Origin of the sequence: Gordonia sp. DT219 (assembly GCF_049847065.1) — a bacterium.
In the GTDB taxonomy this organism is placed as follows: domain Bacteria; phylum Actinomycetota; class Actinomycetes; order Mycobacteriales; family Mycobacteriaceae; genus Gordonia.
Genome location: NZ_JBNCNR010000024.1, coordinates 1 through 51,518, shown reverse-complemented (window position 1 = coordinate 51,518; position 51,518 = coordinate 1). Strand labels below are relative to the sequence as shown.

General features: G+C 67.0%; 54 protein-coding genes, 1 tRNA gene and 1 pseudogene. 25 read left to right on the top strand and 31 right to left on the bottom strand.

Features of this window, described 5'->3' with window-relative positions; all coding sequences use genetic code 11:
- The 11 genes from ACPXB3_RS19260 to ACPXB3_RS19210 all read right to left on the bottom strand — a co-directional run.
- Positions 1-223, bottom strand: a 223-nt coding sequence (locus tag ACPXB3_RS19260) for a type II toxin-antitoxin system RelE family toxin (RefSeq protein ID WP_425729091.1), incomplete at its 3' end; no start/stop codon positions are given.
- A 335-nt stretch (positions 224-558) separates the two neighbouring features.
- Complete coding sequence (locus ACPXB3_RS19255) at positions 559-996, bottom strand: type II toxin-antitoxin system VapC family toxin (protein WP_425729089.1); 438 nt, start codon at positions 994-996, stop codon at positions 559-561.
- Entirely contained in the window at positions 993-1,226 is a 234-nt protein-coding gene (locus ACPXB3_RS19250; RefSeq protein ID WP_425703937.1) for a FitA-like ribbon-helix-helix domain-containing protein, read from the bottom strand. Before ACPXB3_RS19250 ends, ACPXB3_RS19255 begins: the two co-directional genes overlap by 4 nt.
- A gap of 803 nt (positions 1,227-2,029) precedes the next feature.
- Positions 2,030-2,443: a PIN domain nuclease gene (locus tag ACPXB3_RS19245; protein ID WP_425703987.1), complete on the bottom strand. Its 414-nt coding sequence runs from the start codon at positions 2,441-2,443 to the stop codon at positions 2,030-2,032.
- Entirely contained in the window at positions 2,440-2,664 is a 225-nt protein-coding gene (locus ACPXB3_RS19240; RefSeq protein ID WP_425703938.1) for a hypothetical protein, read from the bottom strand. The genes ACPXB3_RS19245 and ACPXB3_RS19240 overlap by 4 nt, the downstream gene beginning before the upstream one ends.
- Before the next feature lie 206 nt (positions 2,665-2,870).
- Positions 2,871-3,374, bottom strand: coding sequence for an AAA family ATPase (locus ACPXB3_RS19235; protein WP_425729087.1), 504 nt, complete (start codon positions 3,372-3,374; stop codon positions 2,871-2,873).
- Complete coding sequence (locus tag ACPXB3_RS19230) at positions 3,371-3,709, bottom strand: HigA family addiction module antitoxin (RefSeq protein ID WP_425729085.1); 339 nt, start codon at positions 3,707-3,709, stop codon at positions 3,371-3,373. The genes ACPXB3_RS19235 and ACPXB3_RS19230 overlap by 4 nt, the downstream gene beginning before the upstream one ends.
- Entirely contained in the window at positions 3,684-3,965 is a 282-nt protein-coding gene (locus ACPXB3_RS19225; protein WP_425729083.1) for a type II toxin-antitoxin system RelE/ParE family toxin, read from the bottom strand. The genes ACPXB3_RS19230 and ACPXB3_RS19225 overlap by 26 nt, the downstream gene beginning before the upstream one ends.
- 33 nt (positions 3,966-3,998) lie before the next feature.
- Positions 3,999-5,078, bottom strand: coding sequence for a redox-regulated ATPase YchF (gene ychF, locus ACPXB3_RS19220; protein ID WP_425729081.1), 1,080 nt, complete (start codon positions 5,076-5,078; stop codon positions 3,999-4,001).
- Between the two features lie 56 nt (positions 5,079-5,134).
- A complete protein-coding gene (locus tag ACPXB3_RS19215; protein ID WP_425729080.1) occupies positions 5,135-6,340 on the bottom strand; it encodes an AI-2E family transporter in 1,206 nt (401 codons plus the stop codon).
- A 57-nt stretch (positions 6,341-6,397) separates the two neighbouring features.
- Positions 6,398-6,700 carry a hypothetical protein gene (locus ACPXB3_RS19210; protein ID WP_425703956.1) on the bottom strand — a complete coding sequence of 101 codons (303 nt, stop codon included), beginning with the start codon at positions 6,698-6,700 and terminating at the stop codon, positions 6,398-6,400.
- Between the two features lie 132 nt (positions 6,701-6,832).
- Here ACPXB3_RS19210 and ACPXB3_RS19205 point away from each other — a divergent pair, with 132 nt between their 5' ends.
- From ACPXB3_RS19205 to ACPXB3_RS19190, 4 genes are all read left to right on the top strand, one after another.
- Positions 6,833-8,404, top strand: a complete 1,572-nt coding sequence (locus ACPXB3_RS19205) for an Ada metal-binding domain-containing protein (RefSeq protein ID WP_425703957.1) — start codon at positions 6,833-6,835, stop codon at positions 8,402-8,404.
- An 11-nt stretch (positions 8,405-8,415) separates the two neighbouring features.
- Entirely contained in the window at positions 8,416-9,009 is a 594-nt protein-coding gene (locus ACPXB3_RS19200; protein ID WP_425729078.1) for a methylated-DNA--[protein]-cysteine S-methyltransferase, read from the top strand.
- A 53-nt stretch (positions 9,010-9,062) separates the two neighbouring features.
- Positions 9,063-10,295 (top strand): DNA recombination protein RmuC, encoded by a 1,233-nt coding sequence (locus tag ACPXB3_RS19195; protein WP_425703988.1) that lies wholly within the window; start codon positions 9,063-9,065, stop codon positions 10,293-10,295.
- A gap of 76 nt (positions 10,296-10,371) precedes the next feature.
- Positions 10,372-11,454 carry a DUF6542 domain-containing protein gene (locus ACPXB3_RS19190; protein WP_425729076.1) on the top strand — a complete coding sequence of 361 codons (1,083 nt, stop codon included), beginning with the start codon at positions 10,372-10,374 and terminating at the stop codon, positions 11,452-11,454.
- A gap of 15 nt (positions 11,455-11,469) precedes the next feature.
- On the opposite strand, the gene ACPXB3_RS19185 is transcribed toward ACPXB3_RS19190, so the two are convergent.
- The 6 genes from ACPXB3_RS19185 to ACPXB3_RS19160 all read right to left on the bottom strand — a co-directional run bounded on the left by ACPXB3_RS19185 (position 11,470) and on the right by ACPXB3_RS19160 (position 17,103).
- Positions 11,470-12,081, bottom strand: a complete 612-nt coding sequence (locus tag ACPXB3_RS19185) for a nucleosidase (protein WP_425703960.1) — start codon at positions 12,079-12,081, stop codon at positions 11,470-11,472.
- Positions 12,078-12,845, bottom strand: a complete 768-nt coding sequence (locus ACPXB3_RS19180; RefSeq protein WP_425703961.1) for a fructosamine kinase family protein — start codon at positions 12,843-12,845, stop codon at positions 12,078-12,080. The genes ACPXB3_RS19185 and ACPXB3_RS19180 overlap by 4 nt, the downstream gene beginning before the upstream one ends.
- A 4-nt stretch (positions 12,846-12,849) precedes the next feature.
- The gene (locus tag ACPXB3_RS19175) at positions 12,850-13,782 is read right to left on the bottom strand and encodes an SDR family oxidoreductase (RefSeq protein ID WP_425729074.1); all 933 of its coding nucleotides are present in this window, start codon (positions 13,780-13,782) and stop codon (positions 12,850-12,852) included.
- A gap of 32 nt (positions 13,783-13,814) precedes the next feature.
- On the bottom strand, positions 13,815-14,903 hold the full coding sequence (locus ACPXB3_RS19170; RefSeq protein WP_425729072.1) for an N-acetylmuramoyl-L-alanine amidase: 1,089 nt from the start codon (positions 14,901-14,903) through the stop codon (positions 13,815-13,817).
- Positions 14,904-15,122: 219 nt separating this feature from the next.
- The gene (locus tag ACPXB3_RS19165) at positions 15,123-16,193 is read right to left on the bottom strand and encodes a CobW family GTP-binding protein (protein WP_425729070.1); all 1,071 of its coding nucleotides are present in this window, start codon (positions 16,191-16,193) and stop codon (positions 15,123-15,125) included.
- A gap of 10 nt (positions 16,194-16,203) precedes the next feature.
- A complete protein-coding gene (locus ACPXB3_RS19160; RefSeq protein WP_425703965.1) occupies positions 16,204-17,103 on the bottom strand; it encodes a rhodanese-related sulfurtransferase in 900 nt (299 codons plus the stop codon).
- A gap of 1 nt (position 17,104) precedes the next feature.
- On the opposite strand from ACPXB3_RS19160, the gene ACPXB3_RS19155 reads away from it, so the two are divergent.
- The 11 genes from ACPXB3_RS19155 (at position 17,105) to ACPXB3_RS19105 (ending at position 26,597) form a co-directional block, all read left to right on the top strand.
- Positions 17,105-17,899 (top strand): hypothetical protein, encoded by a 795-nt coding sequence (locus ACPXB3_RS19155; protein ID WP_425729068.1) that lies wholly within the window; start codon positions 17,105-17,107, stop codon positions 17,897-17,899.
- 207 nt (positions 17,900-18,106) lie between these two features.
- Positions 18,107-18,445 (top strand): histone-like nucleoid-structuring protein Lsr2, encoded by a 339-nt coding sequence (locus tag ACPXB3_RS19150; RefSeq protein WP_425729066.1) that lies wholly within the window; start codon positions 18,107-18,109, stop codon positions 18,443-18,445.
- Positions 18,446-18,510: 65 nt separating this feature from the next.
- Entirely contained in the window at positions 18,511-19,305 is a 795-nt protein-coding gene (locus tag ACPXB3_RS19145) for a DsbA family protein (protein WP_425729065.1), read from the top strand.
- Between the two features lie 113 nt (positions 19,306-19,418).
- Positions 19,419-19,491 (top strand) — tRNA-Ala (locus tag ACPXB3_RS19140).
- A 259-nt stretch (positions 19,492-19,750) separates the two neighbouring features.
- Complete coding sequence (locus tag ACPXB3_RS19135) at positions 19,751-20,290, top strand: hypothetical protein (RefSeq protein ID WP_425703969.1); 540 nt, start codon at positions 19,751-19,753, stop codon at positions 20,288-20,290.
- A 193-nt stretch (positions 20,291-20,483) separates the two neighbouring features.
- A complete protein-coding gene (locus ACPXB3_RS19130) occupies positions 20,484-20,864 on the top strand; it encodes a hypothetical protein (protein WP_425729063.1) in 381 nt (126 codons plus the stop codon).
- A 206-nt stretch (positions 20,865-21,070) separates the two neighbouring features.
- Complete coding sequence (locus ACPXB3_RS19125) at positions 21,071-22,333, top strand: DUF222 domain-containing protein (protein WP_425729061.1); 1,263 nt, start codon at positions 21,071-21,073, stop codon at positions 22,331-22,333.
- A 139-nt stretch (positions 22,334-22,472) separates the two neighbouring features.
- Positions 22,473-22,922: a MerR family transcriptional regulator gene (locus ACPXB3_RS19120; protein WP_425706924.1), complete on the top strand. Its 450-nt coding sequence runs from the start codon at positions 22,473-22,475 to the stop codon at positions 22,920-22,922.
- Positions 22,923-22,937: 15 nt separating this feature from the next.
- The gene (locus ACPXB3_RS19115) at positions 22,938-23,966 is read left to right on the top strand and encodes an aldo/keto reductase (RefSeq protein ID WP_425729059.1); all 1,029 of its coding nucleotides are present in this window, start codon (positions 22,938-22,940) and stop codon (positions 23,964-23,966) included.
- 61 nt (positions 23,967-24,027) lie between these two features.
- The gene (locus ACPXB3_RS19110) at positions 24,028-24,417 is read left to right on the top strand and encodes a PPOX class F420-dependent oxidoreductase (RefSeq protein ID WP_425729057.1); all 390 of its coding nucleotides are present in this window, start codon (positions 24,028-24,030) and stop codon (positions 24,415-24,417) included.
- A 155-nt stretch (positions 24,418-24,572) separates the two neighbouring features.
- Positions 24,573-26,597 (top strand): CocE/NonD family hydrolase, encoded by a 2,025-nt coding sequence (locus ACPXB3_RS19105; RefSeq protein ID WP_425729056.1) that lies wholly within the window; start codon positions 24,573-24,575, stop codon positions 26,595-26,597.
- A gap of 50 nt (positions 26,598-26,647) precedes the next feature.
- Here ACPXB3_RS19105 and ACPXB3_RS19100 read toward each other — a convergent pair whose 3' ends face one another.
- The 5 genes from ACPXB3_RS19100 to ACPXB3_RS19080 all read right to left on the bottom strand — a co-directional run bounded on the left by ACPXB3_RS19100 (position 26,648) and on the right by ACPXB3_RS19080 (position 31,530).
- The gene (locus ACPXB3_RS19100; protein ID WP_425729054.1) at positions 26,648-27,418 is read right to left on the bottom strand and encodes a DUF1684 domain-containing protein; all 771 of its coding nucleotides are present in this window, start codon (positions 27,416-27,418) and stop codon (positions 26,648-26,650) included.
- On the bottom strand, positions 27,366-28,463 hold the full coding sequence (locus ACPXB3_RS19095) for an LLM class flavin-dependent oxidoreductase (protein ID WP_425729052.1): 1,098 nt from the start codon (positions 28,461-28,463) through the stop codon (positions 27,366-27,368). The genes ACPXB3_RS19100 and ACPXB3_RS19095 overlap by 53 nt, the downstream gene beginning before the upstream one ends.
- Entirely contained in the window at positions 28,460-29,638 is a 1,179-nt protein-coding gene (locus tag ACPXB3_RS19090) for an acyl-CoA dehydrogenase family protein (protein WP_425729050.1), read from the bottom strand. The genes ACPXB3_RS19095 and ACPXB3_RS19090 overlap by 4 nt, the downstream gene beginning before the upstream one ends.
- Complete coding sequence (locus ACPXB3_RS19085) at positions 29,635-30,852, bottom strand: LLM class flavin-dependent oxidoreductase (RefSeq protein ID WP_425729048.1); 1,218 nt, start codon at positions 30,850-30,852, stop codon at positions 29,635-29,637. The genes ACPXB3_RS19090 and ACPXB3_RS19085 overlap by 4 nt, the downstream gene beginning before the upstream one ends.
- A gap of 66 nt (positions 30,853-30,918) precedes the next feature.
- Positions 30,919-31,530, bottom strand: coding sequence for a CGNR zinc finger domain-containing protein (locus ACPXB3_RS19080; protein WP_425706916.1), 612 nt, complete (start codon positions 31,528-31,530; stop codon positions 30,919-30,921).
- 127 nt (positions 31,531-31,657) lie between these two features.
- Here ACPXB3_RS19080 and ACPXB3_RS19075 point away from each other — a divergent pair, with 127 nt between their 5' ends.
- From ACPXB3_RS19075 to ACPXB3_RS19050, 6 genes are all read left to right on the top strand, one after another.
- Complete coding sequence (locus ACPXB3_RS19075) at positions 31,658-32,545, top strand: ABC transporter permease (protein ID WP_425729047.1); 888 nt, start codon at positions 31,658-31,660, stop codon at positions 32,543-32,545.
- Positions 32,546-32,549: 4 nt separating this feature from the next.
- Positions 32,550-33,284: an ABC transporter ATP-binding protein gene (locus ACPXB3_RS19070; RefSeq protein WP_425729045.1), complete on the top strand. Its 735-nt coding sequence runs from the start codon at positions 32,550-32,552 to the stop codon at positions 33,282-33,284.
- Positions 33,285-33,384: 100 nt separating this feature from the next.
- Complete coding sequence (locus ACPXB3_RS19065) at positions 33,385-34,443, top strand: ABC transporter substrate-binding protein (protein WP_425706913.1); 1,059 nt, start codon at positions 33,385-33,387, stop codon at positions 34,441-34,443.
- A gap of 5 nt (positions 34,444-34,448) precedes the next feature.
- The gene (locus ACPXB3_RS19060; RefSeq protein ID WP_425729043.1) at positions 34,449-35,480 is read left to right on the top strand and encodes a ketopantoate reductase family protein; all 1,032 of its coding nucleotides are present in this window, start codon (positions 34,449-34,451) and stop codon (positions 35,478-35,480) included.
- Entirely contained in the window at positions 35,473-36,318 is an 846-nt protein-coding gene (locus ACPXB3_RS19055; RefSeq protein WP_425729041.1) for a sulfurtransferase, read from the top strand. Before ACPXB3_RS19060 ends, ACPXB3_RS19055 begins: the two co-directional genes overlap by 8 nt.
- On the top strand, positions 36,315-37,724 hold the full coding sequence (locus ACPXB3_RS19050; RefSeq protein WP_425729039.1) for an FAD-binding oxidoreductase: 1,410 nt from the start codon (positions 36,315-36,317) through the stop codon (positions 37,722-37,724). The genes ACPXB3_RS19055 and ACPXB3_RS19050 overlap by 4 nt, the downstream gene beginning before the upstream one ends.
- Positions 37,725-37,740: 16 nt before the next feature.
- Here the strand turns inward: ACPXB3_RS19050 and ACPXB3_RS19045 are convergent, their stop codons facing one another.
- The 3 genes from ACPXB3_RS19045 to ACPXB3_RS19035 form a co-directional block, all read right to left on the bottom strand.
- Entirely contained in the window at positions 37,741-38,094 is a 354-nt protein-coding gene (locus ACPXB3_RS19045; protein WP_425706909.1) for a VOC family protein, read from the bottom strand.
- Positions 38,095-38,278: 184 nt separating this feature from the next.
- A complete protein-coding gene (locus ACPXB3_RS19040) occupies positions 38,279-39,022 on the bottom strand; it encodes a pyrimidine reductase family protein (protein ID WP_425729037.1) in 744 nt (247 codons plus the stop codon).
- Positions 39,019-39,543: a flavin reductase family protein gene (locus ACPXB3_RS19035; RefSeq protein ID WP_425706907.1), complete on the bottom strand. Its 525-nt coding sequence runs from the start codon at positions 39,541-39,543 to the stop codon at positions 39,019-39,021. The genes ACPXB3_RS19040 and ACPXB3_RS19035 overlap by 4 nt, the downstream gene beginning before the upstream one ends.
- A 223-nt stretch (positions 39,544-39,766) precedes the next feature.
- Between ACPXB3_RS19035 and ACPXB3_RS19030 the strand changes: the two genes are divergently transcribed.
- Complete coding sequence (locus tag ACPXB3_RS19030; protein WP_425729035.1) at positions 39,767-40,921, top strand: PLP-dependent aminotransferase family protein; 1,155 nt, start codon at positions 39,767-39,769, stop codon at positions 40,919-40,921.
- 38 nt (positions 40,922-40,959) lie between these two features.
- Here the strand turns inward: ACPXB3_RS19030 and ACPXB3_RS19025 are convergent.
- Positions 40,960-41,112 (bottom strand): annotated as a pseudogene (locus tag ACPXB3_RS19025) (methylated-DNA--[protein]-cysteine S-methyltransferase); the annotation flags it as partial.
- A gap of 142 nt (positions 41,113-41,254) precedes the next feature.
- Between ACPXB3_RS19025 and ACPXB3_RS19020 the strand changes: the two are divergent.
- A complete protein-coding gene (locus tag ACPXB3_RS19020) occupies positions 41,255-42,208 on the top strand; it encodes an alpha/beta hydrolase (protein ID WP_425706905.1) in 954 nt (317 codons plus the stop codon).
- Positions 42,209-42,298: 90 nt separating this feature from the next.
- Positions 42,299-43,954, top strand: coding sequence for a DUF222 domain-containing protein (locus ACPXB3_RS19015; protein ID WP_425706904.1), 1,656 nt, complete (start codon positions 42,299-42,301; stop codon positions 43,952-43,954).
- Here the strand turns inward: ACPXB3_RS19015 and ACPXB3_RS19010 are convergent.
- The gene (locus tag ACPXB3_RS19010) at positions 43,908-44,954 is read right to left on the bottom strand and encodes a PHP domain-containing protein (protein WP_425706903.1); all 1,047 of its coding nucleotides are present in this window, start codon (positions 44,952-44,954) and stop codon (positions 43,908-43,910) included. The two genes, ACPXB3_RS19015 and ACPXB3_RS19010, sit on opposite strands and share 47 nt — an antisense overlap.
- Before the next feature lie 2 nt (positions 44,955-44,956).
- Positions 44,957-46,597, bottom strand: a complete 1,641-nt coding sequence (pgm, locus tag ACPXB3_RS19005) for a phosphoglucomutase (alpha-D-glucose-1,6-bisphosphate-dependent) (RefSeq protein ID WP_425706902.1) — start codon at positions 46,595-46,597, stop codon at positions 44,957-44,959.
- Between the two features lie 99 nt (positions 46,598-46,696).
- Between pgm and ACPXB3_RS19000 the strand changes: the two genes are divergently transcribed.
- Positions 46,697-47,326 carry an alpha/beta fold hydrolase gene (locus ACPXB3_RS19000; protein WP_425706901.1) on the top strand — a complete coding sequence of 210 codons (630 nt, stop codon included), beginning with the start codon at positions 46,697-46,699 and terminating at the stop codon, positions 47,324-47,326.
- Between the two features lie 28 nt (positions 47,327-47,354).
- On the opposite strand, the gene ACPXB3_RS18995 is transcribed toward ACPXB3_RS19000, so the two are convergent.
- The 3 genes from ACPXB3_RS18995 to eccD all read right to left on the bottom strand — a co-directional run bounded on the left by ACPXB3_RS18995 (position 47,355) and on the right by eccD (position 51,142).
- Complete coding sequence (locus ACPXB3_RS18995; RefSeq protein ID WP_425706900.1) at positions 47,355-48,155, bottom strand: alpha/beta hydrolase; 801 nt, start codon at positions 48,153-48,155, stop codon at positions 47,355-47,357.
- 120 nt (positions 48,156-48,275) lie between these two features.
- Positions 48,276-49,685, bottom strand: a complete 1,410-nt coding sequence (gene mycP, locus ACPXB3_RS18990; RefSeq protein WP_425706899.1) for a type VII secretion-associated serine protease mycosin — start codon at positions 49,683-49,685, stop codon at positions 48,276-48,278.
- Positions 49,682-51,142, bottom strand: a complete 1,461-nt coding sequence (gene eccD / locus ACPXB3_RS18985; RefSeq protein ID WP_425706898.1) for a type VII secretion integral membrane protein EccD — start codon at positions 51,140-51,142, stop codon at positions 49,682-49,684. The genes mycP and eccD overlap by 4 nt, the downstream gene beginning before the upstream one ends.
- Positions 51,143-51,518 lie beyond the last annotated feature (376 nt).

The following is a 51,518-nucleotide window of genomic DNA, read 5'->3' as shown; positions in this document are numbered from 1 at the left end:
TGGCCGAACTCACCCGCGGCGGCGCCTGTCCAGAGTTGCCGTGGCTGTAAACCACCCACAAGAACGTCAGGAGATCCACGAGGACCACCAGTTCATCGTCCTGAATGTCATAGATAATTCGGTAATCGCCGACGCGGATTCGGAACTCACCGCCCCCACCCTTCAGCTGGATGCACCCGGACGGGCGTGGGTCGCTTGCGAGTGAGTCGATCGCATCGAGCAAGCGGCGCGCGGTCGACTTGTCGAGCTTCCGGATCGCCTTCGCAGTTGACGGGACACTTCGTCGGCATCGTAGACCGCGCGGAATTCGTCGAACGTGGTGTCTCTGCCGGAAGTCGTCGTCGCCGAGGTGTGGGAGCCCGGCTGGAAGTGCCGGGCGTAGCCGGAGAACCGGTAGCAGTGTCGCTGCGACAAAACGGGCGCAGGCGGCCTCGTCGGGGAGGAGCGAGACCTCGGCTGACCATGAGGGCGACCTACTCGTCCCAGGACAGCGACGACTTCATGCGGCACTCCGGAAAACAAGAAGCCGACTCCACCGCGTTTCGATGGATAAGGCCATCACGACGCCGGCTGTTCCTCAACCGTCCATGGGTTGATCAGCGCGACTCCGGCATGGATGAAGTCCTTCGTGTTGCGCGTCGCGCAGACCGCGTCCTCGGTCCGGCAGATAGCCGCGATCTGCGCATCGCCGGTCGCAATCGTTAGGCCGGCAGCTCCTCGCGCGATAAGGGTGTCGGCGTAGCGGGAAGCCGCTCCGGCATCGAAAGCGATGACCGATCCAGTGTCGCGATAGGACCGGATCGCGGCCTCGACCCGGGAGGCGAGGTCATCCTTCCGCTTGCCATCAGGCAGCCGACCGAGGCCCGCTAGGAGTTCGGCGAGGGCGACCGCAGTGATGACCACGTCATCGGTCAGCGACTCCAGCCAGGCGACGACACACGCATCGGGCTGAGGCTTGAGCACCTCGGAGACGACGTTGGTGTCGAGGACGATCACGATAAGCTGGCTGCCCGAGCGATGTCATCACGTGCCGGAATCGGCAGCTCGTCGACGCCGCCGACCGACTGCCCAGCCTGCAGGAGCGCCAGCCCGATATTCGGACGGGTCGCGGCCTTGGTCAGGATCTCACGGACCTCGGCCTCCATGGAGCGGCCGTGCTGTTTGGCCTGAGCGACAAGCCGGGCCTTGACGGACTCGTCGAGTCCGCGAACGACGATCGACGACATGCCAATCACCTCCTCATCAGGATGATTGCACTGATGCTAGGACCTGATGCATCGAGCCCGGGCACGACCAAGCCCCGCTGTACAGGCGGGCGCAACGACCCGCACCGGTTGGAGCCACACGAGCCAGAAGCCCGCCCGGCGGGACGGATTGTCATACCATCGACCCATGCCCGACGTGACGAGTACCGTTGTTCTCTCGCATCCGGTAGCCGTGGTCTGGGGTACATCAGTCGGCCCGAGAATCTGCCCACGATCATTCCCGGGATCGTCTCCGCAACCGCAGGCAAGGAGCCACCCTACGAACCCGGCGACGTCTGGCACGGGGCGAGTCGCTCATTCGGCATCACCGACGAATGGACCGGAGCGTTCACACGCTTAGACCCCCCGAACGGAATGGAGTTCCGACTGACAGAGGGACGCGTGCTTGTCACGACAATCGACACCCTCGAACGAGTCACTGGCGGAACCCGATACACGCTGCAAATCGCGGGTGAGCCAGCATTTCGTGGCGCTGTCGGCCGATGGGCCGACACCGTGAACTCACTCGTTCTTCAACGGATGCTCAACCGCAGTTTCGTGAAACTCCCGCCACATGTCGACAAATGGGCTGCCGACCAGCCTACCTAGGCCAGCAGAGTTTCAGAGCCTGCAACCCATGATTCACCCGATCGATCAGGTCTTCACGATCGGGCCAAGCGCCATGGGTCGCAGCAGCCAAGCGAGACGACTATCCGTGCCGGAACACCACCGATTTCCGGCACATACAGCCATCTCATGACCTGACGGCACAAACCCGCAACCGGTCAGCCCAGCGCGAGTGTCTCCACGGACTGGCCAGTGACCTCGGCGATCAGATCGAAGTCCTTGTCAACCGCGAGAACCGTCAGCCCTGCCTTCTCCGCAGTCGCCGCGATCAGCAGGTCGGGAATGGACGGCGCGCGGTGCTGGCCGCGATCCGCGAGCAGCATCTGCACCTCCCACGCCCGTTCCTCCATGGCCGGTGTCAGGTGCTCGATCGGCATCAACGAGAGCGGCGGCAACCTGAACGCCTCGCGACCCGCCTCACCCGAGCGAGCCGAAAAGCCCAGCTCGAGTCGAGTCACGGCCGAGAGGCGAAGCAGCCCACGTTCGATACGCAAGTTCCACTCGGCGAGGTCGGCTGCCTGCCCTGCCTGCATGCGCACGTACGCCGACTTGTCGACCAGCCAGCTCGTCATCGCCACGCGGCCTCCATCACGTCAGGATCGGCAAGATCGCCGAACACCGCCGCCGAGCGAGTCCAGTCCTCGACCGTGACCGTAGCGGCAGCCGGGGCCGAAGCATCCTGCTCCAATCGCCGGCGCAGGAACTCATTGCGCGACAGCCCCAGCGCAGACGCCTCCGCGTCGATGCGCTCCACGGCCGCCTCACTGAGCCCACGGATCAGTACGTTCGTCATCAAAACCACCTCCCACCCTTGATGATATCGCGATATCACTCCCACTGCAGCATCGCTGCCCGCGTACAGCACTACAGGCTGCTTGACTTCTCGCCTCCAATGAAGCGGTCCTGCAGGTATCCCCCCACAGAGTCGAGCACTGCGCGGCACATGCCTGCAAACTCGACCGAGTTCCGGCACGGAGAACCATCAGCGACGACGTGGCCTCATCTCGCGCCGACCCGCGCGGAAAGTGCGTCTGCGACCTCATCCACAGTCCGCGCTGCCGTGTCGAACTCCAAGACCTCATCGGACCACGCGGCATAGTCGGCTCGACGGCGCTGCACTTCCGCCCAGGTCGGCTCGCCGACGTATGCGAGACTGCGATCCCTGCCGCTGAGCCTTCGTTCATGCTCTTGCGAATCCGCGACCACCAGGTGTACGAAGTCGATAGGAGAACTGGTGCGCGCGGCCGCAGCACGCCAGGTCAGCCTGGCATCCTCGCTGTCGTTCACCGCATCGATGATGACGCTACGACCGAGGCGAAGGTTCGGTTCCGCCATCGCGCGAGCCGCTTCGTACGCGGCGACGCCGACTTGCCATCCTCTCTGCAAACCGCAGGCGAGAATAGGCTCCTCGACGGCATCGATGGACAGATGCACCGAGGCTGTGCGCGCGGCGGCGATCTCAGCAACGCTTGTCTTTCCGACGCCCGGAAGACCGGAGATCACGATGAGATGCCCGGTCGTGCGACGTGCAACGGCGTGATCGCAGCAACCTTGTCGCGCAGTGCACGGCGCTCGAGCCGGAGCTCGTAGTTCGACTGCAGATTCATCCAGAACTCCTCGGACGTTCCGAAGTAGCGCGCCAGACGGATCGCCGTATCAGCGGTGATCCCCCGCTTGCCGTGCACGATCTCGTTGATCCGGCGCGGCGGCACACCGATGGACACGGCAAGCTTGTTCTGCGTGATCCCGAAGCCCTCGATGAAATCTTCCATCAGGATCTCTCCCGGGTGGATCGGCTCGATCAGGTCACTCTCAGTGGTAGTCGACGAGTTCGACATTGTCCGCACCTCCATCTCTCCAGACGAAGCACAGACGCCATTGCGCGTTCACGTGGATGCTGTGCTGCCCGCGCCGGTCGCCGACCAGACGCTCCAGGCGGTTGCCTGGCGGGACCCTGAGGTCCTCGACGTCCTTCGCCGCATGAACAAGCTCGAGCTTCCGCAAGGTCGCCCGCTGCACCGTCCGGTCAACGCGCTTGACGTACTGCTCATGCCAGATGCGCTCGGTGTCCTTGCTGCCGAACGATCTGATCACGAGACCAGTGCGTAACGGACACCGTCATTAACGCTAGACGTTGAACCGGAACTCGACGACGTCACCGTCGGCCATGACGTAGTCCTTGCCCTCCATCCGGACCTTGCCCGCTGCCTTGGCCGCGGCCATCGCGCCGGCGGCATCGAGGGCATCGAAGGAGACGATCTCGGCCTTGATGAAGCCCTTCTCGAAGTCCGTGTGGATCACACCGGCCGCCCTGGGCGCGGTGTCGCCCTTGTGAATCGTCCACGCGCGCGACTCCTTTGGGCCGGCAGTGAGATAGGTCTGCAGGCCGAGGGTGTGGAATCCGGCGCGCGCGAGCGACCGCAGTCCGGGCTCCTCCTGGCCGATCGAATCAAGCAACTCCTGCGCGTCGGCCTCGTCGAGTTCGAGGAGCTCGCTCTCCACCTTGGCATCGAGGAACACCGAATCCGCCGGCGCCACAGCCGCTTTGAGTTCCGCCTTGCGCGCATCGTCGGTCAGCACCGACTCATCGGCATTGAAGACGTAGAGAAACGGCTTGGCGGTCATCAGGTGTAGTTCCCGCACTGATGACAGATCGAACGAATCCTTCTGCGAGAAAAGGGTTTTCCCGGAATCGAGAATCTCCTGCGCCTTCTGTGCGGCGGCCAGGACCGTGGCGGTGTCCTTGTTCTTGCGGGCTTCCTTCTCCAACCGCGGGATCGCCTTCTCCAGCGTCTGCAGGTCGGCGAGGATCAGCTCGGTGTCGATGACGCCGATGTCGGCGAGGGGGTCGACGCGTCCGTCGACGTGCACGACGTCGTCGTCGGCGAACACACGCACCACCTGACAGATGGCGTCGGCCTCGCGGATGTTGGCCAGGAACTGATTGCCCATGCCCTCGCCCTCCGAGGCGCCCTTGACGATGCCGGCGATGTCGACGAACGACACGGTGGCAGGCAGGATGCGCTCACTACCGAAGATCTCCGCGAGCCGACCGAGGCGTTCGTCAGGCAGTTCGACGACACCGACATTGGGCTCGATCGTGGCGAAGGGGTAGTTCGCGGCGAGCACGTCGCTGCGTGTCAGCGCATTGAAAAGGGTGGACTTGCCGACGTTGGGTAATCCGACGATACCGAGGGTGAGGCTCACGGGCGCCCAGTCTATCGGGCGGTGATCGACGCGGCGGGGGTGACCGGCCGCGGAGGTCAGGCGGTGCCGGTGGCCGCCTCACCGGTGCCACCGGGATCGTCGGCCGCACCCACGCCGGGACCGCCGTCGTCGGTGGCCTCATCCTTCGGCGGCGGCTTCTCACCCGCCCGGATGGCGATCTGCTCGTTGATATACCTGAGCACGACGGCGATGGTCGCTGCCGCGGGCACCGCGAGGAACGCGCCGATGATGCCGAACAGGCTGCCGCCCACCGTGACCGCCAGCAACACGATCGTGGCGTGCAGATCCATCGACTTCGACTGCAGCCACGGCTGCAACACATTTCCCTCGAGCTGCTGCACGGCGATGATGATCGCGAGCACGATGAGGGCAGAGGTCAGACCGTTGGACACGAGCGCGATGAGTACGGCCAGCGCGCCGGCGACGAAGGCACCCACGATCGGGATGAAGCCGCCGAGAAAGGTGATCACGATCAGCACCCAGGCCAACGGAACCTGCAGGATGAACAGGCCGGCGCCGATCAGGCTGGCGTCGACGAAGCTGACGATGGCCTGCGTCCGGATGAATCCGCCCAACGAGTTCCACATCCGCTGCAACACCTCGGCGACGTGCCCGCCGGCCGGATGTCCGACCGTGCGCTGCAGCCACGGGACGAATCTCGGCCCGTCCTTGAGGAAGAAGAAGACGAGGATGAGTGTGGTGAACAGGGTGATCAGCACCGATGTCGCCGCGCCGATCCCGCTGAACACCCCGGCCGCAATGGTGCTGGCGCTCGACTGCACCTTGTTGGTGATGGCCGAGACGAGTCCGTCGATCTGCTCGTCCCCCAGATTCAACGGCGGACCCTGCACCCACTCCTGGAGCTTGTGGACACCCCGCACCGTCCGGTCGGCCAGCTCAGGTGACTGGTCGACGATCGACGGCACGATCAGCCCGATCACCCCGGCGAGCAACCCGACCGCGATGAGCATCATCAGCAGCGACGCCCCCGCCGGCGGAACACGATGGCTGCGCAGCCAGCGCACCGACGGCCACAGCAACGTGCACACGATGATCGCGAGCAGCACCGGCAGCAGCGCCACCCAGAACCGGCCGACGACCCACATCACCACCCACAGCGCGGCGACGACGAGGACGAACTGGAGTCCCACGATCGACGTCGACCGCAACCCCCTGAGGAACACCTGCGTACGCGTCGGAGCGGAGACGGACGGTGGTGGCGAATCGGCAGAATCGGTCACGCCACGATCCTCACATATCGCCCCTGCGGGGCGCCCGATTCGGCGCGGCGCGCGCCGTCAATACCGGCGTGGCGTGTCCCGGTGTCGGCGAAGCAAGCGCAGAAGGAACGTCCCGAGAGCGTCGGCGGCGATCAGCTCCGCCTCGAGCTGAGAGATCGGCCGGTCGAGGTCATCGCCGTCGATCACGACGTCATACCGAGTCCGGACCGGACGCGTCCGGCATTGGCGTTCACGTTCGGCGTCGACCGTCTGCGGGCCGTACAGCCCGTACATGATGTCGAGCGCCCACTCGGGAAAGTCCGCGAGTGATAGTTCCTCTCCCCGACCACGATGTCGAGGTCCCCTGAACTGTGTGGTCATGCTGACATAGTGGCACGTTGTGTTACCTTCGTCACTCTTTTGGGTAATCGACGATGTCCGACGATGTCGGCGTCGCGTCGCGATGGCCGATTCCCGCCAGAACTCGTCGGCGAAGGATGTCATCGTGGACGCATGACGACCCTCGACTTCGACCGGTGCTATCGCGCATTGCAAGCGCGTGATGCCCGCTTCGACGGCCAGTTCTTCGTCACCGTCCGCACCACCGGTATCTATTGCCGACCGTCCTGCCCCGCACAGACACCGCGACCGGAGAACGTCGCCTTCGTCACGACGGCCGCAGGGGCGCAGGCCGGCGGATTCCGGGCGTGTCGGCGCTGTCTCCCCGACGCGGTACCCGGATCACCGCGCTGGAATCTGAGCCGGGATCTCTCGGCGCGCGCCATGCGGCTCATCGTCGACGGCGTCATCGAGCGCGACGGCGTCGACGGACTGGCGTCGGGGCTCGGGTATTCCACGCGTCACCTCACCCGCGTACTCACCGGCGAACTCGGCGCCGGACCTCTCGCCCTGGCGCGGGCACACCGCGCCACCAATGCGCGAATCCTGATCCAGTGCACCGAACTTCGCATGTCCGACATCGCGTTTGCAGCCGGCTTCACCAGCGTTCGCCAGTTCAACGACACCATTCGGGAGGTCTTCGGGCTGACACCGCGTGCGTTGCGTTCGCTGCGCCGGACGAATTCACGAAGTGACGTCGAGTCGGCGGCACATCCCCTGCCGAATCCCGGGCAGGCATCGGGAATCACCCTGCGACTGGCCTACCGGGAGCCCTTTGATGCGACGTGGTTCGGATGGTATCTGGGCGCGCATGCGGTCGTGGGTGTCGAGAGCTTTCACCCGGATACGCACTGCCAGTGGAGGTATCAACGGGTACTCAGTCTGCCGCACGGCCCCGCGCTGGCCGAGGTCACCCCGGGCGGCGGATTCTTGCGTGCGCGCCTCGACCATCTGGACCTGCGTGACCTGAGCGCAGCGGTGAGCCGCCTGCGCCGCTTGTTCGATCTCGATGCCGACGTCGTCGCGGCCACCGAAGCCCTTGGCGCCGACCGATTTCTGGGGAGGATCATCGGCGCGGCACCAGGCCTGCGCGTCCCCGGCAGTCTCGACGGCGGCGAGTCGCTCCTGCGCACCATGATCGGCCAACAGATCAGCGTCGCGGCGGCGCGACACCACGTGACACGACTCGTCGGGGCGCTCGGTGAGCCCACCAGTTGGGGCGGGTCGTGGCGGCAGTTCCCGACCGCCGCCGCAATAGCCGAACACGGCGACGACGTCCTCACCGGCCCGCGCAGGCGAATCGCTGCCATCGTGGGGGCCGCGACGGCAATTGCCGAGCATTCGGTGGAACCGCACGTGGGGGTCGCTGCGTCCGACCTATATGCGCAATTGCTCGCCCTGCCCGGCGTCGGCCCGTGGACCGCCGACTACGTCACGATGCAGGTGACCGGCGACCCGGACGTCCTGCTTCGGCATGACCTCGTCGTCCGGCACGCCGCCCGCGATCTCGGGATCGACCTCGCCGCCACCGCACATTGGGCGCCCTGGCGTTCCTACGCCTCGATGCACCTGTGGCGTCATCGACTGCTGCCACCGACAACCACCGCCGACGTCCTCGGCCCCGCCAATTCCGGACCCGGCGGCAATTCACCCGACCGGTCCACGCTCTGCCGCACCATCCTCTGACAGGAGTACCCATGCCCGAAACGATCACCACCGACCCTGCCGACGCCCAAACCGCCGTTCCCACATCCACTTCCACCGGCATCGGCCTCTGGACGACGGTGTCGACACCCGACGGGCCGTTCACCGTGGTCGCCGACGAGGACGCCGTCGTCCTCGCGTCGGGCTGGACCGATGCACCCGAGTATCTGGTCGCGCTCGTGAACCGGGGTCTGCGCCCGGTCGGCCTGCTGAGCCCGGCCGAGTTCCGGCGCACCGCCACCCTGGTCGCCGTCACCGACGCCGTGGCGGCCTACTACGCCGGCGAATTCGACGCCCCGGCCGCGATCACCGTCCGTCAACGCGGTGGCCCGTTCATCGAGAGGTCGTGGGCGGCGCTACGCAATGTTCCGGCCGGCGCCCCCGTGACCTACTCCCAGCTTGCCGAGCGCGCCGGTGAACCGGCCGCGATCCGGGCGGCGGCATCGTCGTGCGCGCGCAACGCCGCCGCGCTGTTCGTGCCGTGCCATCGGGTACAGCGTCGCGACGGCGCCCTGGGCGGCTACCGCTACGGACTGCCGATCAAGCGAGCACTCATCGACCGGGAGGCGCCGCCCGCCGACAAGTGACCCGCGACGCGACTGTTCCGGTTCTGTCGGTGGCGGCAGGCAGCATCACCGACATGGTCGGCATCGTCATCGCATTCACCATCGGCATCATCTGTGGCGTCGCCCTCGGCTGGCTCGCCTGCGTGAGCCGGTCGGCAGGAGCCGTCGCCGCCGCACGTGCCGAGTCCGCGGCGCTGCGTTCCTCGCAGGATCTCGTCGGACGCTCACTGGCGGCGGCCTCCGAGGATGCGGCGCGCCGGCAGTCGAACGCGATCGGGGCCCAGCTCAGCCATATCGTCGACCCGCTGCAGTCGCTCGTCGGGCAGATGGCCGACGAGTTGCGGCGGGTCGAACACGACCGGACCAGCGCCTACGCCGGGCTCTCCGAGCAGGTGCGTGGCATGCAGATGATGTCCACCCAGCTGGGCGACCAGACTCGGGCGCTCACCAACGCCCTGCACACGCCGCACCTGCGTGGGCGGTGGGGTGAGGTGCAGCTCGAACGGGTCGTGGAACTCGCCGGGATGTCACGTCACTGCGACTTCAGCACCCAGGTGTCGGCGCACTCGGACGTGGCCGGCGACGTGCGCCCCGACATGGTGGTCCACCTGGCCGGCGGCCGTGACATCGTCGTCGACGCCAAGGTGCCATTGCAGGCCTATCTGCAGGCCGCTGAATGCGACGACGCGCAAATGCGTCGCGACCTGCTCTCCGACCACGCCCGTGCCCTGCGCACCCACATCGCATCGCTGTCGTCGAAGGCCTACTGGTCGGCGTTCGACAACACCCCCGAGATGGTGGTCCTCTTCGTCCCCGCCGACGCCGTCCTCGAGTGGGCGGTCCGCGCCGACCCCACCCTCATCGAATTCGGCATCACCAAAAACGTGGTACTCACCACACCGTCGAGTCTGGTGTCACTGCTGCGAACCGTCGCCCTGGGCTGGCGCCACGACGCGATGGCCCGCGACGCCGCCGTCATCCACGAACTCGGCGTCGAACTGCACCACCGGCTCGAGTCGGTGCTCGGCCACCTCGACCGTGTCGGCACCTCATTGCGTCGAGCGGTGGATGCCTACAACTCCACTGTGGGAGCGCTCGATTCCCGGGTGGGCGTCACCGCGCGGCGGTTGGCGGCACTCGAGGCACTCGGCGATCTCGACGAACCGACCAGTCCGCGCCCGATCCACGACACCGTCCGCGGCGCCCGGCCCCGCGGCGCCGTGTCCCATGAGGCAGCAGACCCCGACGGACACATCGAACAGAACGGACACATCACCCCGATCCGGTCGGCCGATCGGCCAACATGACCCGTCGGTTGGCGGGAAATCGTGCGTCACCCGGTACCGTCGACATGTGCACTTTCCGCAACGAAGCTCGTCCGCGGTGCCCCTGGACCAGCAGTCGGTGCTGCCGACCGTCCGTGGGGTCCCCTGGTGGGGCGCCGTCATCATCGCGACGGCGCTGACCGCGGTCGGCGCCATCATCGACGCCAAGAGCAACGGCAGCCTCGGCGCGGTCTTCAATTTCTGCCTGCTGGTCGGATGCTGTCTCGCCGCGCTCGCCGTCCGCCGGCGCGCCCTGTTCACCGCTGCCGCGCAACCGCCACTCATCGCATTCTGTGTCGGCGTCCTCGCCCTGTACAGCCTCAACGCCGGCAGTTCGTCGGGGTTGCGCTCGCTGGTTCTCAAGGTCCTGCTGCCGATCGCCGCAAACTTCCCCTGGATGGTGGTCGCCTTCGTCGTGACCCTGGTCCTCGTGCTGCTGCGCTGGGTGTTGACCCGCCCAGAAGGATGGAACGCCAAGCTCACCCGCCCGAAGAGTGACAAGCGCACCACCGACCGTGCGCCCGCACGCCGTAGCGCGGGCGCACGCACCCGGTCCGAGGCCGAACCGGCCCCACGCAACCGATCGACGTCGACCCGCTCGAAGTCGCGACCATCGGAGTCGCGACCATCGGAGCGCACCGGCCAGGCAGCGCGGGAGGCCAAGGCAGTTCGGGACACCAAGGCAGTTCGGGACACCAAGGCAGCGCGGGACACCAAGGCAGCGCGGGACACCGGCCAGAAGCCGTCACGCACGACCCGCCAGAAGAGTTCCGACATCCCGAGCAAGTCGCGGGATGACGAACGGCAGGCCACCCGCAAGAGCGTTTCGGTGGTCGGTGCAGCGGCGGGCACGACCACCGGCGACCCGGTGAGCGCGCCGCCACGTCGCACGCGTGCCGGTGACGCCACGCGCGGCGTCGCCACGGAAACCGTGGGCGCACCTCCGCGGCGCCGCGCAGGCGACGCGGCCCGGGCCGCCGCTCGATCTTCCCGGGTGACACCCGAGGAGACGACGCGGATTCCCGCCGACGCGGGCGAGCGTCCGGTGTCACGGGCTCGCGCGGGCGCCGCCGATCCGGACCGCAACGGTTCCGACGCCGCGGCACCTTACCGGTCGACGCGATCGCGCAACCGCGGCTGACCGGCCGGCCGCAGGTCAGGGCGTATTGTCTCCGTCCAACCAGTTGCCGAGTTTCCGGGCGGCGTCGTCGACCCGTGACGGCCAATCCATCGCGTCCTCGTCGGCGCCGTCGGTGACGACCTTCACCAGCCGGCACGGCACGCCGAAGAGCGCGGCGACATGTGCGATGGCCGCACCTTCCATGTCGACGAGGTCGGCCACCGCCGCCAGTTCCGCGCGGCGTGCCGGGTCGGCGACAAAGGTGTCACCGGTGGCCAGGACGGTGCCGTCACCGTCGGGCAGCTCCCACCGATCGGTGACGGCGTAGCCCATGGCGCGCAGTTCGGCGCTGCTGAGGTCGTGCTCGAACACCGCCGAGGGCAGGAACAGACCGTCGTGTCCGAGCGGCAGATGGTGGTCGTGCAGGGCACCGACGGTGCCGATGTTGATGATCCGGTCGGCCGCGGGCCCCGTGGCCAGTTCCCGGGTCAATGCGACCGATGCCGCGACCTTGCCGATGCCGGTGATCAGCAGTCGGGTGCCGGTCGGCACGTACCGCGCCTCCGAGCGGGTCGCGGATACGACGAGCACAGCGGGATCGGGCGGAGTGTGGGCGTTCACCGCATGATTGTCCGCAGCGGTGCTCACCGAAGCAACGCGAGGGTCGCCCGCGCTGCCCGGCCCAGCTCGGCACCGTAGGACGGTCCGTGGCCGGCCGCGTGCACGGCGAGCGGATGCAGTTGATGCAGCGGAACGCGATCACGCCATCCAGGTGCCAGCGGGGTGGTCTCGTCGTAGGCGGAAACAATGGTCTCGAGCTGCGGACATCCGAAGAGCGCGAGCATCGCGAGGTCGGTCTCGCGGTGCCCGCCGTGTGCCGCGGGATCGATCATCACCACGCCGTCGGGTGTCCAGATCACGTTGCCGCTCCACAGATCTCCGTGCAGGCGCCGCGGCGGCTCGTCGTCATCGAAGGCGCCCTCGGCGATGGCGTCGCACGCCTGCCGGGTGAGCGCCTCGTCGGCGGCGTTCAGGAATCCGGCCCGGCGTGCCGGCTCCAGATACGGTTGCACGCGCTCGACGGCGTAGAACTCGCCCCAGCGGTCGTGGGTGCGTGAACTCAGCGGTCGCTCACCGATGAACTGCCGTCCGGTGTAGCCCGTCGGCGGCGACCCGAACGCGTCGGCGCCGGCGTCGTGCATCCGGGCCAGCGCCGCACCGAATACTCCGGCGGCCTCCCGGTCCGGTGCGGTGGAGGTCAACCGGTGCAACTCGATGCCGGAGTCCCAGCAGGCGAGCACCTCGACGACGGGCGCCCCCGCTTGCGCCAGCCAGCGCAACCCGGCGGCCTCGGCGGCGAAGAAATCCGGGTCGGCGTCTCGGCGGGTCTTGCGAAAGACGTTGTCACTCAACAGCTCATCGACCCCGCGCGACGTCGGTATCGGTGAGGGACGCGTCGCCCTGGGCGGTCGCACTGATGCGGGCGAGTTTTGCGAAACGGTCGTTGGCGATCCGCATCACGATCTCATACGGCAGGGCGAACTTTCGTGCCCACCAATACCCGAATCGGATGTCGAAAGAGGTGTACACCAGGAATCGATTCTTCTTGACGCCCTTGATGATCGCGGCGGCAGCTTTCTCCGGGGATGCCGCGACGCGGTGGAAGTTGTCGATCTGCTTCGATACCCGCGGATCGTTGCGGTCGACGCCGACTATCTCGACGGTGTTCACCAGCGGTGTGGCGACCGCTCCCGGGCACACCAGCGATACCCCGATGCGATGGCGGCGCAGGTCGAATCTCAGCACTTCGGAAACACCCCGGATACCGAATTTGGACGCACTGTATGCCGAGTGCCACGGCATCGCCAGCAAGCCGGCCGCCGACGACACGTTCACCAGCTGACCACCGTGGCCCCGGCGAACCATTTGCGGCACAAAGCATTCGATGATGTGGATGGGACCCATCAGGTTGACGTCGACCATGGAGCGCCAGTGCCGATGTTCCAGGTTCTCCACCGTGCCCCACACCGAGATGCCTGCGACGTTCATCACCACGTCCATGACGCCGACCTCGGCGTCGACCTCGCGGGCGAAGCTGCGCACCCACTCGTAGTCGGATACGTCGCCGGCCGCGTGGAACAGCACCTCGCCACCGGCGCCCGCGATCTCCGCGACCGCGGCGTCAAGCTTGTCCGCGTGCAGATCGGTCATGACCAGCTCGGCACCGTCACGCGCGGCCGCGGTGGCCGTGGCCAGCCCGATACCGCTGGCGGCGCCGGTGATCAACACCTTGCGGCCACGCAGCGTCGGTACCGGCGGGTCCATCCAGATCAGGTCTCGTAAAGCCATGACACCGACCCTAAACCGCCGACCCCCGGGGCTCAGCCGATCGGCAGCTTTCCACCGAACAGACCGTAGATGACCTGCAGCATCGCGTTGAGCACCTGCGCCGATGCATCCTGCCCCTGGGTGAGCATCAGTTGCATGATGGCCGCGGGATCTTTCGTGCCGAGCAACTGCTGGATGAACGGCAGCACCGCCGACAGCTCGGTGTCGTCACCGGAGGGCGGGGTCGTGGTGCCCGGTGTCGTGGTGCCCGGTGTCGTGGCGCCGGGGGCCGACGGCGTCGTCACATTCGGAATCGGGCCGGCCGCAGCGCCTTTGACGTAGTTGATGATGCCGTCGGTGATGGCCATCGAGTACTTGAGCTGTCCGTCGCGGGCGGCGAGCGTCGCGGCCTCCTGCGGGTTGGACAGGTTGCCCATCTCGATGAAGACGGCCGGCACCTTGGTCAGGTTCACCCCGGCGATGTCGGAACGGGTCTGGATGCCGTTGTCTACGCCGGCGTAGTTGGCCGCCGGGAAGCCGGCCTTGAGGAAGGCGTCCCGCATGATCGTCGACGCCTTACGCCCGGGCCCGCTCTGCACCTGGTTGACGGCCGCATCCGGGATCGGCAACGTCGGCACGATCATGTGGAATCCCTTTTTGGACGTATCGGCGCCGTTCGTCGTGGAGTCCGCATGCAGGCTGACCGCGACGGCCGCGCCGGAGCGGCTCGCGGCGGCGGCCCGCTCGTCGACGCAGCCGCCCCATCCCGTGTCGTCGGGACGGCTCAACACCACGCGCGCCCCCTGGCTCTCCAGGCCGGCCTTCACCAACTGCGTCACATCCCAGTTGACGGTGTGTTCGGGAACCCCGTTGACGCCGGTCGCACCGGTCGTCTGGCAGTCCTTCTTGCCCCCGCGTCCGTCAGGAACCTGCTTGGCGAGGTCGTGTCCGGCCGCGGCACCCTGATGTCCGGGATCAAGGAAGATCGTCTTGCCTGCCAGGCTGGTGCCCGCGGCCGGCGCAGCAGTCGCGGGAGCGGTCCCCGCGGTGGCGGTCAGCGTCGCGGACCCTGCCATCAGGGCGACGGCCACAGCCGTGACCGCGAGTCGCGTGCGCGACCCTCGTCTCCGGGCGATCGACATGTTCGGCATCCTCTGCGTCGTTGGTTCTGGCATCGCCGTCTTTGTCCAGACAGCAACACTGGCCACAATAGCCACAGCTTTCACACAGTCAAACAGTCGCGCACGAGGTGCGTAAATCGCGGGCCGGGCCGCACGCGTATTCGTTAGCCACCTGTGACTCGACGGGCATGCGACCGAGACACTGGGGCGAGGCGCGCCGAATCGGGGCCTATCGGCCGCTCAACGCACCGGAAGATGCCGCGTGATGTGCAGGATTCCGTGCACGTCGGCTGTCGTCGCCGCATCGGCGACCGCAGCCCTCAGTGCGTGATGCACCTCGACGCGATCGATGCCGGCCCCGATCACCACGATGGTCGTCTCGCGCGCGCTCCCCGACCACGGTTCGCGCCGCACCTCGACGAACCCGCCGACCCCGTGGACGACGTGACGTTGCCGATGACCCGGCAGATCGAAATGGGCGACGCCCTTGATGCGATAACAGCCGGTGGGTGGACGTTCGAGGAAGCCGGCGAGCCGGCGCGGATCCATCGGCTCCGGTGAGGTGAACTCGACAGAGCCGAAGCCGTCGTGGAGATGTCGATGACCGTCGTCGGCATGATCGCACGATTCCTCGTTCTCTGACAGCAGCGCGTCCAGGGTGAGCTGCCGGGGTGCACCGAGTTCGGCGGGTTCCGGCGGGGACACCGGATCGAAGAGGATTGCCGGATCGATCCGTGCATCGGTCACCGCGATGTGTGGCGCGGTCGGGTTCAGTGCCACGACATCCGCACGGACCGAGGCCAGCTCGTCGTCGGATACCAGGTCGGTCTTGTTGAGCACCAACAGATCTGCGACCGCGACGTGCGCGTCGATCTCCGGATGTTCACGACGTGTCCAGGCGAACATCGGGGCGTCGACGACGTAGATCAGTCCGCCGTAGCGCAGTCGCGCATCGTCGGAGCCGGCGACCATGCGGATCAACGATTTCGGCTCGGCGATCCCGCTGGCCTCGATCACGACCGCATCGATCCGCGCCGACGGACGCAGCAGGGTGTCGAGGGCCGTGTCGAGTCCATCTCGGTCGACCGAGCAGCACATGCATCCGTTGCTGAGGCTGACGGCTCCGTCGGCCTGCCCCGCGACCAGCATGGCGTCGATGTTCACCGAGCCGAAGTCGTTGACCAGCACACCGATTCGTGCGCCGACCGATCCACCCTCGCCGCCCGCTCGCAGAAGATGGTTGAGCAGCGTCGTCTTCCCCGATCCGAGGAAGCCGGCGACGAGGATCACCGGGACAGCCGCCCTGCTCACCGCTGCCCCCTCACCGCGGCCGCACCGACGCCGACCGCTCACCCGACTCCGGTGCAGCGCCGGACGCGGTGAGGCAGTGATCACAGATCACCGTGAGCTCACGGTCGAGCCGATCCGGATGATTCGAGACGTTGCTGGTGGGATCACCACATTGCGCGCACGTCGCGATCACGCGCGCACGGTCACTGAATTCGACGGTCATCCGCTTGTCGAAGACGTAGAGCGAGCCCTCCCACAACCCGTCGTCGCCGAACTCCTCGCCGTATCGCGCGATGCCGCCGTCGAGTTGATAGACCTCCTCGAATCCGCGGTTGCGCATCAGCGCGGTGAGCACTTCGCACCGCACGCCGCCGGTGCAGTAGGTGACGACGGGACGGTTCTTGAGGTGGTCGTAGGCGCCGCTGTCCAGCAGCGGCACGAAGTCGCGGGTGGTCTCGGCATCCGGGGTGATCGCGCCGGCGAATCGGCCGATCGCCGACTCGATGCGGTTGCGTCCGTCGAAGAACACCACGTCCTCTCCCCGCTCGTCGACGAGCCGGTGCAGGTCGTGGGGATCGAGCCGCCGGCCGCCACCGATCACTCCGGCATCGTCCACCTCGAGCTCTTCGGGCGTCCCGAACGTGACGATCTCCGGCCGCACCCGCACCGACAACCGCGGGAAGTCCGCACCGGTGCCCGCAGACCATTTGACGTCGACATCTGCGAACGGCGGGTAGCCACGCGTTGCCCTGACGTACCGTTTCACTGCGGCGAGGTCGCCACCTACGGTGGCGTTGATGCCGTGCCGTGACAGGATGATCCTGCCGCGCAGCCCGAGCGACTCGCAGATGGCCTGTTGCCACAACCGGATCGCTTCGGGATCGGGCAACGCGGTGAACGCGTAGAACAGGACGATCTTGGGGGTCGACACAGTGCAAGGGTACGGATCGCGCAGGCAGCGACGTGCAGCGATCCTGCTCGCCGCCATCGGGGTCATCCTCCTCGGCGCAGGCGTCACCGCATGCTCGCTTGGCGCCGACAACGGCCCTTCGACGATCGTGCTCCCACCGACCGATCAATTGACCACGCAATCGGAGACGACGACCGTGCCGACGACGAGTTCGTCGATTACCGATACCGCCACCGAATTGCCGGACTGGAGCCTCGGGCGGGTGATCTCGCTCGCACCGCGCGCCGACAATTCCAGCTATCACGATGGCGCAACCGGACCGACGGACCCGCTGGAGGAAAGCTCTGGTTTCCATTTCTCCACCCCCGACCGCAACCTCAGCTGTTCGACCGGCACCAACGGTCGTGGCACGCTCGCCTGCCGGATCAACGACGCCGATTCACGCGGCAGCCGCCCGGCGTCGGCACCGGCGAGCTGCAAATGGGCGGGTAACCTGATCACCTTGAGCTCCAATGGACCCACCCATGGCGCGTGCGCGAACGAGTACCCGGTGCTGTACCGGAGTGCAATCGTCGATTTCGGCACCACCATCGCGATCGATCGATTCTCCTGCCTGGTGTCGCCGGACGGAACATATTGCCTCGAGTCGAGCTCGAAGACCGGATTCGCCGTCACCGCAACGGGTTACCGCAAGATCTACGCCAATGAGCGAGCCCCGCGCGCACTGCTCGGCCTCGAGGGAATGGATACCAGCACCGAATCCGGCTCCACGTCCCAGACGGATGAATCGTCGACGACTCCCGCCACCCCAAGCTGAGGAATCCTTCACATTCCGCGGCACCGCATCTGCGGTTTTCGTCGCGTGGGACCTCCGGCCGCGCTCACAACGGGACCGTTCAGCTTTTTCTTATTGAATCCCGGTTATCATGCGAATACGCTTCCGTTCCGGCACCGTTCGAATCTCTATTTCGATAACGTGCAGGCGAGGATTCACGGTGGCGACAGCGAGTAAACGGAGGGTTTCATGGCAAAAGTTCAGTCTGTGCAGATCATCGACGACGTCGACGGCAACGTTCTCGACGAATACGAGACGGTGCGCTGGTCCATTGACGGCAAGGATTACGAGTTCGATACCTCGGCGCGTCACGCACAGCAATTCCGGACTGCGATCGCCAAGTACGTGGAGGTGTCTCGCACCGTGGGGTCAGCACGTAAGCGCACCGCCAAGCGGACGATCGGCGGCGCCCGCAGCAAGGAGCAGACGCAGGCCATCCGCAACTGGGCTGTGCGGAATGGGTTCGAGGTGAGCAGCCGAGGCCGCATCCCGGCCAACGTTCTCGAGGCATTCGAGGCCGCGCACTGACGTGAGCCTGCGCCGGGTTGCGGGCGTGGGACTACCCGCCCACCGCACCCACTACAGTCGAGTGCGTGACTGAGCGGCGGAAGACATCAAACGCGTCGCGCCCGAAGCCCTCGGCCGCGTCGGCGCGGCATCCCGACGGCACCTCAGGTCATCGGCCTCGCTCGACGTCGAGTACCGGCACCTATGTACTCATCGGTGTCGCCGTGGTGGTGGTCGCCGCCCTGGTGGTCCTCGGTTTCGTCTGGAATGCCAATAAGAAGAATCTGGGCCCGGTCAACGACACCGTCCTCAACGAGAACGCCGCCCTGATCGTCGGCGAGCCGGCCGCCACGACCACCATCGACGTGTTCGAGGACTTCCTCTGCCCGGTGTGTCAGCAGTTCGAGAAGCAGTCCGGGCAGGCGATCGTCGATGCGGTCAATACCGGCAAGCTGCGGGTGCGCTATCACATGCTCACCTTCCTGAACTCGCGATCGGCGTCGGGCGACTACTCCGAGCGCGCCGCCGGGGCGCTGCAATGTGTCGGCGACGCGAAGGACCCCGCATTGTTCTTCCGCTTCCATTCCGCACTGTTCGCCGACCAGCCCAAGGAGAACGGCGACTCTGATCACTCCAACGCACAATTGGCCCAGATCGCCGCCGCCCAGGGGGCCACGCCACCCACCCAGCAGTGCATCACCACCGGCGCAAAACTGGCCGAGGCGAAGCAAGCCGCAGCGCAGTCGCGAACGCAGCTCGAAAAGGCGATGGATACCACCGCGGTCGGCACGCCGACTGTGCTCCTCAACGGCGAACCCGTCGACGGGATCACCAACGGACCGGCCTGGCTGGCGGCAATCCTCACCAAGCAAACCCAATGACGCCGGCGAGCGGGCCGGTTAGGGGCGCACGGCACTGACAAGGCGATTTGTTACCCGTTCACGCGATGGTGTAACTTCGCCAGTGCCCTTTGGAGGGCGCGAGAACTGAATACGGGGCTATGGCGCAGCTGGTAGCGCACCACACTGGCAGTGTGGGGGTCAGGGGTTCGAGTCCCCTTAGCTCCACTTCTCGAAGGGCAGGCAGATTTTTCTGGCCTGCCCTTCGTCGTGCCGAACACCTGAGTGTGGAAGCCCACCACAGCGCGCCGACAACAGCCCCATTTGATCTCGAGTGGTTTCTTCACAAAATAGACCAGGCATGTCACGCGGCTTTCGAGTCCGGATACGGGGATGGATCAGATGTCGTAACGTCTGCAGGCCCCGATGCTATTAGTTAGTTAGCGTCACAAGATACTCCGATGGCATCGACGTTAGGACGTGGCACATGAAGCACCTGACCGTGAAGAACTCGCCTGTGGCCGGCTCACCGCGGGCGAAGACGAGGCGACGAATGGCGGCGGCCACCCTGGCGGTCGCTCTCGCGGGATCGATCGCGACCGGGACCGCATCGACCGCGTCTGCGGCACCCCCGGCCCCCGCCGCCGTACACGACGTGAGTCAGCTCGACGACATCACGTACAGCGCGGCTTTCGGTCTCGGCGTGCAGATATACGAACGGACCGGCATGTATCCGCAGCCGGGTGGCGCAGTTGCGATGATGCTCCGGCGTGTCACATCCCCTCGCGACGGTGACCCCAGGCTGCCGAAGTACGCGTTGGTCGGCAGCCCGCTGCCCAGGGAGTTCGCGTCGTACAACGGGGCCGACGAACCCGACGTCCTGTATCAACTCGGCTATACGATCGATCCGCGCACGGGCAAGCAGGTGTCGCCACCACCGCCACGGTTGCGACTGGGCCTCGCCGTCGGGCGCGTCGGTCCCTTCGCGGGTGCCGCGGCAGTGTGGCCGAGTCTGCTGCCGGGATAGGCCGCCGGAGAATTCGGCGACGTCGCATCACCGTCCTGTCCTTGTCGTAGCTCCTACGATTGCGGGAGCCGACTCGACTCGAGGAGGACTCATGGGCAGCGGCACATCGTTGACGCCGTTGCTCGAAACCGGGCATCACGAGATCGCCGTCGGCGTCGAGCAATTCACCGCCGCCCCGGGGCAGTAGGTGGCGATGCTCGCCGCAGGCGCTCGCCATGCGCTCGCATGTCTGTCCGATGGATTCGTGATCGCGGTGGGCGACAACCACTCTGGTGAGTGCGACGTCGACGGGTGGGACGAGATCGTGGCGGTCGCCGCAGGCGATGTGCACACCGCCGCCAACACCGGACGCTCCCACAGCGCCGGCCTCCGCGGCGACGGCGCCGTCGTCGCGGCCGGGTGGAATGGTGCCGGACAATGTGAGGTGTCGACCTGGCGCGCGATCGTCGCCGTCGCCGCCGGGTCGAGACACACATTGGGCTTGCGAGCCGACGGCAGTGCCGTTGCGTTGGGCGACACCACTTTCGGACAGCGCGATGTCGGTGAATGGAATGTCGCGGCGGGCAGCGGCTGAGGGACAACGCGGGTCGGTGCCATCGGCCACCGTGCCGGTACGGCATTGGGAACCGGCAGCCCGGAGCGCTGCCGGGGTTTGTGACAACTGTTCACTGGTGTTGCGAAAGTGATTGCTGCCCTTGTTAATTAGTCGACAAACCCCTACGCATCGAACAAATTTTCTGCTACACTGAACCTATCGCAAGATCATCCAGGGGGGAATCCATGATCGACGACACCACCACTCTTTCGGCCGAACTGTACGGGCACCTTATCGGGCTTCTCGATGACCGTACTTACAGTCCAGACCTCACCTCACGTGAAGCCTTCGCCGCGATGCAGCAACTGAACACGTTGCGCAACATGCTCGATCACTACGCGGCGAAACTGACCGGCGAGTTCGACCGCCTCAAGATGACCGCACCCCAAGGCCGATCGGTTCGAGAACTGTTGATCACCATGGGATTCGCCCCGGCCGTCGCGGGCCGGCTCGTCCACGTCGGCACCGCCGACGACATCGACGGACTCCGTAAGCACAGCGCCTACGGGTCGGTGTCCCTCGACCACGCCCACGCCGTCGTCCGCGGACTCACCCACATCGCCTCCCGCGCCGGCGAACCCGTCACCACCGAGCAACGCCGCGACCACACCCGCGCACTCGTCTCCCAAGCACTGTCCGGGATGAGTCCCGCCGAAATCGGCAAGCACGCACACCAACTCGGCAACGAACTCGCCGACGACACCGGTGGCATACCTGCCGCCGAAGACAAGACCAGCAACGAACTCGGCTACCACAAGACCAGCGATGGGCGCCTCGACGTGCGCGCGAACCTCGATGCGGTCGCCGGGGAGAAACTGCACAGCCTCGTCGAAACACTGTCCGCGCCAAAGCCTCAGCCCGACGGCTCGCATGATCCGCGGCCGGTCGAACGGAAACGGGCTGACGCGCTCGAAACGATCCTCGAACTTGCCCAAAAGGGCCTTGCCGATGAGACCGTGTCGTGCAAGCCGACCGGTGGGGTGCTGTTGACGATCCCGGCCGAAACCCCGAAGCTTTCCGCACTCGAGTTCATGGGATCGGTCACGCCCGCCACCGCGAAAACTCTCGGCTGTGATGCGGGGATCACCGTGGTCATCGTCGACGGCGACGAGGTTCCGCTGAATGTCGGGCGCGAGAAGCGGCTGTTCACTCCATCACAACGAAAAGCGTTGCTGCTGCGCGACAAATGCTGCATCAAGTGTGGTGCGCCCGCATCGCGCACCCAGGCGCACCACCTCGTCAGCTGGGTTGACGGCGGGGCCACCGACCTCGACAACGGATGCCTCCTATGCACCAGCTGCCACCACGACGTACACGACGCCGGGTGGGATGTCGTGATGGGCTTCGACCGGCACCCATGGCTCATCCCGCCCGCCACGGTCGATCCCCGACGACGACCGTTACCGGCCTACAACCGGCGCACTCTACGTCTCGACGACGCTGCCTGACACCCGCCGCCTGACCACGCTCGCTACCTGACCATGCTTCCGCGGAAGTATCTACGTACCTTGACAACTCCATAGTGAAGGCCCTACCGGCGTTGAGCCCTCTTGACCTGGAGTGCACTCCAAGCCTTAGTTTGGTTTCATGTCCTCTTCCGACGACCTGTCCATCGCCGAGGTTTCCGCGCGCACCGGCCTGACCCGCGACACCCTGCGCTGGTATGAGTCCGAAGGTTTGATCCCCGCGGTCCCGCGCACCTCGGCCGGGGTACGCCGCTACGACGACGCGACCGTCCGCATGATCGAGTTGCTCGTCCGGCTGCGGCGCACCGGGATGTCGGTGGCCCACATGCGTGACTTCGTCACCATGGTCGGCCAGGGTGCGCGCACGCACGGTCGGCGGATGCGACTCCTGGAGGATCATCGCGAGGAGATCGAGTCGCGCATCCGTGAACTCATCGATGACCTCGGTGCCGTCGATGCCAAGATCACCCACTACCAACGGCTCATCGACGCCGGCCTGGACTGCGCCGAACAACCCATCACCGATCCCGACGAACTCGACCAACAACAGCGCACTGGCGACATCAACTGAACAGGAGCCACATTCATGGCAACCACCCTCCTCGGCGACGGACTCGAAACCTCGGCACTGGGATTCGGCGCGATGGCCGTCACCCACGTCTACGGCGGCACCGATGATGATGCCGCGCTGGCAGTATTGAGCGCCGCCGTCGACGCCGGTATCACCTTCATCGACACCGCCGACGTCTACGGCGCTCCCGCACCCGGCACCAACGGGCCCGCCGGAACCAACGAGCAGTTGATCAGCCGACTACTCGCCGACCGTCGCGACGAGGTCACTCTCGCAACGAAATTCGGCATCACCGGGCGGGTGCCCCTGCCCGGCGACGAGAGCCCCAAACCGACCCGCGGCGACGCAGCGTACGTCCGCGACTCCATCGACAACTCCTTGCGTAGACTCCGCACCGACGTCATCGACCTCTGGTACCTGCATCGGCGCGACCCCGATGTCCCGATCGAGGAGACGGTCGCCGCGATGGCCGAACAAGTGACCGCCGGAAAGGTACGCCACCTCGGTCTCTCCGAGGTCACCGCCTCCGAGCTGCGTGCGGCCCACGCGGTCCACCCGATCGCGGCAGTCCAGAGCGAGTGGAGTCTGTGGTCGCGGGATGTCGAGAAGAATGTGGTTCCCACGTGTGCCGAACTCGGAATCGGTTTCGTCCCGTATTCGCCGCTGGGACGCGGATTCCTCACCGGCACACTGACGCGGAAGCAGGTCGCCGCCGACATTCGCGGCAACACCACGCGCATCGGTGACAACTGGGACGCCAATCAACTTGTCCTACAAGTGATCACCGAGGTGGCCGCCCGGCGAGAGGCCACCAACGCGCAAGTCGCCCTGGCATGGCTGTACGCGTCGGGCCGCCGCATCGGACTGCCGGTGGTCCCCATCCCGGGCACGCGATCGACGACGCGGCTGTTGGAGAATCTGGCCGCGGCCGATCTCGCGCTCGACGACGCCGACCTGACCCAGTTGGACAAGGTGGTCGACGCGGTCACCGGGTCACGCAACATCGTCGCCGACCCGGCCTGGATCTCCTCGGGCCGCGAATAGACCGGCGAACAGCCCGTCACCACGCCACCACCGGCAACCCGACACGACCGAAAGCACCGCCGTGACCACGATCCCCGCCACCCACGTCGACCTCCTCGAGCGTCCGCTCTACGCCCACCTCGCCACCACCCGCCCGGATATCACCCCACAGGTCAATCCCATGTGGTTCGCCTGGGACGGTGAACGCGCGTACTTCACCAACACCACGACCCGCCAGAAGTACCGAAACGTGACCGCCCACCCCGACGTGGCGTTCTCGATCACCGACCCGGACCTGCCATACCGCTACCTCGAAGTGCGCGGCGTCGTCGAACGCATCGACGACGACTCCTCTGGCACATTCTTCGCCTCACTCGCCCAGCGATACGGCCTCACCACCGACGGCCCGCCCGGCGATGTCGCCGACCGGGTCGTCTACGTGGTGCGACCGACCGCCACCAGCCACCAGTAGTCACGCCCCGAAGGCCCCGGATCGCCCCGACCGATCTCGGGTGAAGCCCTCCGACATGTGAGCGAAACCAGGATGGACCCCATCTGGTGACACAGACCACTCCGCTGATACGCTTTGGCCCGTTCGTCTCACTAGAAGATTTCGGGGATCAGACGATGCGAATTCGTGCAGTGGTGGTTACAGCGTTGCTCTCGGCGGTCACGCTCCTACTCGTTCCGGGGACGGCGGGTGCCGCCACCTCGCAGCCCGACGGCGGAACCGCCGCCCAGCGGTGGCGACAATCCCACGACGGTCCGCACCCCCACCCCGGCGTGTCCATCCAATGGGATGTACCGATCCGCATGAGCGACGGGAAAGTGCTGCGCGCCAACGTCTACCGGCCGGTCGGCGCCAGCCAGCACCCGATCGGGGCGAAGACGCCCGTCATCGTCAACATGACCCCGTACACCAAGATGATCACCGCTCTGAGCGCGGCCGTCATGCAACATCCGGTCCTCGAGCCCTACTTGAAGCAGATCACCTCGGCGATCAATCTGCATGGCACGCCCATCGACGGCATCAACATGCTCGCCCGGACGGCCGGTGACGGCGGCGTCCGCAACTTCTCCGTCGACTACGACCTCGTGCGCAGCGGCTACACCTACGTCGTCGCCGACGTCCGGGGCACCGGCTTCTCCGAGGGCCGGTGGGATGTCTTCCAGGACCGCGAGCAGCGCGACACCACCGAGGTCATCGACTGGGCATCCAAGCAGCCCTGGTCCAACGGGAAAGTGGGGATGTCGGGCGTCTCCTACTCGGGCATCAATCAGATCCAGGCTGCCAACAAGCGTCCGGCCGCCCTCAAGGCGATCTTCCCCGTCGAACCCGGCGGCGACCTCATCCGTGACATCGTCGCCCCGGGCGGCGCGCTGGGCGTCGGATTCCTGCCGGCGTGGCTGACGCTGGTCAACACCACCAAGATGATCCCGAACGTGGCGTCGATGCTCAACGGCACGTTCGACTGGACCTGGCTCGCCGACCGCATCTCCGACCCGGCGACCTTCTATCCGCAACTGTTCGCGGCGTTGCTCACTCCCGACATCCCGTCGGTACCCAGCTATCTACGAGATCTGCTGCGCAGCGATTCACCGCCACGGCAAGCATGGGACGCGCACGCCGAGCGGATCAACACTCCGACGTTCATCTACGGCGGATGGTTCGACCTCTTCACCAACTCCGAGGTGAAGATGTACAACGGCATTCCCCTTGCACCGGGCAAGAAGCAGCTCATGATGGGCGACGGCTATCACCTGACAATGGGTGGTGGACAAGGCGATCCGGGCACCCCACCACGACTCGACGTCCTGCAGAAGGCGTGGTTCGACAAGTGGCTCAAGGGTGACGACAACGGCATCGACGACTACGGACCGGTCAATCTCAAGCAGGTCGGCGACTCCTGGATCACGGCACAGCAATTCCCGCGCGCCGGCATGACCCATCAGCGCCTGTACCTCGGTGACCGGCGCAGCGGCACCGCGCCGTACGCGGTCCGCGACGGCAGCCTGAGCCCCGCCGCCTCGAATTCCCGCGGGGGGCTGACGGTCTCGCCGGGACTCGCCACCCTCTGCTCCCGGGACTCGGCGCAACAGATGGCCGGTATCACCGCCATCTTCCCGTTCTGCGCCGACGACGCACGCATCGCCGAACGTGCGGCGCTGAGCTTCACCACACCACCGGTCACGGGCACCCGCAGTGTCAGCGGTTACAGCAACGTGCACCTCAACGCGGTCATGGACGCCACCGACGGCTACTGGACGGCCACCCTCAACGACGTGGCACCCGATGGCACGTCCAAGGTGATCAGTTCCGGGCAGATCATGGCGTCGCTGCGGGCATTCGACCGCAGTCAGTCGCAGTTCGCGCCCAACGGTGACGTGATCGATCCGTTCTACACGCTCACTCTCGCGTCGCGGCAACGTGTCACGCCGGGCAAGCCGGTCGGTATCGACATCGGCCTGCTTCCGACCGAGGCGCGGATCGCCCCCGGCCACCGGCTCCGCGTCGACGTGTTCGCGATGAATCTGCCACGCGGACTTCCGTTGCGGCCGTTGCTGAACGAGTCCGGGCTGCGACCGCAACACATCCAGCTCGACCCGAGCAACCCGAGCTTCGTGAACGTGCCGCTGTCGCAGCCACTCTGAACTCCGACCTCACCGCGGGGGCTTGACCGCCCCCGCGGTCCCGGCGGCACTCAGCCGCGTCGTTGCACCCGCCGTTCACCCGCCGCGATCGGGACGTCGAGCCGGTTGCCGGCCGGCGGCAACGGGCACAGATAGTGTGCGGCAAAGGTACTCGGCGGCAGGTACGCCCGATTGAGGTCAACGGTGACATGGCCGGAGGCGTCCGGCGCATCGAGTGTCAGGAAACGGAAGGCTGCATTGGGTCCACCGCTGGTGGCGTCGGCGAAGCTGATGTGCAGCCGGCCCTCCGGTGCGTCGAACGCGCCCAGCACGACCTGCCGACCATCGAAATCGAAGGTCACCTGCCCGATCAGGACCTCGTCGGTCCTCGAGCCGTCGGCATGGTCGATCGTCACCACCGGTGCCGGATCATGCGCGGTGTAGGTGGCTTCGACGATCCGGTCGGGATCCGCCGGAAAGGTGTCGATACCCAGGAATGCGGTACGGGTGTCGGCTTCGGGATCGAAGACCCGGACGCCGATCCCCCGCGCACCGGCCATCGCACGGACCTGCACCCCACCGAGGTCGAGGGTCTCCCCGACCGCGAGTGTGCGGGTATCGGCGGAACTCCCGGAACTCGCAGGAAGTCCGGATACGACCGCCCGGTCGTCGCCGTCGACCGCCCAAGTGCCGGCGACCGTGGGCAGCGACACCGGTTCGGTGCCCAGCCAATGGGTTCCGACCACCGAGGTCAGACCGTGGGGAGCGGCGGCCGCCGCTTCCCGTTCGTCATGCCAGTCCTGCCATCCGGTGAGCAGTTCCTCGGCTGTGGATGTCGTCATGATCGCCTTTCGTCAGGGGGCGGTTGCTGCTCTGTGGTCGCCACCCCAGATGGGGTGCGACCTTGTCGACTACGTCGGTCAGCAACCGAATGTTCTCGGACACAGTGAATTCCGGCGGCAGGAACAGCACCAGTTCGTCGGCCGCGGCCACCGCGCGGTCGGCCAGGAGGTCGTCGACGACGCGCGCCGGATCACCGTGGTACACCGGGCACATCGCGAAACCGTCGGGCAGCGCGCGTGGCGCGAGGGCACCGGCCGGGCGCGATGCGCCGGGCCCCTCACGACGCCGCTGTTCGTCGTATTCCCGGTAGCGACGGGCCGATTCGGGTGTGGTCGCCGGCAGGACCGACCTGCTGACACCGATCCGGGCGCGGGCCGGCTGCGGAACCGTCTGCCGATAGTGGTCGATCATCAAGGCGTGATACTCGGCGAAGTCGAGTCCCCGGGTCTCGCTGATGATCGTGCCCAGCAAGAGGTTCAGCTGCTGACGCGCGGTACGTTCGGCGGCGTCGACCGTCGTCGATCCGTAATAGATCCGGTCGATCAGGGTGTCGCTGTGCGGCCGGACCCGTAACGGTTCACCGCCGTCACCGCCGGCGGTCGCGTCGGAATATCCGACCACCTCACCCCGGATGGCGGCGAGGAAGCGGGCGAGGCGACGTTGTGCCTCGGCGCGGGCATCGTCGACCGGCGCACCGAACACAGAGTCGAAATCTCCTGTGCCGGTGGAGATCGCCAGCTTCAGCCGCCGTCCGGTGAGCAGGTCCGCGGTGGCGGCGGCCTCGGCGAGCAGGATGGGATTCTCGTAGCGCATCGCGATCACGGCGGTGCCCAGCGAGATCCGTGAGGTGTGCTGCCCCACCGCCGCCAGGAACGTCAACGGGTTGGCCAGATAGTTGTCGAAGTGACGTTGATACACCCAGCCGGTGTCGAAGCCCAGGTCCTCGGCGGCCTCGAACAGTGCGATCCCGTCACGCAGGCCTTGCTCGTCGTCGCCGGTGCGGAACGAGATCCGCGCGTTGAAACCCAGCGCCAACCGGCTCATGTCGCCGGAGCGGACAGTGACCCGACGTCGAGCACGCGCCGTCCGGCGGCGACCAGCGCGGTGTCCTCCTGCGGCGGATGTACCCGGACGCACAGCACGTCGCGCAGATGCCGTTCCAGCGGATTGTGCCGGGTCAGAGCCGCATTGCCGAGCGCGGCGACCGCGGTGTTGGCCGCACTGGTGACCGCCCGCGCGATGGCCACCTTGATCACCGACAGTTGCGCGACGAACTCCGGCTCGTACTCGGCGCGTGCGAGCGCACCGAAGAGCAGCGTCTCCGCGGTCGCGATCTGCGTGTCGATCTCACCGGCGACACACTGGATGCGTTCGGTCGTCGCGATCGGCCGCCCCAGCGCCGACGGCACGCGGGAACGGGCGAAATCGACGAATGCGGTGCGCGCAGCACGCGCCACACCGATGTAGAGCGCCGGATGTCCGAAACTCCCGGGCCCGGCTGCCGCCGCCGGATCACGATAGACGCCGTCGACTCGCGGGATCTCGATGAAGTTCTCCAGCGGCACCCGCACCCCGTCATAGATGACGTCGTGAGTGTTGGATGCCCGCAGCCCCAGGTGATCCCACGTCTCCAGCCACGAGATGCCGGGGCTGGTGGCGTCGACGAGGAGGTGCCCGACCCGCCCGTCGTCGGTGGCCACCCAGACCTGATGGAAGGCCAGGCCGGTGCCGCCGGTGGCAAACGACTTGTGGCCGTGGAGAACCCAGTGGTCATCCGAACGCGTGGCGGTAGTCGCGGGCAGGCCGCCGCGCGCCGGTGCCCCCAGTTCGGGTTCGGCGCGGATCGCGTTCACCAGCGTCGGCTCACCCACCGACCGCCCTACGAGCTCTCGGTAGAGTTGCTCGGGCCATTGCCTCCCGAGCGCCTGGGCACTGTGTCCGGCAAGGGTATTCGCGGTGATGAGGGCGACCGAGGGGTCGCCCTCCCCGAGCGCGATGAGGATGCGCGCGACGTCGGCGGGGCCGAGGCCGGGACCGCCGTAGTCGGTGGCGACGGTCGCGGTCAGCAGTCCGCCGCGGTGGGCGACCTGCAGGCCGGCCGCCGGAAACGCGCCACTGCGGTCGTACTCGGCGGCGGTGGCGGCCACCTCTTCGGTCACCGCCGACAACGCCGCCGGAGACAGATCGGGAACCGTCAGCTCGACGGACGCGGTGGTCATGACCGCACTCCGGCAGCAACCCCAGCAGCAACGGCTTGCGAGGCAAAGGCTCCCGGATTGTCGGCCTGGAGTCGCCCACGTGTGCCGGTCGCGGCCCGGTGGGCCAGTTCCTGACGAACCAGCGGCAGCACGTACCGGCCGTAGTCGATGGCGTCGTTGAGTGTGTCGTAACCGCGGATCGACACCAGGTCGGCACCGAGGTCGATGTAGTCGACGATCGCCGCGGCCACCGTCTCGGGTGTCCCGACGAGTGCGGTGGAGGCGCCGGCCGCGTTGGTGGCCGCGGCGGTGCGGGTCCACAGCGCCCGGTCGTAGATCTCGCCGCGGCGGGCGAACTCCAGCGCCCGTTGCGATCCCACGTTCTGTGGCTCTCCGCCGAAACGCTTCTTGGACGACCGTACCGACTTCTCGAAGGTGGCCGCGATCTGGTCGACGTAGCGGTGTGCCTTCTCCCAGGCGAGATCCTCGGTACGGTCGATGATCGGACGGAAGGTCACCCAGATGCGTGGCCGGGTGGTGCGCCCGGCTGCCGCGGCGATGCCGTGGACGCGTTCGATCTGACTCCTGATGTCGGCCAGCGGCTCACCCCAGAAGCTGAAGATGTCGGCTTTGGCACCGCCGACGTCGAAGGACTGATCGGAGGAGCCGCCGATCGAGATCGGGATGGTCGGACCATAGGTCGGGAAGCCCGGTCCGAAATCCTCGAATCGATAGAACTCGCCGTCGTGGTCGAACGGCTCGGTCGCCCGCCACGCCTGCCGCAGCAGGTCGATGTACTCCGACGAACGCGCGTAACGCTGCTCCTTGGTGAGATAGTCGCCGTGGCGTGCCTGCTCGGCATCGCTGCCCCCGGAGATGATGTGCACCACCGCGCGCCCCTCGGTCAGCTGATCGAGTGTTGCCAGTTTCTGCGCCGCCACCAGCGGATGGGTGGTGTTGGGCCGCAACGCAACGATCGGGCGGATCCGGTCGCTGAGCTGTCCGACGGCCGCAGCCAGGACGAACGAATCCGCGGTGGCCGACCCGTACGGCAGCAGCGTGTAGTCGTACCCGCCGTCCTCCAGGGCCCGGACGTACTTGCGGAAGAACGGCAGGTCGATCTCACGGGTGGGTACCGGGTTCAGTTCGGTGGACGAATTGAGATGCGTCAGGCTGATGAATTCGACGGTGTCGGACGCGGTCGCCGGGATCGCGTCGTCGGTGGTGATGGTCAAGGAAGCACCTTTCTCGAGTGGGGGTTCTCCGGGTGTCGGCGTTCGGTGAGCGGCGTTCGTTGCCGGTCAGCGCTCGACGAGACGACTGCGGGCGCGGTAGCGGGCCGAACTCTGTTTGGCGCCGCAGACACCCATCGAGCACCAGACGCGGTTACCCGGCCGCGACCGGTCGACGAAGTAGAGCGAACAGTCGTGTCCGCGGCACAACCGGATCCGATGGGCGTAGCGGCCACTGAACAGTTCGATGGCCTCCCGGGCGAGCAACGCCGTGATCGCCGGGGCGTCAACGGGTTCGGCGAACACGGTCGCGTAGCCGGCGGTATCGAGAAGTGCCGTGGGCGGGGTGCCGCGCGCCGCGCCGTTGATCGATTCGAGGTCGGCCGCGGCGGCCGGCGAGTCGTCGACACGCGACCGCACCACCCGGTGGATGGCCTCGCGCAGCTCCCGCGCATAGGTGACATCGGTGTGGCTGGCCGGCTTCTCGAGCACAGGGAGCCCGGCGACGTGCACCCAGCGTGCGAGATCGTCCGGACCGGTCAACAGTTCGCGATCGGCGAGGTCGCGTTTGGCGATCGTGGCGACGAAGTCGAGGACGATGCTGCCCGATCGGAACGGAAAGCCGTCGCGACGTTGATCGTTGGTCTCGATGACGTCGTGCGGGACATGGAGCGACACCATGGGATCGAACGTTAACCCCTGATGCGGTGGCCGTGCGCCTTTGAAATCACGGTGAGTCAGGGGTTTGACCCCTGACGGGTTTCGAGGAACCGTATCCCGCAGTTCCTATCCGATCGAGGAGTCCGCTGTGACCGTGACCGTTCACGATGCCGACCTCCGGCAGCCTTCTGACGTGGCCCGGCGCCGTGGCGAGACGCCGGGTGCGCCCGAACTCGTCACCCTGACCGCAGGCCCGAACCGGCGGTCGCGAATCCGAGTGCCCCGCTATGTGCGTCGCGCAATCGGACCGTTGCTGGTCTTGCTGGCCTGGTATGTGGCGTCGGCCACCGGGGTGCTGCCCGCCGACGTCCTGGCATCACCGCAAGACGTGTTCTCCCGTGGGGTGTCCATGTGGAGCAGCGGTGAATTACCCTCGGCGATCGCCACTTCCGGCATGCGGGTGCTGATCGGCTTCGTCATCGGCGCGGTGCTCGCGGTCGTACTGGGGGTGACCGCCGGACTGTTCCGGTTCGGCGAGGATCTCCTGGACTCGACGCTGGGCATGCTGCGCATGGTCCCGTGGGTGGGTCTGATCCCGCTGTTCATCATCTGGTTCGGGATCGACGAGGAACCCAAGATCGCCTTGGTCGTCATCGGCGTGGTGTTCCCGTTGTACTTCAACATCTATGGGGCGATCCGCAACGCCGATTCGGGTCTGGTCGAGGCCGGCGAGACGCTCGGCCTGTCCCGTCTGGGCCTCGTCCGGCATGTGGTGCTCCCCGCGGCGCTGCCCGGTGCACTGGTAGGCCTGCGCTACGCACTGGGCACCGCATGGCTGGCATTGGTCTTCGCCGAACAGATCAACGCCACCAGCGGCATCGGATATCTGATGGACAACGGCCGGCAGTTCTTCCAGACCGACGTGATCGTGGTCTGCCTGGTCGTCTATGCCATTCTCGGCCTGCTGTGCGACCTGGTCGTCCGCCTGTTGTCCCGGGTTCTGCTGTCCTGGCAGTCCGGCTTCGAAGGGAACTGATCCGATGAGCGCGACGATCTCCACGGCGACGGCCGTGTCGGTGTCCGGTCTCACCAAGCGTTTCGGTGAGACCACGGTCCTCCACGAACTCGATCTGACCATCGCGGCCGGCGAATTCGTCGTCCTGCTCGGCCGTAGCGGCTGCGGCAAGAGCACCCTGCTGCGCATCCTCGCCGGCATCGACCGGGAGGTCACCGGTGACGTCGAGGTGCCCCGCCGACGGTCCGTGGGCTTCCAGTCGCCACGACTCATGCCGTGGAAAAAGGTGTGGCGCAACGTCGTTCTCGGCCTTCCCGGACGCCCCGACCGTAAGCTGGCCGACCGATACCTGGCCGAGGTCGGGTTGAGCGACCATGCGAACTCCTGGCCGAAGACGCTCTCGGGCGGACAGGCGCAGCGGGTGTCGCTGGCGCGTGCGCTCGTCCGCGAACCCGACCTTCTGCTTCTCGACGAGCCGTTCGGCGCACTCGACGCCCTCACCCGCGTCACCGCGCAGGGCCTGGTCGCCGACCTCTGGGCCGATCACGGTTGCGCCGTCTTGATGGTGACCCACGACGTCGAGGAAGCCCTCCTGCTCGCCGACCGCATCCTCGTCATGGACGAGGGCAAGATCGATCACCAGATCCGCGTCGACCTCCCCCGCCCACGTGATATCGGCGCCGCCGAATTCGTCGAGGTCCGTCGCGACATCCTGGCGCGACTCGGCGCACTCGACCACACCACCACGTCGCCGCGCTGATCGTCAGCAACCGACTCACCAGCTCGCATCATCGAACGGAGTAGATACGTCCATGTCCCGCAGCCTCTTCCGAAGAAACCGTGCGTCGCGCGTACGCCGCGTGTCCGCAGTGGCGGCCGCCCTGACCATCTCGGCCACCCTCGTGGCGGCCGGCTGCTCGTCGAACTCGGACTCGTCGTCGTCCTCGGGCGCACCGGGTGACCTGAGCTCGGTGTCACTGAAGATCGGCCAGACCGGGTGGCGCCAGACCTATGCCGCGCTGCAGGTCGCCGGGCTCGACCACACGCCCTACAAGACGGAGTGGCCGGTCTTCTCCGGCGGCGACCAGCAGATGCAGGCCATCCAGTCCGAGGCCATCGACGTCGCACAATCCAGTGAGATCCCGCCGATCTTCGCCGCTGCGGGCGGCACCGTCCGGTTCAAGCAGGTCGCATTCCAGACGTCGACGACCCTGCTGCAAGAAGTGATCGTCGGCAAGGACTCGTCGATCACGTCGATCAAACAGTTGAAGGGCAAGAAGGTCGGCTACGTCAAGAACACCACCGCGGCCTATTTCCTCAACGAGCTCCTCAAGCAGAACGGACTGACCTGGAAGGACATCGAGCCCAAACCGCTCCTGCCCAACGAGGGTCTGGCAGCGCTGAACGGCGGTTCCATCGACGCGTTCGCGAGCTACGGGAACACCATCATCCAGGCCCACCAGGGCGGTGCGAAGACCATCGGCTCCGGTGAGAACATCCTGTCGGGCAACTTCCCGTGGGTGGCGGCCAACGGGGTGCTCTCCGACGCCGGCAAGAAGGCGGCGGTCGCAGATCTGTTGGGGCGGATCAACCGGGCGTGGATCTATGTCCGCAACGGCCACGAGCAGGAATATGCGCAAGCCTTCGCCGATGCCACCCATCAGCCGCTGAACAGCGCACTGACCCAGGTCCAGAATCAAGAGCGTCAGCGCCCGACGACGGTCCACACGCCCACTCCCGAAGCAGTGCAGAGTCAGCAGCGTGTGGCCGACTCGCTGCAGGAGATCGGCGCCCTGCCCGGGCACGTCGTCGTCAAGGATCTCTGGACGAACGACCTCGATACGCTGCTGACACAACAGTTGTCGGCCACGCCATCGGCCCCGGCCGCGGCACCGGCGACCTCCTCGGCGGCGGGCTAGCCGACATGAGCCGATATGTGATCATCGGTGCCGGCGCACTCGGCACCGCCCTCGCCGCGGAGTTCGATGCCGCCGGAATCGATTCGGTGGTGGTGGCCCGCGGCGCCCAGCGCGAGGCACTGGCGGGCGGCCCGCTGCGCTACGCCCGACCCGGCGGGGTCCGCCGGGTACCGCTCTCGGTCATCGGCGGCCCGGCGGACATCGCCCTGACCGGTGACGACGTGCTCGTCGTCGCGGTCAAGGCGCACCAGGCACAGACGGTTCTCCAGGAGTGGGCCGGCGCATCCGTCCGGCTCGACACTGATTCGGAAACAGTTGCCGCAGAGACGCTTCCGGTGGTGACCCTGCAGAACGGGATCGACACCGAGGCCGTGGCGGCACGGTACTTCGCGACCGTGATCGGTGCATCGGTGTGGATTCCGGCCAACTTCGTCGTCCCCGGCAGCACCGAGGTGCACTCGGCCGGGGCCGCAGGGCTGGTGTGGCTGGGCGAATACGGTTCCGCCACAGGCGACGACGCGGCGGCATCGGCGGTCGCCGCCGACCTGCGCCGCGCCGACTTCGGGGCACAGGTCGTACCCGACATCGAACGCTGGAAGCGGGCGAAGCTGCTGTCGAACCTCGGCAACGCGATCGACGTCCTCGCCGGCTCCGATGCCGAGCGGGCGAGGGCGGAAGCACTGGTCCGGGCGGAGGCCGACGCGGTGTTCGCCGCCGCCGGATGGGACGTCGCCGACTATCGGACGGAGTCCGCGCTGGACATCGGCGCCTTCCGGGCCACCCCGGTACCCGGGACGGACGGGCCGCGACGATCGACGTGGCAGAGTCTGCGACGCGGGGCCGGTACTGTCGAAACCGACCATCTCAATGGTCAGATCGTGCTCCTGGGCAAGCAATTGGGTGTGCCCACGCCGGCGAATCTCCGGGTGCAGCAATCACTTCGGCGCCTCGCGGGTTCGGGAGCACATCCCGGTGACCTCGGTATCGCCGATGTGATCGGACCGGTACCGGATGCGAAAGGACTGATAGATGCCTGAGGCGCTGATCGATGCCGCGACCCTGCGGAACCGGCTCGACGAGCACACCCCGACGGTGATCCTCGACGTGCGGTGGAAACTGGGTGACGACCGCGGACACGAGCATTACGTCGACGGGCACATCCCCAGTGCGCTGTATGCAGATATCAATCAGGATCTCGCCGCCCCGGCCAGTGCCGCGGCCGGTCGGCATCCGCTACCCGCCATCGATGATCTGACACAGTCGTTGCAGCGCTGGGGCATTCATCCCGACTCGACGGTGGTGGTGTACGACGACAACGCATCGCAGTCGGCCGCGCGTGCGTGGTGGCTGTTGCGGTGGGCCGGCATCGGCGACGTCCGGGTGCTCGACGGCGGGCTGTCGGCCTGGCGCGACGCCGGCAACCGCCTCGAGACCGGCGAGCAGACCGCTGCCGACACCGGCACCGCGACCGCCGTTGCGGGCGCACTGCCGACCTGGGACATCGATGCGGTCGCCAGGCGCGGACCCAACGTCCTGCTCGTCGACGCCCGCGCCGGTGAACGCTACCGGGGCGAGACCGAACCGGTCGATCCCCGACCGGGCCACATCCCCGGCGCCCTCAGCGCACCCACGGCAGACAATGTGGACGCCGACGGCAGGTTCTTGCCCGCGGATCGCCTGCGGAGCCGATTCACCGGCCTCGGGATCGGCGATGCGAAGGAAGTGGTCGTGTACTGCGGTTCGGGAGTGACTGCCGCACATGAACTCCTGGCCCTGGAGCTGGCCGGGTTCGAGGCCGCCCTGTTCCCCGGATCGTGGTCGCAGTGGTCGGCCGACGCGGAGCGGCCGGCTGCCGTCGGCGAGAATCCACGGTGAGCGCACTCTCGGATACCGAGATCACCGCCGGGCAGCGCGCGGCTGCCGAGTTGCGTTCGCGCCTCGGCGACGCGGTGGCCCTCGACGACGCCACCCGATCTGCGCACCGCGCCGACCGGTCCGGGGTCGTGCCGACCGGCCTGCCCGACGCGGTGGTGCGTGCGCGCAACACCGACGACGTGGTGACCGCGCTCGCGATCGCCGACTCGTTACGGGTTCCGGTGGTCACCCGGGGTGCCGGAACCGGTCTGGCCGGCGGTGCGTCGGCCGGCACCGGCACCGTGGTGATCAGCACCGAGGCGATGACGGCGATCCACGAGGTCCACCGCGCCGATCGGATCGCGCGGGTGCAGGCCGGCGTGCTGACCGCAGCCGTCGACACTGCCGCCGCGCGAGTCGGGCTGCGCTATGCCCCGGACCCGGGAAGCGTCGCCATCTCCACCGTCGGCGGCAACATCGCCACCAACGCCGGCGGACTCCGGTGTGTGAAATACGGCGTCACCAAGGACTCGGTCCTCGGACTCCAGGCGGTGCTGCCCGGCGGGCGGATCGTGGAGACCGGTACCCGCACCGTCAAAGGTGTTGCGGGCCTGGATCTCACCTCGCTGCTGACCGGCTCGGAGGGCACGCTGGGCATCATCACCGAGGCCACTCTGCGGCTGCGGCCGATCGGCGACGACCTCGCGACGGTCGTTGCGACGTTCGGCAGTGCCGTGGCCGCCGGCGATGCGGTGGCCGCGGTGATGGACCTCGGCGTCGTGCCGTTGGTGGCAGAGCTCCTCGACGAGGTGTGCCTGCGCGCCCTCGACGCCTGGAAGGGGACGACACTACGGTCGGCCGGAAACACGCTGCTGCTCTTTCAGTACGACGGTGCCGACGCCGCGTCGGCCTCCGCACGGGCCGCGTCGGTGCTGCGGCGCCATGGTGCGACCCACGTCTCGACCGGCGACGACGGATCGACCGACCTGATCGCGGCGCGCCGGGATGCGTTGCCCGCGTTGGAACGTCTCGGGCGCGTCCTCATCGAGGATGTGGCGGTGGGTCCGTCGAAGGTGTCGCAGATGCTCTCCCGGATCGAGGAGATCGGCCGCTCGCATGGGCTGGTGATCGCCACGATGGCCCACGCCGGTGACGGCAACCTGCACCCGATCATCGTCATCGATCGGGCAGCCGACGGCGCGGGCGAACCAGACGGCATCCCCGCGTCCGTGTGGCGGGCGGCCGACGAGATCTTCGGCTCTGCACTCGAACTCGGCGGAACCATCACCGGCGAGCACGGGATCGGCATACTCAAGCGGGCCTGGCTACGCACCGAGATCGGTGATGTGGCCGCCGATCTCATGTCCGGGATCAAGAGTGTCTTCGACCCGCACGGCATCATGAATCCGGGTAAGGCCCTCGCCTGAGTTGCCGGGCCCGGCTCTAGCGGCTCAAGGGGCTGTAGAACACCAGCCCGTTGCCCTTGTTGTCGTAGACCACGGCACGGCGTTCGTGCGCGTCGTCGTAGGGGCCCTTGACGATTCCGCCGCCGTTGGCCTCGATCGCCTTGGCGGCACCGTCGACGTCATCGGTCTTGATCCCGATGACGACCTGCCCGTGGATCGGATGATCGACGGCCGTCGCCAGTGCGACGGTGATGCCACCGCCGTCGAGTGCGGCATAGTGCGCACCGTCCCGGAACTTCAGTGCGAATCCCAAGGTCTCGGTGTAGAACTTGATCGACTCGTCGAGGTCGTCGGTCGAGAGCACGATCAAGCGGGTCTGGTAGTCACTCATCTGCTGCCTCCTTGTAGTGCATCACCCGTGGTGAATCACCCGTGGTGAATCACCCAGAGGCTAGCGCACCGCGCGGGCGCGGACCATCGCTTGATTCGCGATGATTCCTTCTTCCCGGCGTAGCCGATGGAGCGATCGCACAGCACTTTTCGGAGATGTGGGCATGCATCGAGACGTCCGGCCGCTACCGTGTGTACCGCAGGAACAGGTCATCGGCATGAGCGACCGCATGCCGCAAACGGTAGCGGTGGGGCGCGTCGAATGGGTTGACTGTCGCGGTTGCGGCATTGCCCACGGGAAGCGCCTCCGCGGTGAGCTGCGGAGTCAGCGTCACGCAGAGCTCGTCGATCAGATCGGTCTCGGCGAGCCGGTCGATCAATGTCGGGCCGCCTTCGCAGAGGACGCGCCGCAAACCGTGCGCCGCCAGCTCTGCGAGCGCCGCCGGCAGGTCCACCTCGTCGGCTCCGGCCACGATCACGTCCGCGTCGTCGCCGACCGTACTGGTGTCGGCTCGGCCGGAGGTGATGACGATCGGCCGCATCGAGGGTTCCACCCCGAGGCAACGTCGGGGAAGGCGGCAGGACGCGGTCACGATGGCCAGCCGCGGTTGCGGCTGCGCCCCGTTCCACCGGTGTTCGGCCCGTAACGCGGCGAGCCGACCGGAGAGCTCGACGGGACCGTAATTCTCGACGCGGGCCGTTGCGGCGCCGACGAGCACGACGTCCGACAGCGCGCGCAGGGCGTAGAACAGGGCGCGATCGGCGGCCGAGGACAACGGGCCCACCCGGCCCCGGAAGCTCACCGCGCCGTCGAGACTCATCACCATGTTGGTCCGGACACCCGCCGACCAGTCCGCATAGGAACCGGCGGCGAATGCGGCCGCGTCGAAGTCCGGTGCGGACGTCTGCCGGCCGTCTCCGCCGCTCACGCGGAGTGCCCGGGGTCGATGTCGTGGGTGTCGGCGAAGCTCACCCACGCCGCGGGGTCGGCGGTGTCGGTGGCGACGCCGCCGCCGTCCGGCTCGAGCAGGTAACCGGTGTGGTCTCCGAGGTCCAGCCGGTCGACGACGCGGCCGGCGAACCACATGGCCGCGTCGGTGAGAACGGGCAGCCCGTACGGCCCATGCGTCCACCGGCAGTGCGCGAATTTGTCGACGGCGTCACCGGTGGTGCCACCGAACAGCGTCGCCAGCTCCCGATGTTCGCGCGAGATGAGGTGTACGGCAAGATGATCAGCGCTCGCGGCGACGGTGAACGTGTGGTTCGACCGCGAGATCCCGACGAGAAATCGGCGTGGATCGATGCTGATCTGTGTGGCGAAGCCGACCAGACATCCCGACCGACCGTCGCGGCTACCGGTCGTCACCACGAACACCGGATAGTCGATCGACGCGACGAGACGATCGAATGCGTCGACCTCGCCCACGACGTCACCTCCCTGCTGGTTCACACGCTCTCCTCTCGAGCGCTCACACGCTCGATCTGGCACATACCCATCGGCCGCGGTTCTCAACCCCGCCGGCGATCTCACCCAAAGGCGCTTCTCACATATTGGTATATCAGTTTCATCATGTGGCGATCGCGCGGTAATCTGGCTGCACGCGTCCACCCCGACGCCTGCCCGGTGACCACCCTCATCACTTTCCCTCCCGTCTCCCGGAAGTGGTGTATCCATGACGTCGCCCACCGCACCGCCCTCTCTCGCGCTCGACGCGATCCGCGGCTCCGCCATCCGTGATCTGCTGCGCATCACCGAACGCCCCGGCGTGCTCAGCCTCGCCGGCGGATTGCCGGCCACCGAGCTCATCCCCGTCGATCGGATCGCGGACGCCGCGGACCGGACGATCGGTGAGGTCACCGCACTCCAATACGGACCCAGCCTCGGGGTCCAACGGTGTCGCGAGGCCATCGCCGATCTGTCCGGGTGCGACGCCGCCCAGATTCTCGTGACTCACGGCTCCCAACAGGCCCTTTCCCTCGTGGCGGCGGCACTGGTGAATCCCGGGGACACCGTCATCGTCGATGACCCGGTGTATGTCGGTGCGTTGCAGTGCTTTCAGGCCGTCCGCGCCGATATCGTCGCGCTGCCGATCACCGCATCCGGCACCGACACCGCCGGCTTGGAGTCCTTGTTGCGGACGGGCGTGCGACCCCGAATCGTCCACACGGTCAGCAACTTCCACAATCCGTCCGGGATCACCGCGAGCACCGCGACACGGGAGGCCCTCGCGAGCCTGGCGCAGGAGTACGGGTTCTTCATCATCGAGGACGACCCGTACGGCGCGCTGCGGTTCGACGGCGTTCCGATCGACCCGATCCCGGGCGAGCGGGTCATCCGGCTCGGCAGCACCTCCAAGATCCTTGCGCCGGCCCTGCGCGTCGGGTGGATGCAAGCACCGCCGACGATCATCGCAATGATCGAACGACTCCGGCAGAGCGCCGACCTCTGCGGCTCGACGCTGTGTCAGTTGATGGCCGCGGATCTGCTCTCGGATTCCGGGTGGCTCGCCGGTCACGTCGACGGCCTTCGAACCGAATACCGCAGGCGGGCAGAGTCGTTGGTGGAATCGCTCCACCGACATCTCGGTGGGCGGATCGAGCTGAATGCCCCGCAGGGCGGAATGTTCTGCTGGGCGCGCCTGCCCGGTGTCGACACGTCAGCGCTTCTGCACGCCGCGGTCACCGAAGGGATGGCGTTCGTCCCGGGCTCGGCGTTCGCCGTCACCGCCGACTTCGGCGAGCACCTGCGACTCAGCTTTGCCACCCTGCGGCCGCCCCTCATCGACGAGGGCGTACGTCGCCTCACTGCCGCACTCGACCACGAATAGTCCGATCCCGGAACGTGTTCGGCGCGCGGGCCCCGTTCTCAGAAGAGGCGTCCGGCACTCTGCGCCGACGGCTCCTCCAAACGCAGCAGGGCACGCTTGCGATCCAGTCCCCCACCGAACCCGGTGAGTGATCCGTCGGCGCCGATCACCCGATGGCAGGGGATGATGACGCCGATCGGGTTACGGCCGACGCCCCGATCCCGTCTTCCCGGTCCCGTCGTCTCGGTCCTGTCGCCACAGTCCCGTCGCCCCGGACCTGTCGCCACAGTCCTGTCGTAGGCGCCCCCTATGGTTGAGGGCGTCAGGTGAACGCCGGCTCGTGACGGGAGTGCGATGAAGCTCGGATTGACCCATCTACGGGAGCCGGTATCCGCGGCAGACCTGGCCGCGACCCAGGCGTTCTACGCGTCGCGAGTCGGTGGGGTCGGGCCGAGGACTGCAGCCGAACTGGCAACCGTGCGGGCCGCACGCGCCGTCGACCCGGCCACACCCACGAGGGCTGTCGAAGAAGTCGTCGAGGTCGACGGACATCGGGTTCCGATCCGGATCATCACCCCCGAGCACGGACCCGCGTCAGGCGTCCACCTGTATCTACACGGCGGCGGCTTCTACATGGATTCCGCGGCCCGCACCGACGCCCACAACACCCGGCTCGCGGACGCCATCGGCGCCGTTGTCGTCGGCGTCGACTATCGGCTCGCCCCCGAGTCAGCGTGGCCCGCCGCGCCGGACGACTGTGAGACGGTCGCCCGATGGCTGATCGACACTGGCGCACGGCGATTCGGCACCACTGCCCTGACGATCGGCGGCATGTCCGCCGGGTCGACCCTCGCGATGACGACGCTACTGCGCCTCCGTGATCGTGGCCTCGCGTCCGTGTTCACCGGCGCGGTCCTCGAAGCGGGCAGCTACGACCTCAGCGCCCAAACCCCCTCTGGCCGAACGATCGCCGACGAGTACTTCATCGAAGCGTACGTCGGACACGTCGACGACCGCACCGTCGCCGACATCTCCCCGGTCTTCGCGGATCTGCGGGACCTGCCGCCGGCGCTCCTCGTGATCGGCGAGGATGATGTGGTACTCCCCGACAACCTCGCCATGCTCGCCCGGCTCGTCGCAGCCGGAAACGACGTCGACCTCCGTCTCTACCCATCCGCACCCCACGGCTTCACCATGCACCCCACGCCGATCGGGCGACAAGCATTGCGCGACATAGACTTTTGGCTCACGCAGCGACTCACGCATCTAGACGGTCGACGTTCGACCGAGAAACTTTCATCGAGTTGAGTCGGAGAGTTGCCATTCGGTCATACCGGGTGTAGTCTCGAACGTACCAGCGACGAACTGATGTTTGATCGCATTCACTGGGGGGTGACAATGACAACGATCGACCTGCCGGCTCTCGCGCCGGATGAGCAGGTGACGTTGCTGCATGCCCTCCTTGATCAGATGGCTGCGACGGATCTGTCGCAGTGTTCGGATGAGTCGTTGTTGGAGGTCGCGGCAGCCAATGAGCGGGCGATCAACCGGTTGACGTTCCAGGGTGACCGGCAGATCCTCGAACTATCGGATCGGAATGCGGAGCGCCGGTTGGGTTTTCGGTCGGTGACCGACATGATGGTCGTCGGGTTGCGCGTGTCGGAGCCGATGCGCCGACGCAAGCAGATGACCGCCACCGCGACCTATCACGGGTTGACCGGCGAACCACTCAAGCCGAAATATCCGACTCTCGCTGAGGCGTTCGCCGAGGGTGCGGTCGGGCCCGCACATTCACGGGTGGTGATCGACGTCCTCGACGACATCCCGCATCAGGTCGACCACGCCATCAAGGTCAACGCCGAAAAGCAGATGGCCGACTACGCCCGTGTGCACACCCCGGCGGAGTTGACGGCGATCGGTGCCCGACTGATGGCACACCTCGATCCCGATGGTGAGTTGACCGACGACACCGACCGTGAGCAGAAACGGCAGGTGTATCTGAACCGGCAGAACGCGCAGTTGATGTCGAAGTTGGAAGGGAAGGTCAACCCCGAGTTCCGCGCCAACCTCGAAGCCATCCTCGCCGTCTGGGCCGCCCCCGGCATGAACAACCCCGACGACCCCGACTCACCGTCGGGTTCCGTCCAAGATGCTGATCCCGAGAAGTTGGCGGCCGCGGCCGAACGTGACACGCGCAGCCAGGCCCAACGCAATCACGATGCGCTGCATGCCGTCTTGAAGCTGGTCCTGAAGTCGGGGGAACTCGGCGACTCCCATCGCGGACTACCGGTGCAGCTGATCATCAAAGCCGACCTCACCGACCTGATCAACGAAACCGGACTCGGCGTCACAGCCACCAACAGCCTGCTGCCGATCAAACACGTCATCAAACTCGCCGCCGACGCGCAACCGTGGTTGGCCGTGTTCGGTGACCACACCACCGTCCCCCTCTACCTCGGGCGCGCCCGGCTCGCCAGCCGCGGCCAACGCATGGCGTTGTTCGCCAAACCCGACGGCCAAGTGTGCTCACACCCCGGCTGCTCACAACCGGCCGCGCACTCGGAGATCCACCACGCCACCCTCGACTACGCCAAGGGCGGCCTGACCAACATCGACGACCTCGCTCCGGCGTGCCCGAAACACAATCGGATGGTCGGCGACCGCCTCGGCCAGTACACCACCGGCATCTACCGCGACGGACCTTTGGCGGGCCGCTGTTGGTGGCGCCGCAACGCCGCCCCCGGCGCCCCACCCAACCCGAAACGCATCAACAAACTGCCCGACGTCGGACCCGACTTCACCGCCGGGCTCGCAAAAGTGCGCGCCCAAATCCACCGGCAACCACCCGACCCACCCGACAACGCTAAACCGTTGCCGGACAAGAGCACCGGTGGCCACGACGTCGTCGAGATCATCACCTGGGATCCCGCCGACGTACTGAATGATGCCGTCGTACTCTCACCGAGCGAAGCGCGCCTACGCCACCTACTCGCCACCCGCGGACGGATCAGCCACTCGCCCACTTCAACAGCCGATCGACCGGCCACGTGGTGATGATGCGGTCCGGGTCGATGCCGTGGTCGTATGCGCGGCGGGCGCCGAGGACGGTGAACTCCAACTGTCCCGGGGCATGCGCGTCGGAGTCGATCGCGAACAGGCAGCCCAACTCGATGGCGATGTCGATCAACTCGTCCGGCGGGTCGACCCGCTCGGGACGCGAATTGATCTCCACCGCCGTGCCGTTGGCCGCGCATGCCTCGAATACGGCGCGCGCATCGAAGGTCGAGGGTGGCCGGTGCCCCCGCCCGGAGAGCACCCGACGGCCGGTGCAATGTCCGAGCACGTCGACCCGTGGATTGCTGACGGCGGCGACGAGCCGCCGCGTCATCGCGTCGTGTTCCATCCGAAGCGCGGAATGTACCGATGCGGTGACGATGTCGAGCTGCTCGAGCATCTCGTCGGTCTGGTCGAGGGACCCGTCGTCGAGGATGTCGACCTCGATCCCCCGCAACAACCGGATCGTCGTGCCCGGGTCATCGTTGTACCGCCCGATCGCGTCGATCTGACCGGACAGCCGCTCGGCGCTGAGGCCGTTGGCAATCGTCAGCCTCGGTGAATGGTCGGTGATCGCCAGCCACTCCAGCCCGAATGCTGTTGCTGCTTCCGCCATTTCGTCCAGTGGTGCGCCACCGTCGCTGGCGTCGGTGTGTGCATGGCAGTCCCCGCGCGCTGCGGCGACGAGGTCGGTGGCCGGTCCGGCGGGATACGGCGACTCCTCGTCCTGCAGCCGGGACAAGTATCCGGGCACCCGCCCGGCAAGCGCGTCGACGATCACGGCGGCGGTGGTCTTGCCGATCCCGGCGATGGCCGTCAGTGTGCCGGCTTCCGACCGAGTGCGCAGATCGGCGGTGTCGAGCTGCGCCGCAGCATGCGCTGCCCGGCGGAACGCCTCGACCCGGTAGGTGCTCTCACGACGCCGTTCGAGCAACCAGGCGATCCGGCTCAGCGCGGCGGACGGGTCGATCGGAGCGGACAGCGGCGCGAGTGGTCTCATCGCTAGCCGAGTGCGGCGTCGACGACCTCTTGCGCCTGCTGCTGCACCTGCGTCAAATGCTCTGCGCCCTTGAAGGATTCGGCGTAGATCTTGTAGACGTCCTCGGTGCCCGACGGCCGGGCGGCAAACCAGGCGTTCTCGGTGGTCACCTTGACCCCGCCGATCGCCGCGCCGTTGCCGGGTGCCTCGGTCATGATCGCGGTGATCTTCTCGCCGGCCAGTTCGGTCGCGCTGATCTGATCGGCCGACAGCTTCGAGAGGACGGCCTTCTGCTCGCGAGACGCGGGCGCATCGATTCGGGCGTAAGCGGATTCGCCGAATTCGCCGGCGAGTTCGCGGTAGCGCTGCGACGGCGTCTTGCCGGTCACCGCGAGAATCTCGGAGGCGAGCAGATCGAGGATGATGCCGTCCTTGTCGGTGGTCCACGGCTTGCCGTCAAAGGTCAGGAACGACGCTCCCGCGCTCTCCTCGCCACCGAAGGCGATGGACCCGTCCAGCAGGCCGTCGACGAACCACTTGAATCCCACCGGAACCTCGACGAGGCGCCGGCCGATGGCCCCGACGACCCGGTCGATCAGCGACGACGAGACGAGGGTCTTGCCGACACCGGCTCCCTGCGACCAGCCGGGCCGGTGGGTGAACAGATAGTCGATCGCCACCGCGAGGTAGTGGTTGGGGTTCATCAGCCCCGCATCGGGGGTCACGATCCCGTGCCGGTCGGAGTCGGCGTCGTTTCCGGTGGCGATGTCGTAGTGGTCGCGCGCCCCGATCAGTGAGGCCATCGCGTTGGGCGAACTGCAGTCCATCCGGATCTTGCCGTCGGTGTCGAGCGTCATGAACGAGAAGGTCGGGTCGACCGTCGGATTGACGACCGTGAGGTTCTCCAGGTTGTATCGGAAACCGATTGCGGCCCAATACCCGACCGACGCACCGCCGAGCGGGTCGGCGCCGACGCGGATGCCCGCCGAACGGATCGCCGCCATGTCGATGACGTCGGCCAATCCGTCGCAGTAGCGCAGCATGAACGGGTAGTCGTCGACGTACTCGCCGGCCCGCGCCCGCTCGAAGGGGATGCGCTTGACACCGGAGAGCCGCGCGCGGAGCAGCTCGTTTGCACGGTCGGCCACCCAGGAGGTGATGGCCGTGTCGGCGGGACCACCCGAGGGCGGGTTGTATTTGAACCCGCCGTCGCGCGGCGGATTGTGCGACGGGGTGACCACGATGCCGTCGGACTGCACGCCCGGATTCTCCGCGTTGAACTGCAGGATCGCGCGGCTCACCGCGGGCGTCGGGGTGAAGGAGTCGCCCTCGGCGGTCAGCGTGTTCACCTCGTTGGCGGCGAGGACCTCCAGCGCGGTGCGCCAGGCCGGGACCGACAGCGCGTGGGTGTCGAATCCGATGAACAGCGGCCCGGTGATGCCCGCGCCGGTGCGGTAGTCGACGATCGCCTGGGTCGTCGCCAGGATGTGTGCCTCGTTGAACGAGGAGTCCAGGCTCGCGCCGCGATGTCCGGACGTGCCGAAGACCACCTGCTGCAGCGGGTCATCGGGATCGGGGGTCTTGTCGTAGTAGGCCTGCTCCACTGCGGCCACGTCGATGAGATCTTCGGGCTGTGCCGGGGTGCCGGCTCGGGGATGTGCCATATCCCCGATTCTGCCACCGATGCACCGGTCGGCGGGGTCGACCGGAACCGAACGGTTATCGTGGAGCACCGCTACGTCTGCCGGTAAGGAGCGACCTCGATGCCCGTGCGCACCGCCGATCCGCGGTTGATCGTCCTCGTCCTGCCCGGCGGGACCGATTCGAGTTACCGTCCGTTTTCGCCGTGGCAGGGTTCGGCGCTGCGGATGTATCCGTTCACCTGGTCGATCCGGATGCGTTTCGGTCGTGCCGTCGACGTCCGGCAGGTGCGGTACCGGGTCTACGGCTGGAACGGTGGGCAGAAGTCGCCCATGCCGTATGCGCGTGCCGCGCTCGAGCAGGCCTGCCGTGACCATCCCGACGTCCCCGTCGTGGTGATCGGGCATTCGATGGGTGGCCGGATCGCCGCGCGCCTCGCCGCCGACCCGCGGGTCACCGGCGTGCTCGGGTTGGCGCCGTGGTGGCAATTCGCCGACTGGCGATTCATCAACGACGATGCCCGTGTCCTCGCGATCCACGGCGAGGCCGATACCGTCACGTTCGCCCGGCGCACCGCCAAGGGCATCGACGAACTTCGGGACCGCGGCGTCGACGCGACCTACCTCCCGGTGCCCGGTGGACATCACCCGATGCTCGACCACATTGCTGTATGGCAGCTTGCCGCACTGGATTTCGTAGCCCACGAGCTGGCGCCGGCGGGAACGGCCGTGGGCAGCCGTCAGCGTGGGTGATTCTTCGCGGGGCCGTGAAGCCCGGCGTTCAGAGCTTCTGTGTCTCGAGCCAGGACAGGCACGAATCGGCGACCTCCCGCCAACCGTTGTCGATGGTCAGTGAGTGCCCACGATCGTCGAAGCCGATGAGGTCGGTCACCGCGGTCGAGTGCCGGTACTGCTTGCGGGTGGCCTTGGTGATCGTCGGCGGGACGGTGCGGTCACGGCCGCCCTCGATCAGCAGGAGTGGTCCGCGACCGTTGTTGCCGGTATCGACCTTCGCCGGTGATTGCGGCGAGAAGTTGGCCGCGGCCGCTTCGAACAGCGGACGGCCGGGAGGCGGGATGGTCCACTGTTCGTAGAGGGCGTCGGACTCCTCCCGGCTCACCGCATTGCCGAACGCAAAGCGGAACTGCTCGGGCGTCAGCGAGACGGCGCGATGTTTGTTCGCCGGATTCTTGAATACCGGAAATGTTGCGCGCAATGCCGAAAGCGGCAGCGGCAACACACCTTTGATCTGTGCCGCGTCGATGGCGACCCCGGCGATCCCGTGGTTGTCGCCGAGCAATTTCTGCACGAGCATCCCACCGAACGAATGGCCGACCAGTACTGTCGGCGCCGCGAGGTCGTCGATGTATTGCGCGTAGTGCTCGAAGGCCTGCGTGATACCCACATCGGCGATCGCCTCGGGATGGTCCCGTGTCTCCTGGACCGTCGGCGCGTCACCCGGCCAGCCCGGGCTGTGCGGAATGTAGCCCCGCTCGGCGAACAGATCGCTCCACGACTGCCAGGACGAGGAATGCAACCACAAACCGTGAATGAAGACAACGTGCGTCTCGGCGTCGACCATGGGAATCCCCGATCGGAGATCAAGCGCGGATGGGTCCGGCGCGTCAACCTCGGCGGCCGCACCTCACCGTAGACCGCTCACCGGCGATGCGCTGTGGAAAGCGCGGCCCGAGCGGCGCGGTCAGTCGTCGTCGATGTCGCGGTAGGCGGTCTTCTCATCACGAATGCGTCGCCGCGGCGTGAACAGCGCCCACGCGGCGGCGATGAGAAAGACGCTGATCCCACCGACGATGAGCGCGATGTCGCGGGTTCGGGTAGCTGTCTTGTCGGGCGGCGCGGGTCCGGCGATCTGCTTGTGCAGCACCGAATTCGGCGACGCGACCGATTTCTCGGCAGTGACGGCGGCGACCGGGTCGACGAGTCCGTATCCGGTCGCCATGTCGGGGCCACGTCCACTCGTGTGGGCGGTGCGCTTGATCAGATCCATCACTTCGCCGGCGGTCATGGTGGGGTGCTTTGCGCGCACCAGCGCGACCAGCCCGGAGACCACGGCAGCCGCGAAACTCGTTCCGTTGAACGAAGATTGGGCACCCTTGATGACCTGTCGATTGACCAGTCCGGAGCCGGTGCTGCTCAGTGACACGACGTTCTCGCCGGGCGCGGCGACCGAGACCCAGGGACCGGTCAATGAGGAGGAGGCCGGCTCGTCGTCAGCGGTGACATTTGCCACCGACAGTACGTAGTCGGAGAACCACGCCGGACTCGCATAGGTGGTCATCCGCGACCATTCTTCGGATCGCGGTACGTTCGGGTCCACGCCGGGATTCTGCGGGCAGCGATCTTTGTCGACATTGCCTGCGGCGGCCACGACCACGACGTTGTGCTGGTAGGCGGCACGTACGGCGCGTCCGAGGGCGTTGTCGTCGACGGTGGAGCCGGCCGTGCCGCACGCCGCGGCAGATATGTTGATGACCGTGGCTCCCATGCTCACTGCACGGGTGATCGCGTACGCCAACGTGGTGGTGTTGCCGTATCCGGAGGAGACAGAATCGCTGTTGTCGCGATTGTTGCCGTCGACCTGATATGAGTCGCTGTTCTGGCGGATCGACAGGATCGTCGCGTCGGGAGCGACGCCGCTGAAGCTGTCAGAGGTCGACGGTCGTGCCGCGATGAGTCCGGCGACCAGGGTGCCGTGTGAATCGCAGTCGGTCAGTCCGTCTCCGCTTCCGACGTAGTCACCACCGCCGATCACCTTACGGAGACGGGGTTGCGGATGCACACCGGTGTCGATGACCGCGACCGTCTGTCCCGCCCCGGTGCTGTATGTCCAGGCGGCGCGGTAGTCCAGGACGAAGCCCGTCGGGTCGACTTGTGATACATCGGTGCCGGCGGCGAGCACCGGTGTGGCGCACTGCTGTTGCTGTTTGGTCTTGTCGGTGGGGCCCACCGGACCGTTGGGTGCACCGCCCGCGGCGATCCGCGGCGGAGCCAATGCGGCAGCGGGTCCGGCACCGGCGAGGACCAAGATGGCGACCGTCGCCAGGTTGGCGACCATCACTGTCGCGCGACGTACACGGATGGACAGGGTCATCCCCCGACGACCATTGCATAGAGGCCGATCGCCCACGCCAACGCGGGGAGGACCGCTGCGAGCGCGATGTAGTCCAGGTGGTCGGCGAGTCGCGCCCATCGCGGCGACTGCCGATCTGTGGCGAACACCCCGAAGACCACGCCGGCGACCACCAGCGCGAGCAGACACAGCGCGGAGACGGCATACATCAGCGACGGCGCCGTCCGTAACGACAGGGCGGTGATCACCAGGATCGCGACCCCACCGAACAGCAGCAACGCCGACGGCAGGAACGGCAGTTTGCGAGCGCTGCGCAGCATCACTGCAGCCGCGACGAGGGTGTTGAACACGATGACCGCCCACGGGGTGGAGTCGGCAGCGAAGGCCGCGATCGCCGTGCCGGTGATCGCGGTGGCCACGGCACCTACGTAGAAGGCGGATCGCGTGGCGCGGGCGCGCTCCACGGACTCGGCCACGGCCTCGGCCGTGGGGACTTGCGCACGCGCACCGGCCGCCACCCGGCGCTGCCGCTCACTGGGCTCGGCACGGTCGAATGGGTTGGTGAACAACTCAGACGTGCCCGCGTTGGGATCGGCTGGCGACGTGGGCGGGGCGACGGGTGGACGACGTCGGCGCAGGCTCGCGAGGAGCGGATCGGCGCCCACCGCGAACAGCAGACCGCAGGTGGCCAGAACCGTGCCCGAGACCTGGTCGGTCCAGTGGAAGGCGGCGTGCGCGACGGCGACCACCGCGCAGAGAGCGAACCCTACCGCCACGCTCACGTATCCGATGTGGCCGGCGCGGATGACCATGCCGCCGCCCATTGCGGAGATGATCATGACGCCGCACACGATGGCCGGTTCCCAGGCACTCATTCCGGCGGGCAGGTGTCCCACACCGACCGACGCCACCCCGAAGATCAGCGGTAGCGCCGCCCACCCCAATGCGGCGGCGATCGGCTGCTCGGCGTAGTAACGGCGGGCGACGACGGCGGCGACGACCAGAGCCACGACCACGCCGGACGTTTGGTAGGCCAGGGCGGTGCGCTGGGCCAGGCCGAAGTCGCCGAACAGAAGCACGTCACACACTGCGACGGTCAGCGCCAATCCGACAAAAGCCATCACCCGGGCGGCGCGGGGACCCCACGCCGGGTACCCTTCGCGGTTGAGTCGGGCCACCGCGTCGACGACGTCGTCGAACAGTTCGGGTGGTTTCAGTGCGCGTTCGGCGCGCAGGCTCAGCAGGTCACCGTCATGCGAACCCGCCATCGCCAACGTCTGGTCGCCGCGGACCTCGCGCCCGTTGGCCAGCCGGGTCAGCACCCAACGATCCCGCTTGTTGGGTATGCCGTTCGGCTCGTCTTCACGCCTGACATCCCGTGAGGCGATCAGCGCCGCGAGCTCGGGGACGATGTTGACGACGGGAACGTCGACCGGTAGCTCGATGTCGAGCTGGGTGCGTCCCCCGAAAACCGACACACGCACGGTCCGTGGCGCGGCCGATACCATCACCGTCTGCCGAAGCTCCCCTATCCCCGTCACAGCGCTCCAATCTAACCGACGGGATACCGTCGGGTCCCCCCGCGGTCATCCGGATGTCCGATACGACCGCTATCGCGTGACACTGCCCTCCACACCCTCGTCCATCTCGCCGCGACCACTCGGTCGGACGATTGCTCCACCTCAGACACCGATCGTCCTTCGAGCCCTCCGCTGCACGCGGTCCGCGCCGCTGCGGCTACCGCAACCGATCCCGACGCTCATACAACAACGCCGCAGGCAAATACTGCGACTCCACCCCCACCTCGAAATCCGAATCCACCGCCGCACACACCGGACCCAAAATCCCCCACGG

Excerpts from the sequence above, each read along its gene's own strand:
- ACPXB3_RS19250 (WP_425703937.1), bottom strand. The coding sequence starts at position 1,226 with ATGTCGTCGATCGTCGTTCGCGGACTCGACGAGTCCGTCAAGGCCCGG.
- ACPXB3_RS19245 (WP_425703987.1), bottom strand. The coding sequence starts at position 2,443 with ATGACGAGCTGGCTGGTCGACAAGTCGGCGTACGTGCGCATGCAGGCA.
- ACPXB3_RS19240 (WP_425703938.1), bottom strand. The coding sequence starts at position 2,664 with ATGACGAACGTACTGATCCGTGGGCTCAGTGAGGCGGCCGTGGAGCGC.
- ACPXB3_RS19230 (WP_425729085.1), bottom strand. The coding sequence starts at position 3,709 with ATGTCGAACTCGTCGACTACCACTGAGAGTGACCTGATCGAGCCGATC.
- ACPXB3_RS19210 (WP_425703956.1), bottom strand. The coding sequence starts at position 6,700 with ATGACCACACAGTTCAGGGGACCTCGACATCGTGGTCGGGGAGAGGAA.
- ACPXB3_RS19205 (WP_425703957.1), top strand. The coding sequence starts at position 6,833 with ATGACGACCCTCGACTTCGACCGGTGCTATCGCGCATTGCAAGCGCGT.
- ACPXB3_RS19200 (WP_425729078.1), top strand. The coding sequence starts at position 8,416 with ATGCCCGAAACGATCACCACCGACCCTGCCGACGCCCAAACCGCCGTT.
- ACPXB3_RS19195 (WP_425703988.1), top strand. The coding sequence starts at position 9,063 with ATGGTCGGCATCGTCATCGCATTCACCATCGGCATCATCTGTGGCGTC.
- ACPXB3_RS19175 (WP_425729074.1), bottom strand. The coding sequence starts at position 13,782 with ATGGCTTTACGAGACCTGATCTGGATGGACCCGCCGGTACCGACGCTG.
- ACPXB3_RS19170 (WP_425729072.1), bottom strand. The coding sequence starts at position 14,903 with ATGTCGATCGCCCGGAGACGAGGGTCGCGCACGCGACTCGCGGTCACG.
- ACPXB3_RS19150 (WP_425729066.1), top strand. The coding sequence starts at position 18,107 with ATGGCAAAAGTTCAGTCTGTGCAGATCATCGACGACGTCGACGGCAAC.
- ACPXB3_RS19135 (WP_425703969.1), top strand. The coding sequence starts at position 19,751 with ATGAAGCACCTGACCGTGAAGAACTCGCCTGTGGCCGGCTCACCGCGG.
- ACPXB3_RS19130 (WP_425729063.1), top strand. The coding sequence starts at position 20,484 with ATGCTCGCCGCAGGCGCTCGCCATGCGCTCGCATGTCTGTCCGATGGA.
- ACPXB3_RS19125 (WP_425729061.1), top strand. The coding sequence starts at position 21,071 with ATGATCGACGACACCACCACTCTTTCGGCCGAACTGTACGGGCACCTT.
- ACPXB3_RS19120 (WP_425706924.1), top strand. The coding sequence starts at position 22,473 with ATGTCCTCTTCCGACGACCTGTCCATCGCCGAGGTTTCCGCGCGCACC.
- ACPXB3_RS19115 (WP_425729059.1), top strand. The coding sequence starts at position 22,938 with ATGGCAACCACCCTCCTCGGCGACGGACTCGAAACCTCGGCACTGGGA.
- ACPXB3_RS19105 (WP_425729056.1), top strand. The coding sequence starts at position 24,573 with ATGCGAATTCGTGCAGTGGTGGTTACAGCGTTGCTCTCGGCGGTCACG.
- ACPXB3_RS19100 (WP_425729054.1), bottom strand. The coding sequence starts at position 27,418 with ATGACGACATCCACAGCCGAGGAACTGCTCACCGGATGGCAGGACTGG.
- ACPXB3_RS19095 (WP_425729052.1), bottom strand. The coding sequence starts at position 28,463 with ATGAGCCGGTTGGCGCTGGGTTTCAACGCGCGGATCTCGTTCCGCACC.
- ACPXB3_RS19090 (WP_425729050.1), bottom strand. The coding sequence starts at position 29,638 with ATGACCACCGCGTCCGTCGAGCTGACGGTTCCCGATCTGTCTCCGGCG.
- ACPXB3_RS19080 (WP_425706916.1), bottom strand. The coding sequence starts at position 31,530 with ATGGTGTCGCTCCATGTCCCGCACGACGTCATCGAGACCAACGATCAA.
- ACPXB3_RS19070 (WP_425729045.1), top strand. The coding sequence starts at position 32,550 with ATGAGCGCGACGATCTCCACGGCGACGGCCGTGTCGGTGTCCGGTCTC.
- ACPXB3_RS19060 (WP_425729043.1), top strand. The coding sequence starts at position 34,449 with ATGAGCCGATATGTGATCATCGGTGCCGGCGCACTCGGCACCGCCCTC.
- ACPXB3_RS19055 (WP_425729041.1), top strand. The coding sequence starts at position 35,473 with ATGCCTGAGGCGCTGATCGATGCCGCGACCCTGCGGAACCGGCTCGAC.
- ACPXB3_RS19045 (WP_425706909.1), bottom strand. The coding sequence starts at position 38,094 with ATGAGTGACTACCAGACCCGCTTGATCGTGCTCTCGACCGACGACCTC.
- ACPXB3_RS19030 (WP_425729035.1), top strand. The coding sequence starts at position 39,767 with ATGACGTCGCCCACCGCACCGCCCTCTCTCGCGCTCGACGCGATCCGC.
- ACPXB3_RS19020 (WP_425706905.1), top strand. The coding sequence starts at position 41,255 with ATGAAGCTCGGATTGACCCATCTACGGGAGCCGGTATCCGCGGCAGAC.
- ACPXB3_RS19015 (WP_425706904.1), top strand. The coding sequence starts at position 42,299 with ATGACAACGATCGACCTGCCGGCTCTCGCGCCGGATGAGCAGGTGACG.
- ACPXB3_RS19010 (WP_425706903.1), bottom strand. The coding sequence starts at position 44,954 with ATGAGACCACTCGCGCCGCTGTCCGCTCCGATCGACCCGTCCGCCGCG.
- pgm (WP_425706902.1), bottom strand. The coding sequence starts at position 46,597 with ATGGCACATCCCCGAGCCGGCACCCCGGCACAGCCCGAAGATCTCATC.
- ACPXB3_RS19000 (WP_425706901.1), top strand. The coding sequence starts at position 46,697 with ATGCCCGTGCGCACCGCCGATCCGCGGTTGATCGTCCTCGTCCTGCCC.
- ACPXB3_RS18995 (WP_425706900.1), bottom strand. The coding sequence starts at position 48,155 with ATGGTCGACGCCGAGACGCACGTTGTCTTCATTCACGGTTTGTGGTTG.
- mycP (WP_425706899.1), bottom strand. The coding sequence starts at position 49,685 with ATGACCCTGTCCATCCGTGTACGTCGCGCGACAGTGATGGTCGCCAAC.